The sequence below is a fragment of the Pyxidicoccus xibeiensis genome (assembly GCF_024198175.1).
Lineage (GTDB): Bacteria > Myxococcota > Myxococcia > Myxococcales > Myxococcaceae > Myxococcus > Myxococcus xibeiensis.
In genome coordinates this window covers 978,817-1,036,487 of record NZ_JAJVKV010000003.1, presented here as the reverse complement: position 1 = coordinate 1,036,487, position 57,671 = coordinate 978,817, and the positions used below count along the sequence as shown (strand labels likewise).

44 protein-coding genes and 2 pseudogenes (2 of these 46 only partly in view) are annotated in these 57,671 nt (G+C 70.7%); 27 read left to right on the top strand and 19 right to left on the bottom strand.

What is annotated here, in order from left to right:
- Positions 1-226 carry the beginning of a hemolysin family protein gene (locus LXT23_RS17090; protein WP_253981225.1) on the bottom strand. Its footprint begins 1,172 nt before the window's first position, so only the first 226 of its 1,398 coding nucleotides appear in the window; the start codon lies at positions 224-226; its stop codon lies beyond the left edge, outside the window.
- A 54-nt stretch (positions 227-280) separates the two neighbouring features.
- Here LXT23_RS17090 and LXT23_RS17085 point away from each other — a divergent pair, with 54 nt between their 5' ends.
- Positions 281-1,060 carry a pilus assembly protein N-terminal domain-containing protein gene (locus LXT23_RS17085; RefSeq protein ID WP_253981224.1) on the top strand — a complete coding sequence of 260 codons (780 nt, stop codon included), beginning with the start codon at positions 281-283 and terminating at the stop codon, positions 1,058-1,060.
- A gap of 69 nt (positions 1,061-1,129) precedes the next feature.
- On the top strand, positions 1,130-2,137 hold the full coding sequence (locus LXT23_RS17080) for a hypothetical protein (RefSeq protein ID WP_253981223.1): 1,008 nt from the start codon (positions 1,130-1,132) through the stop codon (positions 2,135-2,137).
- A gap of 658 nt (positions 2,138-2,795) precedes the next feature.
- Here the strand turns inward: LXT23_RS17080 and LXT23_RS17075 are convergent.
- The 3 genes from LXT23_RS17075 to LXT23_RS17065 all read right to left on the bottom strand — a co-directional run bounded on the left by LXT23_RS17075 (position 2,796) and on the right by LXT23_RS17065 (position 7,303).
- Positions 2,796-3,671: a hypothetical protein gene (locus tag LXT23_RS17075; RefSeq protein WP_253981222.1), complete on the bottom strand. Its 876-nt coding sequence runs from the start codon at positions 3,669-3,671 to the stop codon at positions 2,796-2,798.
- 248 nt (positions 3,672-3,919) lie between these two features.
- Entirely contained in the window at positions 3,920-6,151 is a 2,232-nt protein-coding gene (locus LXT23_RS17070; protein WP_253981221.1) for a S8 family peptidase, read from the bottom strand.
- 15 nt (positions 6,152-6,166) lie between these two features.
- Positions 6,167-7,303: an AAA family ATPase gene (locus LXT23_RS17065; protein WP_253981220.1), complete on the bottom strand. Its 1,137-nt coding sequence runs from the start codon at positions 7,301-7,303 to the stop codon at positions 6,167-6,169.
- Positions 7,304-7,518: 215 nt separating this feature from the next.
- Between LXT23_RS17065 and LXT23_RS17060 the strand changes: the two genes are divergently transcribed.
- Positions 7,519-7,893 carry a hypothetical protein gene (locus LXT23_RS17060; RefSeq protein ID WP_253981219.1) on the top strand — a complete coding sequence of 125 codons (375 nt, stop codon included), beginning with the start codon at positions 7,519-7,521 and terminating at the stop codon, positions 7,891-7,893.
- 15 nt (positions 7,894-7,908) lie between these two features.
- On the opposite strand, the gene LXT23_RS17055 is transcribed toward LXT23_RS17060, so the two are convergent.
- The 3 genes from LXT23_RS17055 to LXT23_RS17045 form a co-directional block, all read right to left on the bottom strand.
- Positions 7,909-8,787 carry a hypothetical protein gene (locus tag LXT23_RS17055; protein ID WP_253981218.1) on the bottom strand — a complete coding sequence of 293 codons (879 nt, stop codon included), beginning with the start codon at positions 8,785-8,787 and terminating at the stop codon, positions 7,909-7,911.
- A 245-nt stretch (positions 8,788-9,032) separates the two neighbouring features.
- Positions 9,033-9,740, bottom strand: coding sequence for a leucyl/phenylalanyl-tRNA--protein transferase (aat, locus tag LXT23_RS17050; RefSeq protein WP_253981217.1), 708 nt, complete (start codon positions 9,738-9,740; stop codon positions 9,033-9,035).
- A 12-nt stretch (positions 9,741-9,752) separates the two neighbouring features.
- Complete coding sequence (locus LXT23_RS17045; protein WP_253981401.1) at positions 9,753-10,583, bottom strand: LEA type 2 family protein; 831 nt, start codon at positions 10,581-10,583, stop codon at positions 9,753-9,755.
- A gap of 67 nt (positions 10,584-10,650) precedes the next feature.
- Here LXT23_RS17045 and LXT23_RS17040 point away from each other — a divergent pair, with 67 nt between their 5' ends.
- The 8 genes from LXT23_RS17040 to LXT23_RS17005 all read left to right on the top strand — a co-directional run bounded on the left by LXT23_RS17040 (position 10,651) and on the right by LXT23_RS17005 (position 18,468).
- Positions 10,651-11,289, top strand: coding sequence for a hypothetical protein (locus LXT23_RS17040; RefSeq protein ID WP_253981216.1), 639 nt, complete (start codon positions 10,651-10,653; stop codon positions 11,287-11,289).
- Between the two features lie 111 nt (positions 11,290-11,400).
- On the top strand, positions 11,401-11,595 hold the full coding sequence (locus LXT23_RS17035; protein WP_253981215.1) for a hypothetical protein: 195 nt from the start codon (positions 11,401-11,403) through the stop codon (positions 11,593-11,595).
- Positions 11,596-11,724: 129 nt separating this feature from the next.
- Positions 11,725-13,824 (top strand): TonB-dependent receptor plug domain-containing protein, encoded by a 2,100-nt coding sequence (locus LXT23_RS17030; protein ID WP_253981214.1) that lies wholly within the window; start codon positions 11,725-11,727, stop codon positions 13,822-13,824.
- A gap of 29 nt (positions 13,825-13,853) precedes the next feature.
- Positions 13,854-14,558: an HmuY family protein gene (locus tag LXT23_RS17025; protein ID WP_253981213.1), complete on the top strand. Its 705-nt coding sequence runs from the start codon at positions 13,854-13,856 to the stop codon at positions 14,556-14,558.
- Between the two features lie 25 nt (positions 14,559-14,583).
- Entirely contained in the window at positions 14,584-15,675 is a 1,092-nt protein-coding gene (locus LXT23_RS17020; protein ID WP_253981212.1) for a hemin-degrading factor, read from the top strand.
- Complete coding sequence (locus LXT23_RS17015) at positions 15,672-16,583, top strand: heme/hemin ABC transporter substrate-binding protein (RefSeq protein ID WP_253981211.1); 912 nt, start codon at positions 15,672-15,674, stop codon at positions 16,581-16,583. The genes LXT23_RS17020 and LXT23_RS17015 overlap by 4 nt, the downstream gene beginning before the upstream one ends.
- The gene (locus tag LXT23_RS17010; RefSeq protein ID WP_253981210.1) at positions 16,580-17,668 is read left to right on the top strand and encodes a FecCD family ABC transporter permease; all 1,089 of its coding nucleotides are present in this window, start codon (positions 16,580-16,582) and stop codon (positions 17,666-17,668) included. The genes LXT23_RS17015 and LXT23_RS17010 overlap by 4 nt, the downstream gene beginning before the upstream one ends.
- Entirely contained in the window at positions 17,665-18,468 is an 804-nt protein-coding gene (locus LXT23_RS17005; protein ID WP_253981209.1) for a heme ABC transporter ATP-binding protein, read from the top strand. Before LXT23_RS17010 ends, LXT23_RS17005 begins: the two co-directional genes overlap by 4 nt.
- A gap of 175 nt (positions 18,469-18,643) precedes the next feature.
- Here the strand turns inward: LXT23_RS17005 and LXT23_RS17000 are convergent, their stop codons facing one another.
- Complete coding sequence (locus LXT23_RS17000) at positions 18,644-19,513, bottom strand: fatty acid desaturase (protein WP_253981208.1); 870 nt, start codon at positions 19,511-19,513, stop codon at positions 18,644-18,646.
- Between the two features lie 332 nt (positions 19,514-19,845).
- On the opposite strand from LXT23_RS17000, the gene LXT23_RS16995 reads away from it, so the two are divergent.
- The 4 genes and pseudogenes from LXT23_RS16995 (at position 19,846) to LXT23_RS50865 (ending at position 23,537) form a co-directional block, all read left to right on the top strand.
- On the top strand, positions 19,846-21,504 hold the full coding sequence (locus tag LXT23_RS16995) for a hypothetical protein (protein ID WP_253981207.1): 1,659 nt from the start codon (positions 19,846-19,848) through the stop codon (positions 21,502-21,504).
- 135 nt (positions 21,505-21,639) lie between these two features.
- On the top strand, positions 21,640-22,512 hold the full coding sequence (locus LXT23_RS16990; RefSeq protein WP_253981206.1) for a hypothetical protein: 873 nt from the start codon (positions 21,640-21,642) through the stop codon (positions 22,510-22,512).
- A 431-nt stretch (positions 22,513-22,943) separates the two neighbouring features.
- Positions 22,944-23,081, top strand: a pseudogene (locus LXT23_RS50870) (permease); the annotation flags it as partial.
- A gap of 3 nt (positions 23,082-23,084) precedes the next feature.
- Positions 23,085-23,537, top strand: a complete 453-nt coding sequence (locus LXT23_RS50865) for an EamA family transporter (RefSeq protein ID WP_456105634.1) — start codon at positions 23,085-23,087, stop codon at positions 23,535-23,537.
- 56 nt (positions 23,538-23,593) lie between these two features.
- Here LXT23_RS50865 and LXT23_RS16980 read toward each other — a convergent pair whose 3' ends face one another.
- Genes LXT23_RS16980 through LXT23_RS16945 form a run of 8 tightly spaced genes read right to left on the bottom strand, consistent with a single transcriptional unit; the run spans position 23,594 to position 34,933 of the window.
- Positions 23,594-25,519, bottom strand: coding sequence for a tetratricopeptide repeat protein (locus LXT23_RS16980; RefSeq protein WP_253981204.1), 1,926 nt, complete (start codon positions 25,517-25,519; stop codon positions 23,594-23,596).
- Positions 25,519-26,154, bottom strand: coding sequence for a hypothetical protein (locus LXT23_RS16975; protein ID WP_253981203.1), 636 nt, complete (start codon positions 26,152-26,154; stop codon positions 25,519-25,521). The genes LXT23_RS16980 and LXT23_RS16975 overlap by 1 nt, the downstream gene beginning before the upstream one ends.
- Positions 26,151-26,648 (bottom strand): hypothetical protein, encoded by a 498-nt coding sequence (locus LXT23_RS16970; RefSeq protein WP_253981202.1) that lies wholly within the window; start codon positions 26,646-26,648, stop codon positions 26,151-26,153. Before LXT23_RS16970 ends, LXT23_RS16975 begins: the two co-directional genes overlap by 4 nt.
- Positions 26,639-29,908, bottom strand: a complete 3,270-nt coding sequence (gene bamD / locus LXT23_RS16965; RefSeq protein WP_253981201.1) for an outer membrane protein assembly factor BamD — start codon at positions 29,906-29,908, stop codon at positions 26,639-26,641. Before bamD ends, LXT23_RS16970 begins: the two co-directional genes overlap by 10 nt.
- Complete coding sequence (locus tag LXT23_RS16960; protein ID WP_253981200.1) at positions 29,905-31,536, bottom strand: hypothetical protein; 1,632 nt, start codon at positions 31,534-31,536, stop codon at positions 29,905-29,907. Before LXT23_RS16960 ends, bamD begins: the two co-directional genes overlap by 4 nt.
- Complete coding sequence (locus LXT23_RS16955) at positions 31,533-32,168, bottom strand: outer membrane beta-barrel domain-containing protein (protein WP_253981199.1); 636 nt, start codon at positions 32,166-32,168, stop codon at positions 31,533-31,535. Before LXT23_RS16955 ends, LXT23_RS16960 begins: the two co-directional genes overlap by 4 nt.
- Positions 32,169-32,218: 50 nt before the next feature.
- Entirely contained in the window at positions 32,219-34,492 is a 2,274-nt protein-coding gene (locus LXT23_RS16950) for an AgmX/PglI C-terminal domain-containing protein (RefSeq protein WP_253981198.1), read from the bottom strand.
- 39 nt (positions 34,493-34,531) lie between these two features.
- Positions 34,532-34,933: a hypothetical protein gene (locus LXT23_RS16945; protein WP_253981197.1), complete on the bottom strand. Its 402-nt coding sequence runs from the start codon at positions 34,931-34,933 to the stop codon at positions 34,532-34,534.
- Positions 34,934-35,197: 264 nt separating this feature from the next.
- Between LXT23_RS16945 and LXT23_RS16940 the strand changes: the two genes are divergently transcribed.
- On the top strand, positions 35,198-37,501 hold the full coding sequence (locus LXT23_RS16940; RefSeq protein WP_253981196.1) for an NHL repeat-containing protein: 2,304 nt from the start codon (positions 35,198-35,200) through the stop codon (positions 37,499-37,501).
- A gap of 16 nt (positions 37,502-37,517) precedes the next feature.
- Here LXT23_RS16940 and LXT23_RS16935 read toward each other — a convergent pair whose 3' ends face one another.
- Positions 37,518-40,736 carry an nSTAND1 domain-containing NTPase gene (locus LXT23_RS16935; protein WP_253981195.1) on the bottom strand — a complete coding sequence of 1,073 codons (3,219 nt, stop codon included), beginning with the start codon at positions 40,734-40,736 and terminating at the stop codon, positions 37,518-37,520.
- Between the two features lie 355 nt (positions 40,737-41,091).
- Here LXT23_RS16935 and LXT23_RS16930 point away from each other — a divergent pair, with 355 nt between their 5' ends.
- The 10 genes and pseudogenes from LXT23_RS16930 (at position 41,092) to LXT23_RS16890 (ending at position 56,527) form a co-directional block, all read left to right on the top strand.
- Positions 41,092-41,619 (top strand): RNA polymerase sigma factor, encoded by a 528-nt coding sequence (locus tag LXT23_RS16930; protein ID WP_253981194.1) that lies wholly within the window; start codon positions 41,092-41,094, stop codon positions 41,617-41,619.
- A pseudogene (locus tag LXT23_RS50640) lies at positions 41,619-41,711 on the top strand (zf-HC2 domain-containing protein); the annotation flags it as partial. The gene LXT23_RS16930 and the pseudogene LXT23_RS50640, both read left to right, overlap by 1 nt.
- 18 nt (positions 41,712-41,729) lie before the next feature.
- Positions 41,730-44,564, top strand: coding sequence for a CHAT domain-containing protein (locus LXT23_RS16925; protein ID WP_253981193.1), 2,835 nt, complete (start codon positions 41,730-41,732; stop codon positions 44,562-44,564).
- A gap of 100 nt (positions 44,565-44,664) precedes the next feature.
- Positions 44,665-45,408, top strand: a complete 744-nt coding sequence (locus LXT23_RS16920) for a hypothetical protein (protein ID WP_253981192.1) — start codon at positions 44,665-44,667, stop codon at positions 45,406-45,408.
- A 24-nt stretch (positions 45,409-45,432) separates the two neighbouring features.
- A complete protein-coding gene (locus LXT23_RS16915; RefSeq protein WP_253981191.1) occupies positions 45,433-47,088 on the top strand; it encodes a hypothetical protein in 1,656 nt (551 codons plus the stop codon).
- Between the two features lie 162 nt (positions 47,089-47,250).
- A complete protein-coding gene (locus LXT23_RS16910) occupies positions 47,251-48,900 on the top strand; it encodes a calcium-binding protein (protein WP_253981190.1) in 1,650 nt (549 codons plus the stop codon).
- Between the two features lie 170 nt (positions 48,901-49,070).
- On the top strand, positions 49,071-50,396 hold the full coding sequence (gene mtsC, locus LXT23_RS16905; protein WP_253981189.1) for a cell-cell cohesion MYXO-CTERM protein MtsC: 1,326 nt from the start codon (positions 49,071-49,073) through the stop codon (positions 50,394-50,396).
- 34 nt (positions 50,397-50,430) lie between these two features.
- Positions 50,431-52,407 (top strand): cell-cell cohesion protein MtsD, encoded by a 1,977-nt coding sequence (gene mtsD / locus LXT23_RS16900; RefSeq protein ID WP_253981188.1) that lies wholly within the window; start codon positions 50,431-50,433, stop codon positions 52,405-52,407.
- On the top strand, positions 52,404-54,149 hold the full coding sequence (locus LXT23_RS16895) for a VWA domain-containing protein (protein WP_253981187.1): 1,746 nt from the start codon (positions 52,404-52,406) through the stop codon (positions 54,147-54,149). The genes mtsD and LXT23_RS16895 overlap by 4 nt, the downstream gene beginning before the upstream one ends.
- Positions 54,150-54,160: 11 nt before the next feature.
- Positions 54,161-56,527, top strand: coding sequence for a hypothetical protein (locus LXT23_RS16890; RefSeq protein ID WP_253981186.1), 2,367 nt, complete (start codon positions 54,161-54,163; stop codon positions 56,525-56,527).
- A gap of 62 nt (positions 56,528-56,589) precedes the next feature.
- Here LXT23_RS16890 and LXT23_RS16885 read toward each other — a convergent pair whose 3' ends face one another.
- Complete coding sequence (locus LXT23_RS16885; protein ID WP_253981185.1) at positions 56,590-57,033, bottom strand: hypothetical protein; 444 nt, start codon at positions 57,031-57,033, stop codon at positions 56,590-56,592.
- Positions 57,034-57,062: 29 nt separating this feature from the next.
- Between LXT23_RS16885 and LXT23_RS16880 the strand changes: the two genes are divergently transcribed.
- Positions 57,063-57,572, top strand: coding sequence for a hypothetical protein (locus LXT23_RS16880; RefSeq protein WP_253981184.1), 510 nt, complete (start codon positions 57,063-57,065; stop codon positions 57,570-57,572).
- Positions 57,573-57,594: 22 nt separating this feature from the next.
- Here LXT23_RS16880 and LXT23_RS16875 read toward each other — a convergent pair whose 3' ends face one another.
- Positions 57,595-57,671: the final stretch of a GMC family oxidoreductase gene (locus LXT23_RS16875; RefSeq protein WP_253981183.1), read on the bottom strand. Its footprint extends 1,576 nt past the window's final position; 77 of the gene's 1,653 nt are visible here — the last part of the coding sequence; its start codon lies off the right edge, out of view; it ends in the stop codon at positions 57,595-57,597.

Sequence of the window (57,671 nt, the reverse complement as noted above, 5' to 3'; positions counted from 1 at the left end):
CGGCGAGGAAGCCGCTGAGCAGGGTGCCCAGCCTCAGCGCGGTGGCGGTGGCCTCGCGGTTCGTCTTGTGGCGCAGCACCCGCCGGCTGGCCGCGCCGGGCTGGGTCTCCGCCAGCTCCTGGGCGCGCAGGTCCGAGGTGCCGTAGAGCGCGGATTCCGCCGCGGCGACCATGGCCCGCACGAAGCACAGCACCAGGCAGGCGACCCAGAGGGTCCAGGTAGGCATAGAGGCACTCTCTTATCCCGTGCTAGGGGTGTGTTCCACTCCGCCGGAGCCCTGATGCCCGCTCGAATGTATTCCGTTGGAGCATTCCTGGCCTTCCTCGTTCCGGCGGTGGCCGGCGCGTGGCCGGTGGACCTGTCCGTCTCGCTGGAGCCCGGCAAGGAGCGCTTCCACAAGCTGGCCACCGTCGACTGGGTGGAGGTGGAGGACGCGGCCGTGGCCACCGCCGAGCTGCTCCCGGGAACGAACGAAGTGTTGCTCACCGGGCACTCGACGGGGCGCACGCACCTGCTGCTGTATGCCGAGGGGCGCTTCGCCGTCTGGCGGCTCACCGTGGGGACGCCGCCGCCCGAGGACGTCCCGGCCCGGCTGGCCGCCGCGCGCAAGGCGTGTCCCGACTTGAAGGCGACGGAGGGTGAGGAGCGCTCGCTGTCCGCCACGGTGAAGAACGCGGGCTGCCGGGCGGCGCTGCTGGAGCTGCTGCGCACGGACGCGTACGTGGCGCGCGAGCTGGAGCTGACGTTCGACGTGCCGGTGCTGCAGGAGCAGCTCGCCTCGGTGGGCGCCGGGCTGCAGCCCCTGGGGCTGGAGGCGCGCTACAGCGGCGCGGGCGTGGTGCTGACGGGCTCCGCCACGCCGGAGGTGCACCGCCGCGCGCTGTGGGAGCTGTTCCGCCGCTCCGTGGGGCGGGTGCCGCTGGAGGACCGGGTGGAGGTGAAGGCCCCCGAGTCCCCTCCGGACGCGGGCACGGCGGACGCGGGCACGGCCGTGAAGCCGGAGCCGGTGATTCCGGTGGAGGTGTTGCCCCAGCAGCCGAAGCGGAAGGGCAAGCGCTGAGCGTCGTCCGACGTCTGTGCGCGTGGGCGTCTTGTTGTATGACGGCGGCCTCTTCGACGGGAGGAGCCGATGATGTCCGGAGGCTGGCTGGGTTCGCGGGCGCTGGTGCTGGGGGTGGCGCTGCTCGCGCCCCTGGGAGTGCTCGCGCAGGATGATGGGGAGGCCGTGAGCTTCCCGCCCCTGGAGACGGAGCCGGAGCGCGGCTGTCCGACGAAGAAGCTGGAGCTGGTGCCCTTCACCGCGCGCGCCGCGGTGGGGCTGTCCGGTGGCGGGTGGCTGGTCCACCAGGCCGTCATCCCCGGCGCGAAGGACACCTTCTTCCCGGGCACCGAGGCGGAGCGCTCCGGCGTGAAGCTGGTGCCGCCGGAAGAGGCGCGCAAGCTGGGCGCGCCGGACCCCACGGTGCCGCTGTGGGTCTTCGGCAAGGCGGACTCGGCGCCCTGCCGCGCCCTGCCGACGACGTGGTGGGCGGCGCGGATGGGCACGCCCGAGGAGCGCCAGACGTACCTGCTGGCCGAGCTGCAGGTGGAGTGCGACTTGCTGCCTCCGGGGCGCCTGTCCGGCACGCCCGTGGCGGTGCGGCAGAAGGACGCGCCCACGGGGTGCAAGCTGCGCCGCGCCAACGACAACGACGAAGGCAAGGCCGGCGCGGGACTGCCGCTGGAGCTGGTGGACTTCGTGCCGGACAAGGACTGCGAGGCGCCCGAGTGCGTGCGCCTCTGGGAGCGCTTCAGCGCCCGGTGGGACGACGACAGCGCGGTGCACGACCTCACGGTGTCGTGGATGGAGCGGGGTGGGAAGAAGGACCCGTGTGACTGGAAGACGGAGGACCTGCCCCTGCTGCTGCTGCGTCCGCCCGGGGCGCTGGCGCCCTTTCCGCTGAAGGGTGGCGGCTCGTTCTTCGGCGGGCTGTACGACAGCGGCGGGCTGCGCACGGTGCTCAGCCGCCACCTGGGCGTGCTGTATGCCCATGACGCCGCGAAGCCGAAGGCGGCGCCGAAGTCCGTGCGCTACGCCACGCCCACCGAGGAGGACCTGGTGACGGCGAAGCGCACGCTGTCTCCCTGCAAGCGCTGAGGCGGGATAGATGTCCCACGCTCATCGGGCCAGCATGGAGCAGCGGATCGAGGCTCTGTTGACGCCACCCGGTCATATCTGTGTCAGGGATGCGCTTCGGGGCGGGTACGAGTCCCGTACACTAGAGCTACAGCGCCTGCTTGCACTGCCGCTCGATGTGCTCCAGTTCCTCACGCAGGCTTAGTGCAAGGACGTTGCTTACGAGTGGAGGGAGAAGCCCTGCCTGCTTATGTCAGCCCGGTTCAACTTAGCGCCACGTTGGCGCGCACTACAGCGACACTCTCGACAGACTCAGGGGCTAGGGTGGATCTAGAGCCGAGTCTTCACAGTAGCTAGGGCACGAGCGCCTGCCTGCTCGTTTGCACACAAAGTAGGCACGAGGGCCGCCCTTGCGTTTCAGGACGACCGGCCGTGGCTACTGAGGTCGTTCACTAGGTGTGAACGGATTCCTCACTACGAGGAGATGGCTGCTTCTCGCTGGTCGACCGCTGTTTACCCGCTGAGCGACGAGCACGCTCAGCAAGCAAAGTCACTGCTTGGTCCACTGACAGCTCTGTAAGGGCCTTCTCATCGAAGTCGATGACCTGTGTGCTTCTGCCTTTCCGCGTCGACTTCAGGCGAAGGCTGAACATGTGAGCACCTATCTTTCCACCGGAGCCTACCATAGCGCCGCGCCGATATAACCAGCGAGGAGCAAACTCTCAACAATGGGCCCCAGAACAGGGTCGGTATCGACCTGCACACCATCGAGCATGGCTGCTAAGTTCTTATCGACGACATCGATGTTGATTACCCCAACTACTGAGCTCTTTCTTCCCGGTATAGAAGCCTTCTTGATCATGGGGACGCTGAGGACCCAATGCACATGGGATGTGCTCTTGAGCTGAGACTCGGACATTCCCCACGGTGACTTGAATCGCCACCATCCGCGCAAGTGCTCGCCTGCACGGCTGCGCCCTTGGGCCACTGGGCGCCTCAGCCGCATCGCCTCGCCTGCGACGCCTTGTCCGCTGAAAAGCGTCAGGTCCACATCTTCGTGGTAGTCCTCGAAACCCGACTGATGGACGAACTCGAAGTCCTTCCTGAGCCAAAGCCCTCGAATAGTCCTGCGAGGTACCATCACTGTTACCCGGGCAAAACTCTTCGCTACGGGCGTATCTTTGGCCTGCGCAGCGTAGGCCTTCTTGAAGGCCTCGAAAATTGGTGCGAGTTGAACACCTAGGACCGTCTTTCGCACCTCGACGATCTCTAGCGTCGGCAACTGAACCTCAACAACTTGATAGATGAAGTTGAGGAGCACCCCCAGCACAAGGATCTCAAGCTGGACGCTGAGTTTGCAAGTCGCCGGCCCCCCCAGTGCGAGCGTGCAGATGGAGGGGACCTCTTGGCGCAGCAGATCGAAGGCTCCCTCCAACTGGATCGTGGCGGCTATTGCTCCAGGGACAATAACGAGGAGGTTGTTGAGGACGATGCGCGCCCATTTCGCCATATGTGAACCGAGAGGTGCGCAGGCCCGGATTGGCAGGCGCAGCATGTAGCGACTAGAGAATCAGTCTAGCCAGAGCGATGCAGTTAGATCCTACGGCGCTCGGGCCAAACTCGTGACCCAAGAAGTGCGCCAGCCTAGGGGCGCGATGAAGGGGGCACAGAGCGCAAGGTCAGCCCCCATTGAGCCTCAACACTGAGCGAAGACTCTGTGTTTACACAAGGCCTCGCTCCATTGATGAAACCAGCACGCCCGCTCAGGGCCAAGCCATCGCGGAACGTGCATGGTCTGTACTGTTAACCTCGTGGCAGAGGGACTTGGACACTGAGTGGTACGAGCGGCCGGAGCTGCGTGCGGTAATGCTGCAGGATGCGGTTGTAGAGGTCCGGCATCCCGGGGCAGCGAACCGTCACTACGAGCGCATAAGGGACGTTAGTCGCCCCCTTGCTGGGGGCTCCTCCTTCTCGGGCGTTGTAATGCACCTCGAAGTAGGGCTCGACCAGGTCCGCCTCGTTAAAGCGCCGCTGCGCATGGCGAGTCGTCTCCCATTTATGCGCGTTGCGCAGGTCCTGCTCAGTGGCATAGGCCTTCTTGGCAGTGAAGAAGGAGTCTGCCTCTGCGACAGGCCTCTTGGCTTTGGGGTTAGCCAACTTCTTCGAATTCGGGCGGAAGGTGATGTCGAGGCCAGCGCGCGTGTACGCCAGCGGATCCTCTGGGTCCGTCGGTGACGCGAAACAAAACGTGGCGGTGATCTCGACCTTTTCACCCTTAATTCCGCCGGGCGGGATCGGGATGGGCATACGCATGTAGCTCCCGGGCACAAAAATTCCCTGGTAGAGAATACGGGCCTCGCCCGAGCCGCATACAAGCAACTCATTCGGGTCCTGAGGGAAACGCCCCCAGCCAACTTCAGTTACCGGCTGTCGACCGCGCTCCGTCCCATGCACCATTAGCGTACGCAGGGCGAGAGAATGAAGGACCGGCCCGAGTTCGGCCCGCATCATCAACGCAGTCCGCATGGCGTTCGGTGCCGAGATGCTCGTTCCGTATACGCCGCGCAGCTTGCCGTGCGGGTCTGCCAACGCGAAGAAAGGCGTTTTGTCGGTGCCTCCGAACGCCACGCCGTCCGGCTTCATGCGACTACGTCCAGTCCCGTAGGAACTGTAGCCAGCCCGTCGCCATGCCTTCTTCATCGAGTCACACGCGCCTACGACCAAGGCATTGACAGAATCCGCAGGCGACTGAACACGCTCCATCCCGCTGTCGGCCGGGTGATGGCCACCGTTGCCAGACGCAACGGTCACGAACGTATCTCCTGTGGCTAGGTGCTGGTCGAGGATGGCGGTCCAAGGGTGGACTTCGTCATCCACCACAGGTAATGCGGCGCCTATGCTCAAGTTGACGAAGCTGTGAGAGCGGCGGTTCAGGAAGTTCTGCACCCGCCCGAGCACTCGGTAGTAGTTGCGGCTATGGTCCTTTTCGTCGCGCGCGTCCACCACTTGGAAATGGTCCACAGAAGCAGGGGGCGGAGGGGGCGTCTTACCGGGCTCGATTGGCCCGAACAGAAGAGCGGAGGTCACCTGGAGGCCGTGGGCGAGTTGATCGACGGTTGGCTTCACCACGTTGCCGATGCTGTGACTGGTGACCCACGGGCTGAGTACGGAATTGGGCGGCACTCCGCCATCGAGCACAGCTACGCGGAGCGCTTGGCTGGCGGCGGTTGCCGCCGGTAATACGGCCGTGGCGGTCGGCTCAGACTTGAGCACCTTGGTCGAATCCGGCCAGAAGGCGCGCAGCACGGGCAATGGGCGGATAACGCGCAGGAAACTGAAGGCTGCGATGCGTTCGACAAGTTCACGAGGGGCGTCCAGGGCTATGAAAGTCAACCCTCCCACCTGAATTCGCTCCTGCAACTTGTCGTTGATTCCCAGGCTGCGGAGATAGCGGTGGAACCCCTCAAGAATGAATCCCCCGGTTACCGCGTCTGCATGCAGAACAACTTCGATCGCCATGTGGCCCGAGTGCTGTTCAGTGAATCCGCGCAGCTTGTCTTCCACATGGGGCAGGCGCACGTCTTCCAGTCGCACAAGTTGGTCGAACCGGCCGCCCTCAGTCCAGCGAGGTAGCTCTTTAGCCCAGCGGCGGAATACATCGCGCTCTCCCGCTACGAAGAGTTCGGAGGTAACAGTTGGCCTGCTAGCTCCTTTGGTGATCGCAGGCGTGATCGTTCGAGGTCGGCTGCCGACCATGTCCAGTTGCAATTCCTTGAGGAGGCCCCCGGGGAAGTAGCTCTTGGCGATGAATGCCGGGTGCAAGGTCAACAACGCGACCGCGCGATCTTCTGGGAAGAGGGCATCCGGCGCCTGCTCCAACGCGGAGGACAACTGTGCAACGCGCGGGCTTAGTCGCGCGCGCGCCGGCAGGAACTTGTACGGTGTCCACTTCTCCCCGGGGTTTCGGAGTGGAGGAAGGATGCGGGTTACGAGCCGCTCGCCCTCGCCAATTAAGAAGTTCTTCATGTCCGCCATGTCATCTTCCCCCTTTTAGTGCGACTGTTTACCCTGCCGACGCTGCGCGCTCCGGATAGTCCCGCGGCTCGTACCAGTCAGCTTGGAAGCGGTGCGCTGGGAAACGCCCGCCTGCACCAGCGTCGCGCTCAAGCTCTTCCGCGCTTTTTTATCAAGCTGGCCTGTCCGCTCCTGCATTAGAGCAAGCAGTGCCTCCTGCACGGGCGACCCATGAACTAGTGCATTGCGCACGGCTCGCTGGAAGTCGCGCGCAATGAGCGCGTGGCTCTGCCCTCGAAACAGCAGAGCAAGAGCGGGCGCAATCTGTCCAACATCCACTTCGGGGCGACGAGCGAGCAGGTCGGCAACAAGCTCGCGCACAGTATCGTCGTCCGGTAGAGGGAAGTCGATCACTCGCTCGAATCGTCGCCACACCGCCGGATCAAGCAAGTCCGGGTGGTTCGTGGCGCCAATGAGTAGACCTGAGACGGGCCACTCGTCGATTTCCTGGAGGAGCACCGTAACGAGTCGCTTGAGTTCGCCCACCTCACCACCGTCATCTCGACGCTTAGCGATTGCATCCAGTTCGTCCAGCAACAGAACGCACTCGACGCCCTTCGCGTAGTCGAGCACGTTACGCACGTTGTTGCCGGTGCGGCCGAGATAGCTGCTCATTACTGCTGAGAGGTCCAACGTAAGCAGTGGCCAGCCAAGCTGGGCTGCCATCCAACGTGCTGCCAGGGTCTTACCAACTCCCGGCGGTCCGGTGAATAGTACCGAGCGCGTCGGAGCAATACCGCCCCGGAGAAGTTCCTCCGTGCGCCGCCGCTCAAGCACTACTTGGCTCAGTTCGCCTTTTATCGGCGGAGACCATTTCGGCTCCAAATCAAGGGAGGGCCACTCTTCCTTCAAGAGGCTCATCCTCGATTCAATGTCCACAGGCACTGCGGCCATGGTCGCACTGCGCAGCGCTCCTTGACCGGCGTTGGACGGCTGCGAGACCGCCAGGAGGTCCTGCAGCTTCGCTGCTCTTTCTGGATCGGTCCGCCCGAGGGTGCGCACGAGCTTCTGGACGTACACCGCTAGGTCGTCGCGTCGCCCGGCAAGGCCGAGCCGGGCTACATGGAACAGATGGTCAATGCTGTCGATTTTTTGGTCCGCCATGGTGTCCATATAGTTCCTAGGGCTGACAGCCACTTGCGGCACTAGGTGGGACATTTTGTACGACGAACCCAGAAATTAGTCCATCCTGAGTTCGCCTTGGAGCGAGAACGTGCCCTAGGCCTCAACACCTTCTGCCCCATGTCGACGGCGCTAGACCGGTGGTCCACTGCGATGGCGCATTTCCAGCGGGGTGGAGTGTTCGCTCACTAGTCGCGGCTCCTCATGTGGGGTGCGCGCACGCTCATGGCAGACCCGCCGGGCTGCTGCGCCAGTGTGGGCACCTTGAGCACCTACCGCCGAATGATCCGCCTCACCGCCTCGGGAAGAAGGACCCGTGTGGCTGGAAGACGGAGGACCTGTCCCTGCTGCTGCGTCCGCCGGGAGCGCTGGCGCCCTTCCCGCGGAAGGGCGGTGGCTCGTTCTTCGGCGGTCTGTACGACAGCGGCGGGCTGCGCACGGTGCTCAGCCGCCACCTGGGCGTGCTGTATGCCCATGACGCGGCGAAGTCGAAGGTGGCGCCGAAGTCCGTGCGCTACGCCACGCCCATCGAGGAGGACCTGGCGACGGCGAAGCGCACGCTGTCCCCCTGCAAGCGCTGAGGCGGGACGGGCGCGTCACTTCCGCGCGGCGGGCCCGGCCGCGATACCGTCGAGGGCGCGCAGCATTTCCGAGACGACCCTGCGCGCGGCCTTGGGCTCCATCGAGAGCTGGAGCGTCAGGTCCAGCTCTTCGTGCTGCTGGGCCGCCGTCGCCGCCAGCCTCTGGACCGGCCCTTCCAGCTCGGGCGAGGTCCAGGTGCGCGCGCCGTTCCAGTCTCCCGCGAGCTGCGACAGCGGGCAGTTCCGAAGCTCGAGGGCCAGCCGTGACTCATGGGACCTCGGCAGGAGTATCTGGCACTGCCCGGGCAGGGACTCGCCGAGCTTCCTCAGTTGGATGCGCTGGGCCCGGTCGAAGAAGCGGGGCGGCTCGAGTGCGGCGTAGAGGTGCGTTCCCGGGAGGACGTACAGAGCCAAGAGCGCATCCATGAGTCGGGGGCGCTGGGGCATGACGTAGGTGGCCTTCGCGAAGTCCGCCCACTCCTGCAGCAGCACCTGATACCGCTGGGCGGGGGCCCTATCGTTGCTCGCCAGGATTCCTTGCTGGGCCCGGGTGAGCAGGCCCGCCTTGCGCGCTGTCTCGAAGACGGATGGGAGCGGGTAGACCAGCGGGCCCTTCTGTCTGGGGTCGAAGCAGAGCAGGGCCAGCACGCCCTTCTGTGGCGAGTCCACATGAACTCCCTCTTTCGCGCCGACGCGGGTCGCTGCCACCAGTGCGCTGATGCGCAGTCCGAAAGTGCCCACGGGGGTGACGACGTCCAGCGTGGAGTCGACGGCTCGGTACACGTAGTCCCGGATCTCCTGCGCATCCCTCGCCGGGATGACGAGCCACGCCGCGAAGGGCGCGTCGCTGGGTAGCTCACGCGGAAGCGACTCGGTGATCTCGAAGGACGTCACGGTCTCCCCAGGGGGCTTCGACGGAGACGTCTGTCGGAGCTGCCTGGGCAGCGAGTGGGTGGCTGGCGTGTCCAGGCACGACATCGCGGGTGGCGCGGCCAGGGCCTCGGAGGATGCCGAGAGGAACAGTCCGAGGGCTGCGATGACGCCCGTGTGCGGTCGATGTGCTCCAGGTCCAGGCCCCATCGGGACAACATTGAGCCGTGGACCGGAGCTTCCTCGTAACCGACCTGTAATGCGGCGGGCTACCCGGGTGCGGGCGTCGCCTGCTCCGTCCACTTCCCTCGCCGCGTGGGCTCCTTCAGCGCCCGGGAGAGCGCGGTGAGGAAGCGCTTGCGCGGCCAGGCCTCCGCGCCGAAGCGCGCCAGGTGCTCGGTCTCCACCTGGCAGTCGATGAGCTGGAAGCCCCACGCCCTGAAGCGCTCCACCGAGGCGACGAAGGCCACCTTCGACGCATCCGGCGCCAGCGCGAACATGCTCTCCCCGAAGAAGGCCGCGCCCAGGGACACGCCGTACAGGCCGCCCTTCAGCTCGCCCTCCGCCCACGTCTCCACCGAGTGCGCGAAGCCCAGCTCGTGCAGCGTGACGTAGGCCTCCAGCATGTCGTCGGTAATCCACGTGCCATTCTGGCCGGGACGCGGCACGCGGCCGCACTCGGTGATGACGCGCGCGAAGGCCGTGTCATAGCGCACCTCGTAGAGGCCCCGCGCCATCGTCTTGCGCAGCGAGCGGCCCACGTGGAGCTTGTCGGGCTCCAGCACGAAGCGAGGGTCCGGCGAGTGCCAGACGATGGGGTCTCCCTCGCTGTACCAGGGGAAGATGCCGCGCGAGTACGCGGCCAGCAGTCGCTCCGGCCGCAGGTCCCCACCCACCGCGACCACACCGCTCTTGTCAGCCCGCTCCGGAGGCGGAAACAGCTCCGGGTGCTCGTCACTCAGCAGGTAGATGGGCACGCGGACCCCACTCTACCGCGACACGTTCAGCTTCACCTCGCCGGACAGCGTGTAGGGGACGCGCAGCAGGGGGCCCGTCACCTCGCCGGTGATGCCGTAGGGCAGGACACCCTTGGAGATGAGGGACTTCACCTCCGGTCCGTAGGTGTCCTTCGTCACCGCCACCTCCAGCGTGTACACCCCGGTGGCGGACGCGGCCACGCTGTCCGCCTGGGCCACCGTCCCGGTGTCCAGCTGCTTGCCCGCCACCAACGCCTTCCACGTCAGCCCCTCCAGCTTCAGCGGGAAGGGGTTGGGGTTGCGGACACCCAGGCGGAGGTTGAGCTGGACCTCCTCGGGCGAGTAGCGCGCCCCGTCCAGCTCCTCCATCACCACCGTGGGCAGCCGGGGCACGCGGGCCGCGCGGCTGGCCGCGAAGGGGAGCTTCTCTTCCTGGTCTCCCGAGCGGACCACCAGGTTGCCGCGCAGGGCCAGCAGCAGCGTGCCGCTCTGGGCACTCAGCCGCGTCAGGTCCTCCGCGCTCTTCACGTAGGCGGCCTGCTCCTCGAAGGAGAAGTCCGCGGGCACCCCCGGCTCCAGCTTGACGTTGAGCTGGGCGGTGCCCGTCTTCACCACCTGTCCGTCGGAGACGAGCTCGTACTCCGCGCGCTCCAGCACTCCGGCGGCGGGGCTGGCCACCTGCCCCCGATAGCGCACCGTGGCATCGGTGAGGCCCTGGGAGACGACGACGGTCTCCTGGGCGGTGAGGACGGCGGGCCCCGAGGGACGGGTAGGGGCGGAGGCACACCCCAGGCCGAGGGTGAGGAGGACAGTCAGGCGGAACAAGGGCGAGAGCGAGCGCATCACGTTAGACATTGTGGCCAGCCCTGGGGCTGACCCAAGGACTTTTCCGCTAGACTGTCCACCACTCGTGGCCCGACGCCGCCCCAACTTCAACAAGACGCTCCGCGCCCTCATCCGGGACATCGCGGCGAAGCTGCCGGAGTTCGGCCATGTGAAGCCGACCCGCATCCTCGTGGTGTCCGGCGAGGCACGCCGGGCGTCGCGAGGCACCGTGAAGCCGCTGTGCTTCCGGGGCGGCAAGAGCGCGGACCGCACCGGCCGCCGCAAGCCCATCATCCGCATCCGTGGCAAGCGGATGCTGTACTGCATCACCCTGCGGCCCCTCTTCTTCCGGGGCTCCACCGCCCAGGCCCGGGTGGAGACGGTGGTGCACGAGCTCTTCCACCTGTCGCGCCGCTTCGACGGAACGCTGCACTCCGGCCGGCGCCATGACGTGCTGGGCCGGGCCTTCTCCCGCAAGCTGAAGCCCCTGGTGCGCCGCTACCTCAAGCTGTGCCCGCCGGAGCTGCTCTCCGCCATGGCCCACTCCGGTGAGGTCCGCGTCCTCCAGTGGCTGGAGCGTCCCGGCCCCGCCTACGTCCCCGGCACCCACCGGCGCGTGCGCAAGGTCTACACCGAGGACCAGCTCTACTACGGCATCGCTCGCATGGTGACGCCCAAGCCCCGCGTCTCTCGAGAGGCGTCCGCCCGTCCCAAGGTCCACTGAAGTCCCCCGTCCGCCTCGCGCCTGTGCGCCCGCGGACACTCGTGTCGAAGTTGTTTGACTTTGATAATCAGTATCAATATCGTCCACGCCGTTTCGAGCCAGGGAGCGGTGATGCGCGAGGGAGGCCAGCGGGAGTGCGGGGCGGATGAGCTGCGGTGCATGTGCGGCAGCCTGCTGGCGCGGCTGGTGCCTGAAGGCGTGGAGCTGAAGTGCCGGCGGTGTCACCGGATACAGGTGGTGCCGCTGGAGGGGGCTCCACCGCCGGGCGGTGGGAGCGGTGCGCGGGTGCGCGGCGAAGGTGACTGAGCATTGAAGGTGTGCCCGGGTTGCAGGCCCGGGACGAGGTGGTGTCTTCCCTGCGGCCCGAGGCCCTGAGCCCAGCGCCCCACGGGGCCTCCGAGCGAGGCCCGCCGGCCATGAGCCGGAGGACGCGGAATGTCCTGGCGCTGGTGTCTCCTCGTTCTGGCCTGTGCCCTGCCCGTGGCGGCATGGGGTGGGGCTCCGCCCGAACCGGAGGGTGGCGAGGCGGTGGAGGCCGTGGCCGACGCGGGCGTGGCCGCCGTGGATGTTGCTGCCGGTGGCGCCATGGCCAGCGTGGACGCCGTGGCCGACGCGGGCGTGGCCCCCGTGGACGCTGCTGCCGATGGGGCCATGGCCAGCGCGGAGGCCGACACCCGCAGGGGCCTGGCCGTGGACGCGGGCTCGGACGAGTCCGCCGTGGCGCGCACGGTGGTGACGGCGTCCCGCGCGCGGGAGCGGCTGGGCGACACGGCGGTGGCCACCGAGGTCATCACCCGCGCGGACATCCTGGCGAGCGGGGCGAGGGATGCGGCGGAGCTGCTCGCCGCGCACCCGGGGCTGGAGGTGGTGCAGACGTTCTCCGGCGCCGCGCTCCAGGTGCAGGGGCTCGGCTCGGAGTACGTGCTGGTGCTCGTGGATGGCGAGCGCGTCGCCGGGCGCGTGGCGGGGAGCGTGGACCTGTCCCGGCTGTCTCTCGAGGAAGTGGAGCAGGTGGAAATCGTCAAGGGCCCCTCGTCGGTGCTCTACGGCAGCGACGCCGTGGCCGGCGTGGTGAACCTCATCACCCGCAAGGCCCGGCGGCCGCTCGGGGGCGAGGTGCGCCTCTCCTACGGGAGCCTGAAGCGGCTGGAGGTGGATGGTACGGGTGAGGCCCGGGGCGAGGGCTGGGGCGTGCGGCTGAGCGGCGGGCTCCAGCGGCGCGACGCGTATGACCTGGACCCCGCGGACCAGGGCACCACGGGCAGCAGCCTGGAGGGCTTCGACGTCTCCGCGAGCGGGGACCTGCGCCGCGACAGCGGCCCGGCGCTGGAGGGCACCGCGTCCTACTCTCGGCGCACCCAGCGCGGCGTGGACCTGGGCGTGGCGGGCGCCATCTTCGACCGCGCGAGCCGCGATGACTCGCTCTCCGCGCGGCTGACGCCGTCCTGGCGCCTGGCAGGCGACGCGACGCTGCGTGTGGACGCCGCATACGCGGGCTTCCTCCGGCGCTACCTGCGCGACCAGCGGCGCTCGTCCGCGCTGGACACCGTGGAGGACACACGCGAGCAGCAGGGCCGGCTCGGGGCGCAGCTCGACGCGCGGGCCGGAGAGGGGCATGCGCTGGTGGTGGGCGCGGAACTGCTGGGCGAGTGGCTCCAGTCGGACCGGCTGGAGACGGGACGGGGACGGCGGGGCCGTGCCTCCGTCTATGCGCAGGACAGCTGGACGCTGCTGACGGGGCTGGTGCTCGTCCCGGGCGCGCGTGTGGACACGGACACGCAGTTCGGCACGGCCGTGACGCCCCGGCTGGCGGCGCGCGTGGACCCGCTCCGCTGGCTCACCCTGCGCGGGAGCTTCGGCTGGAGCTACCGCGCCCCCGGCTTCCAGGAGCTGCTGCTCGACTTCGAGAACCCCACCGTCGGCTACTCCGTGCATGGCAACCCGGAGCTGCGGCCGGAGCGCTCGCGGGGCCTGAGCCTGTCCGCGGAGGTGCGGCCCTCGGAGGCGTCGCTGCTGTGGGCGAGCGCCTTCCAGCACACGCTGCGCGACATGATTGGCGTCTCCCTGGAGCAGGACGGGGAGTCGCAGCGCTTCAGCTACATCAACGTGGCGCGGGCCCGCGTGCGCGGCGGAGAGCTGGGCGTGCGCCAGCGCCTTCCCGGGCGCATCACCGCGGAGCTGGGCTACACGCTGACGGACGGCCGCTCGGAGTCCTCGGGCCGCGCGCTGGAGGGCCAGGCCCGCCACCGCCTGACGGCGCAGGCCACCTGGCGTCACCGGGAGTCGGGAGTGGAGGCCTGGGCGCGCGGCGCGCTCGTGGGCCACCGGCCCTTCTATCCGGACACCGACGGCGACGGGGAGGCGAACCCGTACCGCGCCAGTCCCTACGTGACGGTGGACGCCCGGCTCGGCTGGCGGCTTCGCGAGCAACTCCAGCTCTTCGTCATCGGCACCAATCTGTTGGACGCGGGCAACCCCAACGATTTGCCCATTCCTCCCCGCACCTTCCAGGCCGGGCTCTCCGCCCGGCTGTGAGCCGTCCCTCTTCAACCCCAGGAGCCTCCATGTCCCCCTTCGCCTTCCGTCCTTCGTCCCTCGGCCGTGTCGCCGCCACGCTGCTGCTCGCGGGCTGGCTGTCCGCGTGCGGTGACGACCTGGAGCCCGAGCCCGGGCCGCAGGAGCCTGTCGACGAGACGCCGAACGAGCCGGACTCCACGCGTCCGGAGAACGGCACCCACGTGCGGCACGTGGACAATGGGGATGGCTCCTTCACCACCACCGTGGATGCGACGAGCAAGACGGAGTGGATTGGCCTGGACCTGGACGCGGGCCGCCAGGTGAGCGCGGCGACGGATGCCGTCTGGGACCTCTCCTTCCAGCGCTTCGGCATCCGCTCGCGCGGCGGCGTGAATGGCACCGGGGGCGTGGAGGTGGCGGTGCTCGGCGACAAGACGTTCGCGCAGGTGAGCCAGGCGCCCGCGACGGGCTACACCACTGATGCGGCGGACGGCGCCGACATGGGCGAGGACCCGGACACCGTCTTCCAGGCCGGCGAGGGCTGGTACGCGTATGACCCGGCGACGCACAAGCTCAGCCCGAGGGCGCGCGTCTACGTGGTCCGCACGGACTCGCGCGCGTACTTCAAGGTGGAGATGCTGGCGTACTACGACGACGCGGGCACGCCGGCCATGCTCAAGCTGCGCTGGGCGAAGGTGCAGGGGCCCGTCTCGGGCGGAAGCCTCGACGCGTCGGTCTCCAGCTCCCGCTGATGCGTCCTGACGCCAGGTGCCTGCCATGATGTCGCCTCCGTCCCGTCCGGGTGAGCCTCCCGAGCCCACCCTCCTGCGCCAGCGCTGGCTGGCGCTGCGCCAGTCCCAACCTCGCACCCGCATCCGCGACGCCGCGGACCAGCTGGGTGTCAGCGAGGCCCAGTTGCTCGCCACCGGCGTCGGTGAGAACGCCGTCCGGCTGGAGCTGCGCTTCGACGTGCTCCTGCCCCGGATGGAGTCGCTGGGGCGGGTGATGTCGCTCACCCGCAACGCGCACGCGGTCCACGAGAAGCGCGGCACCTGGCGCAACGTCGAGCTGCACGGCGCGCGCGCCCTGGTGCTGGACGAGGACATCGACCTGCGCCTGTTCCTGTCTCGCTGGTGCTTCGGGTTCGCCCTGCGTGAGAGCCTGGCGGACGGGCTCCGCCGGAGCCTCCAGTTCTTCGACGCGACGGGAACGGCCGTACACAAGGTCTTCCTGGAGGACGGCGGCGGCACGGCCGCGTTCGACGCGCTGGTGGAGGAACTCACCCACGCGGAGCAGTCCGCCGAGCTGCCGGTGGAGGCGCCCGCGCCAGTCAAGGCACCGAGGCCGGACGGTGACGTGGACGTGGAGGGCCTGCGCGCGGGCTGGTGCGGGCTCCAGGACACGCATGACTTCTTCACGCTGCTCCAGCGCTTCGACGTGGCCAGGACGCAGGCGCTGCGGCTGGCGGGGCAGGAGCTGACCACCGCTGTTGCGCCCGAGTCCCTGACGTGGGTGCTGGAGCGGGTGGCTGGCTCGGGCCAGCCCATCATGGTGTTCGTCGGCAACCCCGGGGCCATCCAGATTCACACGGGCCCGGTGCACACGGTGCGCCCGACGGGGCCGTGGATGAACGTGTTGGACTCCGGCTTCAACCTGCACCTGCGCGCGGACCACATCCACACCGCGTGGGTCGTCCGCAAGCCCACGCGGGATGGCGTGGTGACCTCGCTGGAGCTGTTCGATGCGGCAGGGGAGAACATCGCGCTCCTCTTCGGCAAGCGGAAGCCGGGGCAGCCCGAGCTGCCGGAGTGGCGGGCGCTGATGGCGGAGCTGGCAGCGGCGCTGCCCGTGCGGGAGGTGATGCCATGAGGCAGGTCGCCGTGCTGCTCACCCTGCTGGCCGCGGTGGCTCACGCGGCGGAGCCCGCGAAGGCCGTTCCGGTCCCTCCCTCGCCGTCGCCCGGGGCCGCGGCCTCGCCGCAAGCCGTCGCTGCTCCCAGATTGGTGACGGTGGGCCCGGCCGTCACCGAGACGGTGTTCGCGCTGGGCGCGGGCAAGCAGGTGGTGGGCGTGGACGACACCAGCCTGGCGCTGGAGGTCGCCGCGCGCTCGAAGAAGGTGGGCTACCAGCGAGCGCTCTCGGCGGAGGCGGTGCTGGCCTCGGGAGCCTCGGTGCTGCTGGCGTCCGAGGAGGCAGGCCCTCCGGGCGTGCTCGCACAGCTCCGGAAGGCGGGCGTGGACGTCGTGGTGCTGCCCAATCAGCACACGGTGGAAGCCACGCGGCAGCGCATCCGGACCGTGGCGCAAAAGCTGGGACGGGCCGAGCGCGGTGAGGCGCTCATCGCCCTGCTGAACAGCCACCTGGAGCGCGCCGCCTCCCGCGTGGCCGGGCTGAAGGACCGGAAGCCGCCGCGCGTCCTGGCGCTGTATGCCCGCGGCGCCAACGTCCTCATGGTCGCCGGCACGGAGACGGCGACCCATGAGCTCATCCGGCTCGCGGGGGGCGTGAATGCCGTGTCCAGGTACACGGGCCACAAGCCGTTGACCGCGGAGGCGGTAGTCCAGGCGGCACCCGACATCGTCCTCGTCCCGGAGAGCTCGGCGGAGGCGCTCAAGGGCGAGGCCGGACTGGCGCGCGTCCCGGGCCTGTCCCAGGTGCGCGGCTGGCGGCTGGTCACCGTGGAGGACGTCCACTTCATGGGCCTGGGCCCGCATCTGGGCAAGGCGGTGGGTCGGCTGCAGGACGCGTTCCAGGCACCGGCGCGGAGCGGGCAGTGAGTGCTTCGGGCATCGCGCCCGTCTCGGCGCCGTTCCCCTCGCGGGAGCGGCTCCGGCCGCCGGCGCCTCGCCCGTGGCTGCTCCTGTCGTTGCTGCTGCTGGGCGTGGCGCTGGCCTCGCTCGCCGTGGGCGCGGTGCGGGTGCCGCCCCTGGCGCTGGTGGGCCATGTGCTGGGCCTGCTGGGGCTGAAGCTCGAGGCCGGCCTGGAGCCCGTGCAGGAGTCGGTGCTCCTCGCCATCCGGCTGCCGCGCGTGGTGCTCGGGGTGATGGTGGGCGCGGTGCTGGCCACCTGTGGCGCCGCGCTCCAGGCGCTGTTCCGCAACCCGCTCGTCGAGCCGGGACTGCTCGGCACCTCCAGCGGCGCGGCGCTGGGCGCGGTGACCGCCATCGTCCTGGACGTGGCCCTGAGCTCCCGGCTGGGCTCGCTGCGCCTGCTGGCCGTCCCCGGTGCGGCCTTCGCGGGTGCGCTCGGCGCCACGCTGCTGGCCCAGCGGCTGGGCACGGGCGAAGGGCGCACGGAGACGTCGCGGATGCTCCTCGCGGGCGTGGCAGTGAGCGCGGGTGCGTTCGCGGGCATCGGCCTGCTCACGCAGGTGGCGACGGATGCGCAGCTGCGCTCCATCACCTTCTGGAGCTGGGGCAGCCTGGGCGGCGCGTCCTGGGAGGTGGTGGGCGTGGCCGCCGCGCCGCTCGCCGTGGCGCTCGCGCTGCTCTTGCGTGACGCGCATTCCCTCAACCTGCTGCTGCTGGGCGAGCGCGAGGCGTGGCACCTGGGCGTGGACGTGGAGCGCCTCAAGCGCCGGCTCATCCTCGCGTCGGCGCTGGGCGTGGGCGCGGCGGTGTCCGTCACGGGCATCATCAGCTTCGTCGGGCTGCTGGTGCCGGCGGTGCTGCGGCTCGCGCTCGGGCCGGACCACCGGCGGTTGCTCGGGGCCTCCGCGCTGCTGGGCGCCGCGCTGCTCGTGGCCGCGGACCTGCTGGCGCGCACGGCGGCTTCGCCCGCGGAGCTGCCCGTGGGCGCGCTCACCTCCGTGCTGGGCGTCCCCGTCTTCATCGGGCTCTTGGCGCGCAAGGGGGCTGCATGAGCCTGGAGGCGCGTGGCATCGACGTGTGGCGCGGGCGGGGGCGGACGCTGGGGCCCATGGACCTGACGCTCCAGCCCGGTGAGGTGCTGGCCGTGGTGGGGCCGAATGGCGCCGGCAAGTCCACGCTGCTCGGAGCGCTCGCGGGAGAGCTTCGCTGCGCGGCGGGGGACGTACTGCTGGAAGGGCTCCCGCTGCACCGCTGGCCTCCCCGTGAGCGGGCCCGGCGGCTCGGCGTGCTGCCGCAGGAGTCGTCGCTCGGCTTCGGCTTCACGGCGCTGGAGGTGGCACTCCTCGGCCGCAGCCCGCATGCGGGGCGAGGCGGGAGCGGCGCGGACCTGGAGGCGGCCACCTCAGCGCTGGAGGCGACGGACACGCGGCACCTGGCGTCGCGTCCGTACACCACGCTGTCCGGAGGCGAGCGGCAGCGGGTGCAGCTCGCGCGCGTGCTGGCGCAGCTGTCGGTGCCGCCGGGGCAGGGGAGCCGCTACCTCCTGCTCGACGAGCCGACCGCGAGCCTGGACCTCGCCCATCAGCACCTCGTGCTGGAGGCGGCGGGGCGCTTCGCTCGGGAAGGGGGAGCGGTGCTCGCCGTGCTGCATGACCTGAACCTCGCTGCGCGCCATGCGCACCGGCTGGCCATCCTGGCGCAGGGGAAGCTGGTGGAGGTGGGCCCGCCCGCCGAGGTGCTTCGCCCCGAGCTCATCGCCAGCACCTTCGGGCTGGAGGTGCAGGTCGTCGAGTGGCCGGACGTGCCCGGCCGGTGGGTCATTCCGGCGGGACACCGTCCGGCTCAGCCCTGAGCGCCTCGTCAGTTCGCGGGCCGGGCTGGCGCTGTGCTCGCCAGGCGGGGCGCCCGCGACCGTGCTCATCGGCCCAGCGTTGGCTGCGCGCTCACGGCCAGTCCGCGAGGCGGGTGTACGCGGTGTCCTCGCCACGCGGTGGCGCCCGCGTCCGCGCGCATCGGCCCGTCGCCCGCTATGTGCTCGTGCCGGGACGGGCCTGGGGCGACTCACCGATACGGGCGGCTACCTGTGCGGCCCAGGCGGGGTTGATGGGTGACACGTCCGTCTGGAGCTCGGCGGGGAGCTGTTCCTGCCGGGCGAGTGCCTTGGTGACTTCGGGCAGCTCGCGCCAGGGCACCTGCGGCTTCAGGTGGTGGGCCTGGTGGTAGCCGGCGTTGAAGAACCAGCGGTTGTAGAAGCGCGAGGTGGACGTCACCGCCAGCCGCGTGCGCTCCCTCGCATCCGAGCCCAGGTGGGCCGCGAGGTTCAGGTAGTGGATGCACGCCTGCGTGAAGATGAGCGTGCCCAGCAGCGACAACCCGAGCGACGGCTGCCAGAGCGTGAGCGCCAGCAGCGTGCCGTCCACCACCGCGAAGTCGACGAGCAGCTCCACCTTCTGGCCGCGCGTCCTGCACGCGCTCCACACCTTCTTCAGCGTGTCGAAGGGCCAGAGCCACGGCGTGAGCGCCCAGCGCACGCAGTACCGCAGCGCGCCTTCCCCCGGGTGTCGCCGTCCCCAGTCCCCTTCACCGTCGTTGAAGCGGTGGTGGTTGAAGTGGTGGATGAAGTAGCCGCGGTACGCGAAGCCACACGCCAGCCCCAGCGTGCGCGACACCAGCCACTTGAGCGCACGCGGCTTCGCGATGGGCACGTGCATGTGGTTGTGGAGCACCGCGTAGTTCCAGAACATCACCGCCCAGCCCACCCCCATCGCGCCCACGCGCACCGGGAGAGCCCAGCCGCTCCAGCCCATGACGACCGCGGCGAGCCAGGCGGCCCACAGCGCATGGACGCCGAGACTCGGGAGGTCCAACCGTGGGGCCTGGGTGTCGAGGCGCGTCATTGGGAGTCCTGCTCGCCGGGAGCCCTGCTTGCCCGAGGGGAGGCCGGCCGAGTGTAACAACGCTCAGGCGCGGGGCGAACCCACGCCGGGTGATTCACGCGGTGCCAGACAGTGGCGGGCGCGTGGGCGTCTCGCGGCGAACGGGGACGCGGCGGAAGCAGGCAGGCGGGCACGTGGATGGCATCACGTGTCGAGTGAAGAACAGCCGTGGTGCGTTGCAGCGGGCGAGCAGGAGACCCGTGGGCTCCTCGGTCCTGCGAAGCCGCGCACCGTGCGTGCTGTCCTGCCGCTCATCCGTCGTCGGTGCGACGGGGGGCGGAGGTACCACGACGTTGCGTTTCGAGGCAGCGGTGCGAGCGGGGCGGTGGGCGCTGGCGTGCGTGGGCCTGGGGCTGGTGCTGCTCGCCTGCGGGCCGGGTTCTGGCAACGAGAACTGCGACGCCGCATGCGCCGAGGGTGACGTCGCGTGCCGCGAGCGCGCGTGCTCCGACACTCCGAACGAGGCGATGCGCGCCGCGACAGACTGTTCGTCATTGCCAGAAGGTGGCCGGTGCCTGGGCAGTCGTGTGGTGGAGCGGTGCTCGCTCGGCATGCTGCTGCGCGAGGACTGCGCCGTGGGCGATGCGTGCGTGGAGGAGGGTGGAGCGCACTGCGAGGCGGGAGCCGCGTGCGTGGATGGTGTCTCGCGCTGCTCGGACGCTGGACGGCTGGAGACGTGCACGGACGGGCGCTGGCGCTCGCGCGAGTGCTCCGCGGGCTGTGTCGCGGAGGGCCGCCGCGGGTGGTGTGGCTCGCCAGGGCCCACGCTGAGCGGCACCGTGCGCTATGCCCGGCGTTGGCCCGACGCCGCGTTCCGCGACTGGACACCGGAGGCAGAGCTGGTGCCCGCAGGGGGCTTCCTCATCGCGTCCTATCGAGGCGAGACGCTGGTGGACCTGTCGGTGACCGACCTGGATGGGAGCTTCACCGTCCAGGTGGCGGACCAGGTGCGGGACGAGGACCGCATCGTCGTCTATGCGGCGGGACGCGGGAGCTCCATCACGGTGGCGTACGCGGTGGCGGACCCCGCGCTGTCCGGGGCGCAGTCCGTGTCGACGCTGCCGGGCGCGTCCGCGCGCATCTGGAGCTGGTCGCGCTCCACGAAGGGGCTCATCGAGCGGCCGGTGTTCACCATCCGCGAGTCGGATGGCTCCGGGGCGGCGGCGGTGTTCGCTGCCCTGCGCACGGCGTGGCATCGCGCGCGGGAGCGCTACGGGCGGCCGGGGTTGCCGGTGGTGGCGTGGCTCGGCTTTGGCGCCACGTGGTCCTGTGGCGCCTGCTTCGCGCCGTGGGCGGTGACGGCGGCGGGACGGCGATGGGAGGCACAGGTGTGGCTGCCCGGCGACGGTGACGCGGCCTGGTGGTCCGAGGCCATGGTGTTGCACGAGCTGGGGCACTGGGTGATGGCCAGCTACGGCACGAGCCCGGAGGAGGGAGGCCCGCACTTCGTCGGCGTGCCCACCTTCCCCGGACAGGCGTGGAGCGAGGGGTGGGCCACCTGGTTCAGCGCGGACGCGCGTGGCAGCTCGCGGTACTACGACCGGCAGGGCGGGACGATGTTCTGGGTGGACCTGGAGGCACGCGAGCCCGCCGCAGGCACGTGGAACCGGCCCAAGCCCGAGGACGGCCTGCTCCAGCGCATCGAGGAGAACGAGGTGGCCGCCATCCTCTACCGGCTCGGCAGGGGCACGTCGTCGCGGCAGCCGCTGTACGAGGCGCTCGGCGCTCCGGCGATGAACGCCGCTCCGTGGGCGCGCGGCTACCAGCGGCACCGGTGGCGGATGGAGAACGGGGCGGTGGTGGACGTGACGCGGACGGAGCACTCCGCGCCGTGCCTCGCGGACTTCCTGGACACGCTGATGTGCCAGGGCTTCCCCGGGACGGTGATGGACCTGGCCACCGAGCCGGCCGTCGCGTACCCGTACCCCAGTCATGCGCCCCTGTGTCGGTGAGCGCCCGGTGCCCGTGATGAACTCGTGCTCTGTGCTGGAGGCTGCGTGCTGCGCATGCGGCGACGGCGCCATGTCGGTGAGCGCCCAGGGCTTCGTGATGTCCTGCGTTGCGAGCCCTGCCATGGAGGCCTGCCGGTGCTCCTGACGCGACGGAAGCTCGCGGGCGTGGTGCTGGCCCTCGCGCTCGCGGGAGCACTCTCCGCGGGAGTGGCCTCCGGCGTGGAGCGCGTCCGGGGCAAGGCGCGCAAGCGGCCGGAGCCGTCACCTCCGTTCTCCCAGCGGGAGAAGACCCGGGCGCAGCTCGATGCGAGGGACGAAGCCCCTCCGAGCGTGGTGCAACGCGATGCCGTCGAGTCGCCGGTCGCTGGCGAGCCCGTGGCACCCGACGTGCGCGCTTCAGTTCCCTCCCAGCGAGGGAGGGCAGGGCGGCCCGCCGAGGCGCGGTCGCGGCCCCACCCAGTGGCCTGGGCAGGGGGTGGCACTCCGGAGCCGGAGCCGCCGCGAGAGGCGGCGACGCCCACGGAGGACAACCAGGGACATACGCATGGAACCTGGGGGGCGGGGCTGACCGCGCGCATCCCCGCGCCGATGCGCGTGGGCTGGACGGTGGTGGAGGCGTCCACCGGCAGTGTGCGGCTCGTGGCGGAGGTGGAGCGGCGGCTGGGCTTCGGTGCCCCCGTGGCGGTGCGTCTCTCCCTGCCACGCGGAGCAGCGCTCCTCGAAGGGCCCGAGGACTTCACCGTCCCCGAGGGCCCGGGAGGGGATGTCCGCGCGGTGACGTACGTCGTCACGTTCAAGACGGGGACCGTGCCCACCGAGGACCTGGTGCTGGTGGCACATGCCGAGGGCGCGTCGTTTGGTGCGCACGCCGAGGAGCGCTACTCCTTCGGCCGTGTGACCCCCTTCGACGAACCCCGCCCCATCCCCGAGGGCCCCGCGCTGCCGGCCTCGGTGCTCATGGGGGAGGCGCCCGAAGCGCAGGACGGCCACGACGAGCCATCACCCTGACGGGGCCGTTTCGCGGCCGGGAGCTTGCTGTTCGGAAATGTCGGGACATTTCGCCGCGCAAAACCCCCGACATTTCCGAACAGCAAGCTCCCAGGGGGCCTCGAAGAGGTGACGCAGCGACTGCGCGGAGGCGGCCCCTGCGTTAGACACGGCCCCGACCTCGTGAAGGAGCCGTGTTGGAGACCGTCGCCCTGGTGCTGGTGCTGTCGTCCGCGTTCTTCCATGCCTCGTGGAACGCGCTGCTCAAGCGGCACCCGAATCCGGAGGTGGGCGTCGTCAGCGTCATCTCCGTGGCCGTGGTGGGCGGTGGGCTGTGGACGCTCGGGATGCGGGGCGAGGCGTTCCCGACGGCGCGCGGTCTCGCCTGGGCCCTGGGCGCCGGGGCGTGCGAGAGCATCTACCTGGCGGCGCTGTCCCGGGCGCTGAAGCAGGCGCCCCTGGGGCTCGCGTACACGGTGTCTCGCGGAGGGGCGATGCTGCTGGTCTGGCCCGTGTCCGTGCTGTGGCTGGGCGAGGCCGTGTCCGTGTGGATGGTCTCCGGCGCCGTGCTGCTGGGCGTGGGGCTGCTGGTGATGAACCTGACGCGCCCCACGGGCCCCGCGGCCACCGGCGTGGCGTGGGCCGCGCTGGCGGCGCTGTGCATCGCCGGCTATCACCTGAGCTACAAGCTGGCGCTGGGCGAGGGAGCGCAGCCGCCGGCCCTCTTCGCCACGGGGCTCCTCGTCGCGCTGCCGGTGCTCGTCCTGGAGCGAAGCCGGAAGCTCGGCTGGGCCACCCTCCGGCGCGAGGCCCTCGTCAGGCCTGGGCTCGTGGTGGTCACCGGCATCGTCTGCACGCTGTCCTTCGCGCTGCTGCTGTCGGCGCTGGGCAGCAGCGGCGCGGGCGTGGTGCTGACGCTGCGCAACACCTCCATCGCCTTCGCGCTGGGACTGGCCGGGCTGCAGGGAGAGCGCCTGGAGCGGCGGCAGCTCGGAGGCGCGGTGCTCGTCGCGGTCGGCGCGGTGCTGCTGGGCGTCCCCGGCTGAGCCCCGCGGGGAGGTGCGACCGTGGCGCCGGTTGACGACGCCGCGGCCCACCCGGACTACGGCGTCGGAGCTGACGCCGTGGCCATCCGCTTCAGGGCCGCCTTCGCGTCCTCATGGTCCGGCTGCAGCTTCAGCGCCGTCTCATAGGCGCCCTTCGCCTCGTCCATGCGCTTCGAGGCCTCCAGCAGCTGCCCCAGCGCGTTGTGCGGCTCGGCGAAGTTCGGGTCCACCTGCGCGGCGCCGCGGAAGGACTTCTCCGCGTCCTTCGCGTTGCCCTGCTGGAACAGCGCGTGGCCCAGGTACAGCAGCCCCAGCGCGTTGCGAGGCTCCACCGCCAGCACGGAGGCCAGCACCTTCTTCGCCTTCGCGCCGTCACCGCCGCGCAGGTAGAGGAAGCCCAGCTCGGCCCGGGCCTCCAGCTGCGCCGGGTCCTTCGCCACGACCGCCTCCAGCTCCGTCACCGCCAGGTCCGGCCGTCCGCGCCGCGAGTGGACGATGCCCAGCCGCGCCAGCGCCGCCGTGTCGGCCTCCTCGCCTTCCTTCGGCTTCAGCAGCCCTTCGGCCGTCACGTAGTCGCCCATGGCCAGCAGCAGGTCCGCCAGCGCGAGCTTCGCGGCGCGGTTGCCCGGCTCCTCCTTGAGCAGCTCCTCGTACAGCGGCTTCGCCTTCGCGCTCACCCGCTTCTTGGCGTACGCGTCCGCCAGGGCCAGCCGGTTCTCCACGGTGGGCGCCAGGCCCACGCACGCCTCGAGCTGCGCGATGGCCCCGTCCAGGTCGCCCTTGGCCTTGAGCGCGTCGCCATACGCCGCCCGGGCGCTCGCGTCCTTCGGGAAGGTCTCCACCGCCGTCTTCAGCGTGGCCACCGCCTCGTCGGCCTTGCCCAGCCCCAGGTATGCCCGCGCCAGGCCCTGGTAGGCCTCGGTCGTCTTGCGGCCGTCCTCGGTGCTCTTCTCAATCGCCTTCTGGAAGGCCGCCACCGCCTGCTTCTTCTTGCCCTGCGCCAGGTACAGGTGGCCCAGCTGCGTGTAAGGCCCGCTGGCGCGCCGGGGCTCCAGCACCAGCGCCTTCTCGAAGGACTTGGTGGCGCGCACGTTGTCGCCGAGCTGGAAGTACGCCAGCCCCAGGTTGAAGTGCGCCTCCGCGTACTTCGGGTCCGCGGAGATGGCCTTGAGGAAGGCCTCGGTGGCCTTGCGCGGGTCGCCCTTCTCGTTGAGGGCCACGCCCAGGTTGTTGTGGGCGCGCGCGTGCTTGGGCTCCGCGGCGAGGGTGCGCTGGTACTCGGCGATGGCGCCGTCCAGGTCGTTCTCCCGCATCAGGATGACGCCCAGGTTGTAGTGCGCTTCCGAGTCGCCCAGCTTCTCGCGGGTGGCCTCGCGCAGCGTCTCCTTGGCCTCGCCGTTGAGCCCCTTCTCCGCCAGCGCCTTGCCCAGGTTCACCCGGGCGACGTTGAGCTTGGCGTCCAGCTTCAGCGCCTCGCGGTAGGCCTCTATCGCGTCGTCCGTGCGGCCGGCGCGCTGCAGGGCCTCGCCCAGGTTGAAGCGCAGCTCCGCGTCCTGGGGCGCCAGCTCCGCGGCCACCGAGTAGCTGCTGATGGCCACGTCGTTCTCGTCCAGCACGCGCGCCAGCAGGCCCCGCTCGGCGCGCAGGGTGGAGTCCTCCGGGAAGGCGGCGATGCCCGTGTCCAGCACGGTGCGCGCGGCTTCCGCGTCGCCCGCCAGCCGCAGCGCCCGGGCCAGCGCCAGCTTGGGCGGAATCAGCTCGGGCTCCAGCGCCACCAGCTTCTTGAGCGGCTCCACCGCCTTCTTCGGCTTGTTGAGCGACAGGAACGCGGTGCCCAGCCGGTACAGCGCGTCGGCGTCGTCGGGGGACTGCTCCAGGCGCGCGCTCTCCACGGCGGCGGTGCGCTCGAGGGTGGCCGCGTCCGGCCCGGGGACCTGCGCGGTGAGCAGTTGGAGCACCAGGAAGCCGGCGGTCGTCGACATTAGAGGTTCTCCACGTAGGGACTCGCACGAGCGTCGAAGGTCTTCTTCGCCAGCGCCGTCTTCTTCTCCTCCCACACCGCCCGAGCCGCCTTCTCTTCCTTCTCGTCCTCGGCGAGGTCGGCGCGCTCCTCCTTCACCTCCGCCTCGCACTCGGACACCTGCTCTTCGTAGTCCTTCGGCTCCAGGCGCTCGCTGCCCTCCACCTTCGCCTTGCGCGCCGTCGTCAGCCGGGCCAGCTCGAACTTCGCGAAGGCGCAGCGCAGGGACAGCCGCTCCACCTCGCGCAGGCCCACGCTGAGCCGCTGGCGGGCGCGCAGGTACTCCACGCGGGCCTCGGCCTCGGCGATGGCCAGCTTCGCCACCTCGCGCGACACCTCGTCCGTGGCGCGGTCCACCTCGTCCTCCGCCGCCTCCTGGCGGGAGCGGGCGCGGCGGATGTTGTCGCGGGCACGGCCAATCTCGTTGTCGGCCTCGTCCACCTTGTCGATGGCGAGCGCCAGGTCGTTCTCCGCCTCGAGCAGCTCGATGCGCGCCTCGTAGGGGAGCTTCTTCTCCAGCGACTCGGGCACGCGCATGCCGTAGCGCGGGCCGCAGGCGACCAGGAGGGGCAGGGTGAGCAGGACGATGCGCTTCATTGTTGGACCGTGGCCTCGAAGCTGCCGAAGATGGTGCGGCCGGAGTAGACGTCCGTGCCGTTGACGAAGGTGACGTGGAAGTCGCCGGTGATGCGGCTGCCGGCCTCGACGGGCGTGCCGTCCACCTGGAGGCCGCCGCGCTCCAGCTGGGGGAAGGTCCGTGCCGGCTCGTCCAGCACGCTGCGGCCGATGGCGCCCCGCTGCGCGCCGTCCTCGAGGACCTGCGCCAGGTCGATGTCCAGCGGGCCCGTGTAGCCCTCCGGAATCATGTCCCCCACCAGGGCGCTGACCTTCAGCACGGTGTTGATGCCCGAGCCCTGCGCGGTGACGAAGTTGATGGCCAGCTCGCCCGGGGCCCACTGGGCCTCCACGCGCTCGTAGCGGAGGTCCAGCAGGGGGGCCACGCTGCCCTCCAGCGCGCCGCCCTCGGGGGAGCAGGCGCTGGAAGCCAGGAGCAGGGCCCCGAGCGCGAGGGTGCGCGCGCTCACTTGCATGCCTTCCACCCTCCGTCCACGTCGGCGCCGGTGAGGGTGTTGACGTCCTTGAGGACGGCCAGCTCGCGGCGGGCCCCGTCCACGTCGCCGAAGCGGCAGCGCAGCGCGGCCAGGTTGAGGCGGGCCTTGTCGAAGGTGGGGTCGGAGTCCATCGCCTTGGCGTACGCGGCGCGCGCGCCCATGGCGTCCCCCATGTTGAGCAGCGCCCAGCCCAGCGCGGAGTGCGCCGAGGCCCGCGTGTCCTGCAGCTCCGTGACACGGCCCAGCGTGAGCTGCGCCATGCCGAACTGCCGCGCCTCCAGGTACGCCAGGCCCAGCGCCTCCAGCGTCTCCGCGGTGAGCGTGCGCTCGGCCTTCTTGCGCAGCTCCTCCAGCGCGGCCGGCTGCGTGGGGGCGGCCGGCTGCGGCACCGGCAGCGCCGCCGTCTCCGAGCGCGTGCGGCAGCCCAGCACCGCGGCGCTGAAGACCTCCAGCGACTCGGCGCGCGACAGGCACGCCTTGAAGGCTTCTTCAGAGCGCTGCTTCAGCGGCGTGACCTGCTCCTTCACCGCCGCCCGGAACTGCTGCGACTCCGCGGCGGACATGCCCGCCGGCACCGGCGTCTGCTCCACCACGTCCGCGATGTGCCCGTACGCCAGCGCCAGCTTCCACAGCGAGGCCACGGCCCACTCGGGGTAGCCCAGCGAGGCGGCCTGCGTGTAGATGCCCTCCAGGCTCTGCAGCGCGGCGACCTTCTCCTCGACCTTGTCGGCCGGCAGGTCCTTGTAGCCGCGGTAGAGGATTTCGCCGAGGTACCACAGGCCCTTGGCGGCCTCCTCCGTCTGCCCGTTGGGGCCCTGCACCGCCTTGGTGAGGGTGGCGATGAGCGCGTCGGCGGAAGCGGTGGGGACGGTGGCGGCCTGCACCTGCGCCAGCACCGCCGCCGCACCCGCGCTGCCCGAGTCCAGCTTCAGCGCGGACTCCGCCGCCGTCTTCGCGCGGGCGTAGTCCTTCTGCTTCAGCCGCGTCTCGGCCAGCAGCACCAGCACCTCGGCCTTGCGCGCGCCGGACACCTCCGCCGCGGCCTCCAGGTTGCGGGCCGCTTCCTTGTACTCTCCCAGCGCCATGCGCAGCCGCGCGCCGGCCAGCCAGCCGTCCACCGCGGCGAAGTCGCCGCCCAGCTTCTGGCCCACCTGCTCGAACCAGCCCGCCGCCTCGCCGAACGACGCGGCCTCCGCCGCGTGCCGGCCCAGCGTCAGGAGCACGTCCGACAGGTACTGGCTCTTCGGGTAGTCCTGCGCCAGCTTCGCGCCCAGCTCGCGCTCGGCCTGCAGGTCGCGCTTCTCACGCGCGGCGGTGAAGGCGCCATACAGGGCCTTCTCGCCGATGTCGGTGTTCTTGTTCTCGTCCGCGACCTTCACGAGGCCCTGGATGACGTCGCCCGTCTCCTGGGCGCTCTGCAGCGCCAGCTCGTCGAGCGCCTCGGCGCGGCTCTGCGTCAGGATTTTCTGCACGTCCGCGCGGAAGGCCTGCGGCAGCGGCGCGGCGAGGAGCTTCTTCCCCGTCTCGTCCAGGCCCTTGAAGTCGTTGAGCTGCCGGAGGCTGTCCAGCGCCAGGTTGCCCGCGACGGGGGCCTCCTTGTGCTGCGGGTGGCCCACCGCGAAGGCGGTGAACAGCTCCGCGGCCTTCGGGTACTCGCCGTCCTCGTAGTAGGCGCGGGCGATGTTGAACTTCACGTTGAGCGCGTTGTCGCTCTTCGGGTAGCGCGACACGAACTCGGCGCCCAGCAGCTTCATCGCCTGGCGCGCGTCCGCCACCTCGAAGGCATTGCGCTTGAGCGCCTCCTCCGGCTTGAGCGTGGAGAAGTGCGCCAGCAGCGCGGCGTTGAGGGCCTCCTCCTCGCCCTTGGCGTCCTTCGCCTTGGCCTCGTAGCGGGCCAGCTCCTCGAACTGGCGCGCGGCCTCCGGGAAGGCATTGGCGGAGAACAGCGCGTCCGCGCGGTTCTTCATGAGGGGGCGCACGTACTTGTCGGGACGGAACAGGCCCAGGTACGCCTCGTAGGCCGCGGCCGTGCGCAGGTAGAGGTCCTTCTCGTCCTTCTTCTGTGCCGCCAGGTGCAGCTGCGTGGAGAGGTCTCGCGCCATCTCCTCCAGCTCCACCAGGTGCTTCTTGCGGTCCGCCTCGGCCAGCTCCGGGTCCTTCTTGCTCTGCACCGCCGCGCGCACCAGGAAGCGCAGGTCCTCCGGCTCCGGCAGCACCTTGCCCTTGGACGCCTTGAGGGCGTCATAGAGCTTCTGGCCGCGCTCCAGGTCCAGCTCGGGGTCGTGCTGGATTTCCATCAGCTTGCGCAGCGCGGGAATGGCCCACTCGTACTGCTGCTTGATGAAGTAGCGGTTGCCCAGCTTGTCCAGCGCCAGCGCGTAGGTGGCGCGGCTGTCGCTCAGCTTCTCGAAGTAGTTCAGCGCGCCCTTCGCGGGCCGGGCCTCGGTGTAGCTGTAGACGAGGTCCAGCAGCGCCTCGCGCTTGACGTTGAGCGCCTTCTTCACGTCCACGCCCGGCAGCGGCGCGCTGGCGGCGGCGGCCTCGAAGAACGTCACGGCCTCGGCGTGCTTGGCCTGGTTGACGCGAATCCAGCCCATCTTGTAGCGGGCCAGGTCGTGCACCGGCGAGGGCGGGGCCTCGAGAATCGCCTGGTAGTGCTTCTCCGCCTCGACGAGGTCCGCCTTGTCGAAGAAGTGGTCGCCGAGGATCTGCTCCGCCTCCAGCCGCAGCGGGCTGTTGGGGAACTTGCGCGTCAGGTCGCCGAGCGTCTTGAGCATCTCGTCGAACTGGCCCAGCTCGCGCTGCTCGTGCGCCAGGTAGAACGTCACCTGGTCGCCGTCCTTGAAGTCCGGGTACTCGCGCAGCAACCGGTAGTACATCTGCACGGCCTTCTGCTTCATCAGCCGCGTCTCGGGAGAGACGATGGCCCCGGACGCGCCCTCCGGCCGGGACTCGGCCTGGAGGTAATAGACGTAGCGGCTCTTCTCCACGTAGAGCTCGGCCAGCCGGAACTGGAGGTCCGGCAGGTACGGCGCGTTGCGGCTCTTGGAGATGAGGCGCTCCGTCTCGCCGATGGAGCGGTCCACCTTGAAGATGTCGCGCTTGAGCTTGGCGATGAGCTCGTCGCGCTCCTTCGCCTTGGAGACGATGGGGTTGGCGCCCGGGCCGGGACGTCCCGGCCCACCAGGGGCGGCCGCCAGCAGCGCGGCGGCAATCAGGCCGGTCAGGTGGCCGGTCATGGGGTCTCCTCGATGCAGCGGCTCTCGATGCGGACCCGGTACGACTTGAGCTCGTCGTTCCAGTACTCCCCGCCGAAGCGGAAGGCGACGTTGGTCGGGGACAGGTCCTGCTCGTCCTCCGGCGCCACCACCTTCGCGCCCTTCTTCACGCGCTCGTACAGCTTCAGGCCCACCTCGTACTCCATGAGGCGCACCTGCTCGGCGGCGCGCAGCAATGTGTCGGCTTCCTGCCGCACCGCCTCGGCCAGCCGCTCCTGATGGATGCGGACCGCCTCGGCGCGGGACAGGTCATACAGCTTCGTCAGGTGCGCGAAGAGCCGGTCGCCGAAGCTGCCGGCGTAGCGGCCCAGCCGCTCACCTTCCAAGTCCAGCGTCTCCACGAAGCGCGCGGCGCGCTGGGTGCCGCCGTGCGCGTTGGCGGCGCGGCGCAGGCGCGCGTCCTCGGTGAGGTCCTCGCGGTTGCGCACCGCCTCCAGCGAGTCCGCGAAGCGGCGCGTCAGCTCCTTGGCGGCGCGCTTGGCGGGCAGGTAGTGGCACAGGTCGCGGTAGATGAGGGCGCGCAGCAGGTACTTGTCCGGGAGGAACTCGTCCCGGAAGGAGGGCGCGTCCAGCGTGGTGAGGATGCCCAGCGAGGCGCGCAGCTCGCCCAGCTTGTACCGGGTCCACGCCTCCTCCAGGTAGAGGCTGGCGCGGCCCGGGTCCAGCTCGGGCAGCTTGACCAGGTTGTAGGCCTCCAGCGCGCCCGTGTAGTCCTTGCGCTCGTAGCGCAGGCGGGCCACCGCGAGCGCCGCCTCGTTGCGCGCCTCGCGGGTGAGCTTCTCGTCCTTGGACAGGCCGAGGAAGTCGGTGATGAGCTCGTCGGAGGGCTCCTTCACCGACTTGAGGCGGGTGACCAGCAGCGCGAACTTCGCGTGGCTGGCTTCCGGGCTCGTCTCCGACAGCTTGGCGAAGTGCGTGTTGGCCCAGCGCTCGTTGCCCACGCGCAGGTCCACCAGGCCCTGCTGGTAGTGGGCGTACGCGCCCGTCTCCTCCGGCAGGAAGCCCAAATCCAGCGCGCCGAAGACCTGCTCGTCGATCATCACGTCGTCGTGCGGGCGGTCCGTGAGCTGCTTGAGCGTGTCCAGCGCGCGGGGCAGCACGTTGGGGTTGGAGCGCTCGCGGGCGATGCGGGCCAGGTACGAGGCGCCCGCGTGCGTGAGGCCGAGGTCGATGAGGCTGCGCGCGAGGAAGTACTGGCCCCAGGCGTAGTTCTCGTCCGTCTTGGGCGCCTGCTGCAGCCAGGCGTACAGCGGCCCGGCGGCGGCGCGCGGGTCGCCGTCGAAGTAGTCCTTCAGCGCCTGGTCGAAGATGGCCGGGTCCACCTTCTGCGGCGCGGGCGGGGCGGCCTCGGCGGCGGCGGCCGGAGCCGCGCCCTCGGCGGGCTTCGCCTCAGCCTCGGCGGCGGGCTTGCCAGCGGCGTCGGCGGCGGGCTTGCCAGCGGCGGGCGCGGGCGCAGCGGTCTGCGCGGGCTTGCCGCCGGCGGGCGGTGGGGGCATGGGCAGCGCGCCGCCGGACTGCGCGGGGGCGGTCGCTGGAGACACGAGGAGCGCGGCGCTGGCGAGCGCGGCGATGAGCTTGCGAGGAGTCATTCCGTGGCGCCGAAGTTGAACGCGGTGCCGAGCTGGACCGTCGGGACGTTGATGATGCGGGAGGTGCCGGCGAAGACGACGTTGTTCGTCACGTCCAGCCGGAAGGACAGCGTCTGGCCGGAGAACAGGCGCACGCCCAGGCCCAGGTTGACCGCGGGGCGGAAGCCGTCCTGCCGGTCAATCTTCACCACGGTGCCGCCGCCCAGCAGGAACGCCTCGAAGTGCAGCACCGAGCTGTTGAGGAAGGCCGTCTTTCCGTAGAGCGGGCTCCAGACGAGGTCCGAGCCCACCATCCACTGCACCTGGTCCTCGAAGGCGGACGCGGTGGGGGCCACGTCGAAGTCGCGCTCGAGCTGGCGGCGCAGGCTCGTCTGCACGTTGTAGCTGTACATGCCGCGGCCCACCTGCCACGCGAAGCTGTCGCTGAAGTGGTACGTGTAGCCGACGGCGCCGATGAGGCCCTTGTAGAAGGCATCGGCCGGCAGCACGCCGACGCCGAGCAGCAGCTCGTGGTGCATCCGGTACTGCCGCTCCTGGATGGCGGAGACGGCGCCGGGGTTCTCGAGCGCCTCGGCCTGGGCGCGCGCAAGGCCGGGCACCAGGAACGAGAGGATGAGCAGGGCGTATCGCACGGTGGGGGCTTCCTGGCGGAGGGGGGAGACGGACGCGGTGGGGAGCCGCGTCAGTAACCGACGGAGTTGAAGAGGAACGGGTAGGTGATGATGACGACGCCACCCTTGGGGGCGGGGAACGTCCAGCCCTTGAGGCTGGAGAGGATGCACGCCTCCACGGCGGCGTTGCTCAGCGTGGAGGACTTCGTCTTGGCGGCGACCACGCGGCCGGCGGCGCCGATGGTCCACTCCAGCACTACCTTGCCGGCGAGGCCCGGGTTCTTCAGCAGCGCGCGCTCGTAGCAGCCGTGCACCTCGTTGAGGTGGCTGTTGATGACGCGCGCCACGGCCTCGCGGTCCACGGTGCCCTGGGTGGAGGCGATGCTGCGGGCCGTGGCGCGGGTGACGGTGCCGCCCACCTTGCCCTTGCCCACGCCGCCCGCGCCCAGCGCGCCGATGCCGCCGCCGCCCTTGCCGCGCAAGAGCTCGGCGCCCAGCGTGGCGCCGCCGCCCTTGCCGCCGCCGCCCAGGCCGAAGGTGCCCAGGCCCGCGTTGGCGATGGGCGCCTTGCCGATGAGGCCGGACAGCTTGTAGTTGGAGTTCTTCACGTTCTTGCTGCCCGGGCCGCTGCCCAGCTTGTCCACCGCGGCCAGCAGGTCATTCGTCGCGGGCCCGGCGGCCGACAGCTTCGCCAGCGCCTTGAGCGCCCGGCTCTCCGGCGGGGCGGCGGCCACGGCCTTGGCGGGCTGGGGCGGCGGCGTCTTCTCCACCGGCTTGGGCGGAGCCTTCTCCGCGACCTTCTCCTTCACCGGCTTGGGGGCCTTCTGCTTCAGGGCCTCCAGCTTCTTCTTCGCCTCCTCCTTCTTCTTCGGCTCGGGGGCGATGAGGCGCAGGGCCACGGGCGGCAGGTTCCGCTGCGTGAAGTCCGCCGTCTCCGGCGTGGCGGGCTTGAGGGCGAGGAAGCCCGCGAAGGCGCCGCCGAACAGGATGAAGCACGCCAGCGCCAGCCAGGGCATGCCCCGCAGGGGGTTGACCCAGACGCGCTCGGGCTTGGGGGCCGCGTAGGCCACCAGGGACATCTGGCCCTGCGTCAGCCGCGCGGCGGTGCCCTGGCGCAGCGTGAGGAAGCGGCGGTTGCCGTCGGACTCCAGCGCCGCGCCGGTGACGGGGGCGAAGCGGCCGTCATTGCCGCTCTTCTCCACCTCCGTGCCCGGCGGCACGAAGAGGCGGAAGGCGCCGTTGAGGCTCTCGGCGAGCGTGAAGGGCGCGCCAGTGTCCGGCAGCGTGAAGCCCCACAGCGGCATGGCCTCGGGAAGCTCCACCGAGGCCTGCACGGGCTTCTTCGAGTCCGGCTTGAAGCGGCGCGCGTCCTTGCGGATGGCACCCCAGTACAGCTCCAGGTAGAGCTGGGCGGCGCCCTTGCCCTGGCCGACGCGCGGCGCGTGCGTGGGCCGCGTGGCCGTGGGGCGGTGCTCCTGGAGCAGCGGGCCCGAGGCGTCCGGGAGCGGGTCGAGGGTGACGTCCGCCAGCAGGTCGTCCGCGAACAGCATGCTGGCGTTCATGTCCGACTGCGGCTGCTCCTGCGTGGCGCGGCGGCGCACCGACGGCAGGGTGCCGGCCGGCACGGGCACGGGGGCCTGCTGCTGCGAGGGCCAGGGCGCGTGCGCCCCCGGAACGGGCATGGGCGACACGGCCTGCTGCGCGGGCTGCGGCAGGGCCACGACGTTGGGCGCGGCGACCTGCGGGGCCGGCGAGGGGGCATACGCCGCCTGCGTCACGGCGTTGCCCACGCGCTGCGCGGGCTGCTGGGGCGGCACCGGACGGAGCGCGGGCTGCTGGGGCGGCGGAGCCTGCGGCACGGCGCGCACCGCGGGCACGGTGGTGGCGAGCGGCTGGGGCTGGGGCGCGGGCGCCGCCCGGAGCTGCCGCACGGCCGCGGGCTGCTGCGGCGCGGAGGCGCCGGGCGGAGGCGGCTGCGCGGCGGCGAGCATCGCGGCCACTTCCGGCGGCGGCTGGGGCTTGGCCTCCTGTGGCCTCTGCGCCAGCACGCGAGTCTTCAGCACGAAGGGGCCGCAGAGCACCTCGTCCACCGAGCGGATTTCACACGCGGAGACGCGATGGCCGTTGACGAACAGGCCCGTGGTGGAGCCCGCGTCCTGGATGGCCGCGCGCCCGTTCTGGAAGTAGAGCAGCGCATGGCGCGACTCGACGGACGGGTCATCCAGGCGCAGGTCGGACGCGGGGTCCGACCCGAGCGAATAGGTACCGGGGACGAACACCTCCGTCCCCACGAGGAGGCCGTCGCGGAGGATGACGACTTGCAGGACGCTGGGCTGACCGCTCAACGGTGACGCTCCCTTCAAGGGCTGGTGGGCGGTGCTGCCCTACTGGTCGTACACCGTGGCGAGCGTTTCGGAGCGGAAGCTGTCGCGCTCGCGGATCATCGACCGCGTCTTCAGCTCCTTGCGGTCATAGAGATAGACGGCGCCGGACTTGTTCGTCTGTCCCTGGATGAGCCGGTCATCGAAGTCGATACGGGCCGGGCCCCGCTGCGGCGGAGCGGCGGTGGCCGCGGCCTCGGGCTCACCCGTCACCGGGTCCGTCACCGCGGGGCTCTTCGTCTCGATTTTTGGCGGGGCCTTGGAGGTGGACTTCTTGCTGGACTTCGACTTCGCAGAGCGCGCCGAACGGCCGCGGCCCTGGGCCCAGGTGTCGGTCGGGGCGAGCAGCGTGCCGATTCCGAGGATCTGGGCGACGGCCATGCAGAGGAGGAAGCGTCGCATCATCAACAGGTTAAGCGATGCGTGTACCGACCTGTCAACGCACACTCCAGGGCCGGGCGGAATGCCTGCACGCACAGGTGTGGGGGGCACTCCACCCCATGTGGGGCGCACGCTCCACGAATCCTCATTTTCATTGCCGGCAGGCGGCAAAAATGGCGTGCCGGCGCTGTATTCGAAGTCGGCGCCCTGCTGAGCAGGCAGGTCTGGAGAACATCGCGACGGCGAGGGCAATGAAGGATGCTGGGGCCCGGAGGCTCCGGAACCGAATTGACGCACAAGGCTCGAAAGTGGGGAGTGCTGGCGGCGCTGGTGGCGGTGGGCTCGGCCGTGGGCGTCGTGGTGCTGCGCCAGGGGGCGACGTCCCCTGAGGCTGTTTCAGGAGGTGTATCGCCGGGTGCGACGCTCACCTCGGTCGGGCCCCGGCTCCTCAGCAACGAGACGTCCCAGCCCCTGTCCATCCAGGGCGAGCGGCTGGTGCCGGGGCTGACGCTGGCGCTGGGGCCGCCGCTGTCGCGCGAGCTGCCGCTGACGGTGGTGGACTCGCGCCACGCCTACGCCCGCCTGCCCGCGGACCTGGCGTTGCCGGAGGACACGGGGCAGGTGGTGGTGGAGGCGCGGCTGGCGCTCGCTGGCGGCGCTCGGACCGAGGGCGTCTCGCGGCTCACGGTGGTGAACGACGCGGCCTTCGCGGACCTGACGGCGATGGCGCTGTCCCCGGACGGGCGCACGCTGTTCCTGGCCTCGCCCACCACGGACACGGTGTTCTCGCTGGACGTGGAGGGGGGCCGGGTGGAGCGACTGGCGGCGGGCGACGGGCCCTCCGCGCTGGCGACCTGGCAGGATGCGTCCGGCAGGCCTTGGCTGGGCGTGGTGCACCGCTACCAGCCGGAGCTGCGCCTGTACGCGCTGGATGCGCCGGGCAGTGCGCCCCGGACTCTGCCCGCGCCGCTCGGCGCCCACGGGCTGGAGGTGGATGGGGCGCGCGGCGTGGCCTTCATCGCCGAGCACGTGCGGGACAGGGTGCACGCGGTGTCGCTGGCGGACGGGAAGCCGCGGTGGACGGCGGCGGTGGACCCCAACCCGCGCGCGCTGGCGCGGTGGAAGGACGTGCTGGCGGTGGGCAGCCTCCAGACGGGCCAGCTGGAGCTGCTGCGCCAGGAGGACGGCGCGCCCGTGGCCACGGTGGCGCCGGGGCCGGGCGTGGCGATTCTGGGAGGACACACGGAGCCCTTCCGCGAGCAGGTGATGGGCGGCAAGGCGCCCCGCGCCGTCGTCGCGAGCGAGCGGCTGGGGCGCCTCTTCATGGCCAGCCTGGGCCCCAACGTGGGGCCCAACCCGAAGCGCATGGAGGTGAGCAACAACAGCGGCGTGGCGGTGGTGGACCCGGCGAAGGGCGACTACGTGCGGCACCGGGGCTTCGGCGCGGGCGTGACGGAGGGGCTGGCGCTGGATGACGCCGCCGGGCTGCTCTACGCGGCGGACGTGGGCGTCGGCCGGGTGCGCGTGCTGGACGCGCGCGCGCTGGCTGGGGCCGAGAAGGCGGCGCGCGGCGCGGTGCTGCAGGAGGTGGCGCTGGCGCCGCCCGCGAATACGCCGCGCATCCGCCCGGCGGAGGACTTCGGGACGAAGGGCAGGGCAGGGGAGGAGCTGCACTCCGGGCCGCGCTCGCTGGCGCTGGCGCCGGACGGGCGCACGCTCTACGTGCTCAACCGCTTCACGCGGACGGTGGCGGTGGTGGACGTGCGCGAGGCAAGGGCCGGCCGGGCCCGCGTGGTGCGCCAGTGGCCCGTGGTGGCGTCGCGCGCGCAGGCCAAGCGCCGCCTGGGGCAGGTCCTCTACTACGCGGACCTGGGGCGCACGGGGATTACCTGCGACGGCTGCCACCTCGAGGGGCACACGGGCGGCGTCTTCTACGAGAAGACCCGGCCCAACCGCATCTACCGCTCCACCACGGTGCTGGGCAGCCGGGACACGCCGCCGTACTTCACGCCGGCCAGCCAGGACAGCCTCGCGGAGACGGCGAGCTTCGTGGGCGGGCGCAACCGCTTCCACAACCCGGCCCCGTCGCCGGAGGAGGTGGAGGCGCTCACCCTCTTCAACGCGATGATGGCGACGCCGCCCAACCCCTTCCGGGGCGCGGACGGCGCACCGCTGGAGTCGGTGGAGCTGCCGGACGGCGCGGTGGGGAACCCGGCGCGCGGGCGCGAGCTGTTCGAGGGGAAGGGCCGCTGCGTGGAGTGCCACCCCGCGCCGCTCTACACGCTGGACCAGGACCCGGCCACGCGCGGGAAGTACCTGGACGTGGGCACGCCGGTGGCGCTGCCGCTGCGGCTGGAGCAGCAGGACCTGGTGCCCGGCGCGGCGACGCCGTCGCTGGTGGGCACGTGGGACGTGTGGCCCCTGCTGACGAGCGCCACCGCCGGCTACGCGGTGAAGGACGGGCGGCTCGTGGTGGGCACGCGCTTCCCGCTGCGCGCGGTGCTGGAGGCGTCCGGGCCGAAGCACGGCGACACGCGCGCGCTCACGCCGGGGGAGCGCGATGACCTGCTCGCGTTCCTGCTGACGCTGTAGCCGGCGGGGCGCCGGCTCAGGGGTCGGGGTTGCCCAGGGGCCGCGCCGCGTCCTTCACCGACTGGGCCTGGTCCGACGCCAGCTTCGCCAGCCGCTTGAGGCTCCGGGAGTGCTCGTCCCGGAGGCCGGCGTTGGCCGGGTCGTGCTTCAGCAGCTCGTCGAGCAGCTCCAGGTGCGTGAGGTAGTGCTGGAGCGCCTCCTTGAACAGGCCCCGCGTGTGGGCCAGCTGTCCGAGGCTGGCATGGATGCTGACGCGCATCTGCTTGAACAGCGGCGTGTCCGGCTGTTTCGCGAGCAGGTCCTGGGTGAGCGCCAGGGCCTGACGGTACTCCTCGCTCGCGCTCGCCAGGTCTCCCCGCATCCGGGCCGTGTCGCCGGTCGCCATGTGGTGGGTGACGCGGTCCTGCAGGAGCGGGACCTCGTTGGCCGCATCGAGCCCCACCAGGAACGTGTCCGCCGCCTGGCGCAGCTCCCCGCACTCCGCCTTCGCGTCGTCCCTGGGACACAGCCGCGCGACGCCGCGGTGGACCTGCGTGCCCTGCCGGCCGATACGCTCCAGCCGCTCCAGGGCGGCGAGATGTCGGCGCGTCAGCTCGAAGGTCACCGCCGCGAGCACTCCCATCGCCAGCACCAGCCCCATCCGCCGCCGCCTCCTGCTCCGCACCTTGCGGTGCTCGTGCTCCTCGCAGGCCTCCAGGAACTCGCGCACCGGCGCCGTCATCTGCCACTGGTGCTCTTCGCGGATGCCGCGCGCATACCCGAGCCGCGCGCCCACCGCGAGGTAGGAGCTGCCGCCCTCCGGCTCGTTGCGGTGCAACTGCCACGCCTCGGCCATGGCCCGCAGCTCGCGCCACTGGAGCAGCCGCCGCCGGTTCTGCTGGAGCCAGCCCCGCAGCCGCTTCCACCGGCGGATGAGCGCCTCGTGCGCCACCTCCAGGCAGACCTTGCCGCCGCCGTCCCCCACGGTGCTCCGGGTGACGAGCCGCGCCGTCACCAGCTTGTCCAGCACGCGGTCGAAGGCGGCCTGCTCCGCCGGGTCCGAGGGGCGCACGTCCTCCAGCCACACCCGCCGCCGGGTGTCGGGCGTCGTCTCGTCCCCCAGCGCGACCAGCTCCGCGCGCAGCCGCCGGGACTGCTGGCGCTCGTCCTCCTCCAGGCTGTCGTAGAGCTGCTCCGCCGTCTGCACGAGGCTGCCCGCCACACCCTCCATCTCCTCGTAGGCCCGGTGCGTCAGCCGGTGGCCTTCGCGGTGGCGCCACAGCGTGTCCAGCGCGTGCTCCAGCAGCGGCAGCGCGCCGGGCTCCTGCCCCACGTCCCGGCACAGCCGGTCCACCAGCCCCGCCTCCAGGTACAGCCCCACCCGGTGTGCGGGCTTCTCGATGGCCTCCGCCAGCTCCTCCGGGCTCATCTGCGGCACGAAGACGCGGTGCTTCTCCGCGTACACCACCGCGTCCAGCCGGGTGTCCGCGTCCAGCACCACCTCGCCGCAGCGCTCGAAGGAGTCCACCCGCAGCGTGGTCACCACCACGCACTCCAGCTCCTTCTCCCGGCCCAGCGCCCACAGGGCCTGCATCAGCTCGCGGCGCTCCACGGGGTCCAGGTGCGTGAAGACCTCCTCGAGCTGGTCCACCACCAGCAGCAGCCTCTGCTGGGGGCGCGCGTGCCTCAGCCTCCACACCTCCACCAGCACGTCGTGCGGCTCCACCCGGCCTTCGTCCGCCATGGGCTCGGCGCTCCACAGCCGGTGCAGCCGGTGGCGCAGCTCGCGCAGCGCCTCGGCGCGCATGCCCGTTGCCCTCGGCATGGTGCGCACCAGCGCCTCGGGCCGCACCGTCAGCACGTCCCACTCGGCCGGTGGCAGTTGGGGGATGAGCCCGGCCATCACCACCGAGGACTTCCCCGCGCCGGACGCGCCCGCCACCACCTGGAAGCGGGGCCTCTGCCCCCGCACGGCCTCCCCCAGTCGTGCCAGCAGCTCCGCTTCCAGGCGGCTGCGTCCGAAGAAGAAGCGCCGGTTGCTCGGACCGAAGGGCAGCAGCCCCTGGTAGGGCCGCAGCACCACCGGCCGCAGGTCCGCGTCACCGGTGCGGCGCGCATACAGCTGCAGCGAGGCCCAGTCGAAGCCCTTCACCTCCACCCGCAGCCCGCGCCGCGCCGCGCCCAGCGCCTCCTCCAGCGAGCACGAGTCCACCAGCAGCTTCTCGTACAGCGTCCGCGCCAGCACCACCGAGCCCTCGGCCGACAGCGGCAGCCGCGATGCCACCACCATGCCGATGCCCACGCGGTGGAGCTCCTGCGCCAGGCTGCCCAGGTGGCTGGCCAGCGCGCCGCCGTCTCCGCCATGGCAGGCGCACAGCACCACCATGCGGAGCGTGTCCCGGTACGGCCCCAGCACCGCGCCCAGCGCCCCCGCGTCCACCAGGCGCCTGCCGCCCTCCGGCGCGTTCCACACCAGCCCGTAGTGACTGTCCTCCGACGTCCCCAGCGGCGCCCCGTGACAGAGCAGGTGCAGCACGGCGACGGGCTCGTCGGCCTGCACGGCCTCGCGCAGCGTCTTCTCCAGCGCCTCCAGCGACACCTTGGGCAGCACGTCCCGCCGCCCCTCGAAGCCGAAGCCCCCCTCCAGGCTGGCCCGCGCGAGCGCCTCCTGGTGCTCCTTCTCCGGCACGCCGCCGCCCGCCTCGGACCAGGCCAGCAGCACGCGCCCCTCCCGGGCCGAGGGCGCGGGCGCCGGGCGCACCTCCCGGGGCCACTCGTAGCGCAGCGTGAAGCCGCGCAGGTCCGCCAGGTGCTGCCCGCTGTCCTTGAACGTCGCCAGCTCCCACGGCAGCGAGTACAGCTCCGCCGCCGCCGAGCGCACCACCAGCCGGGGCCCCCGCCCGCTCCGCGCCTCGGCCTCCAGGGCGTCCTCGTGCCCTCCCCAGTCCAGCGCGTCCAGGAAGCGCCGCAGCTCCTCGCCCAGCCGCCGCGCCGCCACCGGGTCCGGCTCCCCACGTGCCAGCGCCGCGAGGTCCATCAGTACCCGCTCGCTCCAGGGGAAGTACGCGCTCTTCACCCCTCCCTGGCCCATGCGCAGCAGGTACTCCTGCGGCCGCAGGTCATGGAAGCCATAGGGGTCATCGGCCCGGTGGGCCCGTGTGAACTCCAGCACGACCTCGTATGGACCCACCGCCCCTCCCGCCGCGTCCTCGCTCGCGAACCTCGGCCCCGGCTCCCCCAGGCGTGCCGTGCTCATGGACAGACACCCCTCCCCTTTTTCACGCGGGAGGACCGCGGCCTCGCCCCCGCTTCCTCAGACATGACGCGGGCAGGTGAATTCCTTACGAACAAAGCCACCGCATTCCGGGGCAGGTAACAATTTCACTCCAGCGCGTCCTCTCGGGTCGAGGCAGACCCGCAGTCCTTTCCCTGGCCCCTCTCGGACGAGAAGAGCGATGCCCTCCAGCCATCCTCCGGCGTCAAGTGACCCCGCGACAGACGAGGCACCGTCACCTCTGGCATCACCTTCTCCAGTCCCGGAGGCCCGTGTCATAAGGTTGCCCATTCCTCCCCGTGAGCACGACACGGGGCAGGGGGGGCAATCACTGGCAATGGACAAGGGAAATGACGGGCACTGGGCCAGCGCGTACGCCACGCGGAACAGGACATGGCTGGTGGCCCGGGCCCAGCACCTGTGCCGCAACGCGAGCGACGCGGAGGACCTGGTGCAGGAGGCGCTGTTCCGGTTCATCCGGGAGTTCAGCGGAGAGGGGGCGCGGCTCGACGAGAGCCGCTGCGGGGCCTGGCTCATGAAGACGATTTCCACGCTCTTCTATGACCAGCTCCGGAGACAACGCGTGAGGGACCAGAACGCGAAGGACCCGACGCTTCGCAACGAAGTCGTCGACCCGCTCGAGCCCACCGTGCCTTCCGTCTATGACACCGTCACGGACGAGCGCTTCTCCCAGGCCGTGCAGTCGCTGAGCCCGAAGCTGCGGGCCACGTTCGAGCTGTACGCGGCCGGGCACCGGTACCAGGACATCGCTCGCATCCTCGACATCCACATCGGAGCGGTCGCCAAGCGACTGTTCGACGCTCGCGCACGGCTTCGCGAGTTCTTCAATTCAGGAGACAAGTAATGGCCTCCCCTTGTGAGGACGTAGGGCTGTTCGTGGATGGGGAGCTGCCACCCGAGGCGGCGGAGCGCTTCCGGGAGCACCTTCCGGACTGTGTGAAGTGCCAGGGGCAGGTGACGGAGCTGCTGCAGCTGCGGATGCTGGCACGGCGGCACATGGAGGGCGCCGACGAGCGTGCGCCGGCTCCTGTGCCCGCGCCTCGCGCGCCGATTCCGTTGTTCCGGCGGCGCACCTTGGTGCAGGCGGTGGCGGGGCTGGCGGCGGCGGTGCTGGTGGTGGTGGCGGTGCCGCGGATGATGTCCTCGGAGCCCCAGCACGACGTGTGGCTGGCGAAGCGGCCCCAGCGCCTGTTGGAGGCCCGTGTCGCGTATCCCGGCGCGGATGACCACCGACCTCAGGCCTCGAGGATGATGGGCAACGACGACGGCGCTCCGGAGGCCCTGCCGCACAAGGCGATGTCCTGGCTGGAGGAGCAGGAAGACGTCCCGGGCATTGTCGCGGCGTACCTCGTGCGTGACGACCCGGGCCTGGCTGACCAGGCGCTGCTGGAACTGGACAAGCTGGAGCGCACGCCGGAGCGCGAGAACGACCGCGCGGTGGCGATGCTGCTCAAGGGCAGGCCCGATGAGGCTCTTCGCCTGGTGGATGGCGTGCTTCGGGGGCACCCGCGTCACCCGCAGGCTCTGTGGAACCGGGCGCTGGCGCTGCGCGAGCTGGGCCTGCCGCTGGTGGCGGCCAGTGCTTTCAAGGAGGTGGCCGACCTGCACGAGCCGGGCTGGTCCGACGAGGCGAAGCTCAAGGCTGACGAATTGCGGAGCACGACGTTTGAACGTCACAAGAAATGGAAGACCGCATACGAAGCTGGAAAGGCTCTTCGCGAGGCGCCGCCGACCATTCTTCCCAGGAGCTTCAGCCAGTTTTCCATGGCGCGGCTCTATCTCTACGACGCCGTCCGCTCAGCGCCGAATCGCGAGCGTGTGCTGGCGCTGTTGCCCCTCGCCCAGGACCTGGATGCGAGAGCAGGCGGTGACGTGCTGGAGAAGTACGTGCGCCATGTCAGTAACGCCAACTTCTCGCGGCGCGGTCCCCTCGCCCTCGGCTATGCGGCCTTTGCCAAGGAGCGGCCTTCTCGCGCGGAGCAGGAGCGCCAGCTCGCTGTACTGCTCAGCTCTGGTGAGAACGACATCTTCCTGGGCGTGCTCCAGCGCTCAGGCATCACTCGCCTCAACTTGAAGCTCTACGAAGCCAGGGCCGCCTCCACGGGAGATCTCTGGTTCAAGCTCCTCGCGGCGCAGGAGCGTGCCAAGCTTGAGTTCACGGAAGGAAACTGGAAGCAGGCCACTCGGACGCTTCAGGCCGCGCTCGGGCATTGTCCGGCAAGCGGCTTCGAATACCGCTGCCTGAGTCTGGAACTGGACCTGATCAGCATCCACATCCAACACATCAAGGTTGATGACGCGCTCTCTCACGTGACGAGTGCCCTGAAGATCGCGCGTGAGAACAACGAATGGTGGCTGGAGCAGGAGCTGTTGTGGAACCGTGCACGCATCTCCCGCGTGGTGAACGACAGCCACCTCACGCGCGCCTACCTGGGGGAGTATCTGGAGCGCGGTCGGGGAGACCCGACCGCCGAGCTCCGCGCCCACCAGATCCTTGCGAGCATGGCGTTCCAGGAACTACGGGTGGACGAGGCCCGCCGCGAAATCGATGCCGCCCTGGCTACGGGGCAGCCACTCCTGTTCGCGGGGGCCATGGACCTGGCGGAGATCAGCCGGCTGAAGCGCGCTCCCGATGACGAGGCGCACCTGTTGCGTGCACTGGAGTCAGCCAGGTCTGAGCTCAGCGAGGGGAAGCGAGTACTCGCTACACACGTTCGGGGGAGGTTCTATATCGAGCAGGACGCGGAGCGCGGACGAGCGTTGCTCTGGAAAGCCATCGAGGAGGCAGAGGCCGAGGGTCTGAAGGATGACTCGCATGCGAAGCGGGCGCGGACCTATAGCTATACGTCGCTGCTCCACGACGCTGGCCGGCGTGGTGCCTACAGGGAAGCGCTGGAGTTGTTCGAGAGGGAGCGAGGCGTCGGATTGCCAGCGCAATGCCTGCTGGCGGTCACCGCGGACTCCGAGCGGACGCTGCTCGTGGCGCGCGGCACTGCGGGGGAACTGGTCGGCTACTTCGACGAGTCCAGGCGTCAGCCCCTGGAGATACGGCTCGGTGGTGTCGTTCCGGAAATGCTCCTGACTGTCCTGCGCGCGTGCTCGCGGGTGGAGGTGCTCGCCCGGCCTCCGCTTCATGGGCGGGCGGGGCTGCTTCCACCAGAGCTTGCCTGGAGCTACCTGACACGCACTGCGCCTACACCCACGCAGCGCACGGGGAGCGCGGTGCATCTGGTCGTCTCCGATGTAGAGCCGCCGCCCGGCAGTTCCCTCAAGCGCCTCAACGCGTGGACTCCAGGCTTTGGTCCCGACGAGCAGCGCGTCACGCTCGTGGGAGCCGAGGCCACCCCGCCCCGGGTGTTGGCCGCCATGAAGGACGCCACCGAAGTCGACCTGGTGGCCCATGGCGTCGTCGATGGCCATGCCGATACCTCCTATCTGCTGCTGGCCCCGGGGCCAGATGGGTATGAGCTGACAGTGCCTCAGGTCCGCGCCTCCTCGCTGAGAGGGGCACCTTTCGTGGTGCTCGCGGCCTGCCGCGCGGCGCATACGGCGTATGTGCTCGATGCGCCCTTCAGCCTTCCGGCTTCCTTCATCGAGGCGGGCGCACGCGGGGTGCTTGCGGCCACGGTGGAGATTCCCGACCTGGAGGCGGGTACCTTCTTCAATGCCGTCCGCGAGCGCATCCGCCGGGGCGAGGTTCCTGCCATCGCGCTGCGTGATGAGCGCATGAAGTGGTTGGGCGAGAATCGTGGCGTGGCGTGGCTCCCCAGCGTGCTGCTCTTCGAGTGAGGGCTCGCGAGAAGTGAAACCCGCGAGGTAATGAATCGAAGTGGCTGCGTTTTCTGGATGGGTAGGGCGACTGGGCTGCTACCCAACACAGGAGCCAGTCATGAGCCAGCAGGAGCCGGCCTTCTACAACCTCGAGTTCTCCAGCGATGCTTCGTTCTGGGAGGGAGCGGGTGACTCGCAGCGGCGCACCTTCCTCATGCCGCTGCCCGACCCCGCCGAGTTTCTCGTCTTCGGCGTGGTGGACCCGTCGAGCAAGGTGCTCTTCGTGGCGCGGGGGCGCGTGCGTGACCACCTGGGGGAGTTCGTTTCGCGGATGACGCGGGACGGAGCCTCGGTGGAGTTCTACGCCCGGCCGCCGCTGCCGTGGCAGTTGGTGAAGCGGTACATCAAGGATGACCCCTACGAGCACCAGGAGACTGATGGGCCCAGGAATCCGCCTGAGCAGGGGATCGCGGCCTATGGCGGCGGCGCGGACGAGAAACACGCGCTCCTCATCCAGGAGGCCACCATCAATCTCCCTAGCGACCCCGTGGCCTGGCCCCCGGCGCAGGGTTGTAGTCGGAGGGTCATCGTCATGCCGGGGTCGGATGTCTCGGAGTTCCTCGCCTTCGGCGTGTGCGACAATCCGGACCGCTTCGTGTTCGCGGCCCGGGGGGCCACGGCCGACAAGGCCGCCTTCCTCCTCCGCATGGCGCAGGATGGCGCCACCGTGGAGCACCACGAGGTCGTGCCGCCGGAGCTTCCGTACGTCCAGGCCTGGCTCGATGAGCACTTCCCCACGCTGTCCTCGCTCACCCGCCTCCGCTTCTCCACCCGCGAGCTGACCCCGCAGCAGGTCGGCTAGCCGCGGTCATCCGAGGGGCCATCGATGACGCTCGAGCTGCTGCTCGCCCACGCTGACGAGGACCGGAAGGGACTTCCCGTGGAGTCCCTCCAGAGCGCTCCCCGTCCCGCCGAGGTCGAGCAGCCCGACAGGCTCTGGGACGCCACCGCCAACCCCAACGACTTGCCCAGCCAGCGCTGGGGCCTCGTGGCTCCGAAAGGCCCCAGGGGCGACGCCCTGCTCGCGCTCGTCGAGCCGCTCCGCCAGCGGCGCCAGCAGGCCCAGGGCGGTGAGCGCGTGGCCATCTATCGTGTCCCGCCGGACATGGATGGCCCCCTCGCCGCGCGCTGGAAGAAGGAGGTCTTCCGGCACGAGGGCACGCGCGAGGCGGACCGGCCGCGCTACCTCTTGCTGCTCGGCGACCTGAACGAAGTCTCGCTGGAGCTGCAGCATGCGCTGACCACCGACGCCTTCGTGGGCCGCCTCGCCTTCGCCACGGACGCAGGCTACGCGGCCTATGTCGACAAGGTGCTGCGCTGGGAGGACGCCACCCCGCGCGAGTCGAACGCGCGCATGCTCTTCTACACCTCTCGCGATGGCTCCTCCGCGACGGAGCTGGGCCACCGGATGCTCATCGCCCCGAGCGTCACGGCCTGCCGCGAGCGCCAGGAGCTGCACTGCTTCCCGCAGGCGGACCTCGTCTCGCTGGGCGACGACGGCCCTGTGTCCCTCGCGAGCCTGCTGGACCATGCCTCGGCCCGCCGGCCCGGCGTGCTCTTCACGCTGAGCCACGGCAGGGGGCGGCCCGCGAGCGGCTGGGCCCATCCCGAGGCGCGGCTTGCGCACCAGGGCGAGCTGAAGCTCCCCGACGGCGGCTTCCTCTGCGCCTCGGAGCTGGCCTCCCGCCCCTTCCTCCCCGGCGGCATCTGGTTCAGCTTCGCGTGCTTCAGCGCGGGCACGCCGGCGCGCAGCAGCTACGCGCACTGGCTGCGCCAGCTCCCCGAGTCGGACCCGAACGCTCGCCGTGGCCTGGAGGCGCTGCCCCAGCAGGGCGAGCGGCCCTTCATCTCCGCGCTGCCCCAGGCCGCGCTGGCCAACCCCGACGGGCCGCTGGCGGTGATGGGGCACGTGGACCTGGCCTGGTCCCACAGCTTCAGCGACCGGGGCCGTGGCACGCCCTCGCGCTTCATCGAGCTGCTCAAGGAGCTCGCCGCGGGCAGCCGCGCGGGCGTCGCCCTCCAGTCATTGATGCAGGTCCTCAACGAGGCGAGCAGCGAGCTCGCGGCGCTCTACAACCAGGAGGCGCTGGAGCACACGCAAGGGCGCCCCTCCACCATCGACCCGCTGGAGCGCGCCCGGCTGTGGATGGCGCGCCAGGACCTGGCCAACTACGTCCTCCTGGGAGACCCCGCCGTCCGCCTGTCGCTGGCGCAGGCCCGGCCCGCCGCTCCGGCGCCGCACCCGCGCCTGGCGATGCAGGCGATTCTCGGCTCCCGCTTCGGCGCGGCCACGGCACGCCCCGCCGAGCGCACCGCCACCGATATAGAGGAGGCCGTCCTCGCGCTGCTCACCGGGAGGCATCCGCCGGAGCAGCTCACGGCCCGCTACAACGTCCCGCTCGCCGAGCTGCTTCGCTGGGAGGAGCTGTACCGCGCCGCCGGACGCGAGGCGCTCGCCCGCGACCTGGCCGGAAACGGCTGAGCTTCCACCGCCCCGTGGCGCCCGGTGAGCAGCCAGCCTGGCACGCGGGTTCCACGGCGGGCCGAAATCTCGGCCGTCGCTGTGCCGCTCTCACCGCGAATCCGGGACCCACGACACAGTCACTTGCGTCGCCCTGGGTGCGTAGGGTGTACAATCCAACTGATGCGCGCCCCCTCGCGGTCTGTCTGGCTGCTCATACCCGTCCTGCTGCTGTCGTGCTCCGACGCGGGGCTGTACGCCCTTGGCGGACGAGGTCCCACAGGGAAGGACCGTGCGGCCTTCTCCGGTGACGTCTGTGTGCCGCTGGCGGGAGGCGAGGCGTTCCCCACCAAGGTGCTCTTCGCGATTGAGGGCGGCGCCGGCGTGGAGGCGGAGATGGTGGGCTACGCCACCGACGGCCTGTCCACGCTGACCAGCCGCTTCTCCGGCCCGTTCGTGAAGTTCGGCCTCGTGGCGTACCACACCGTGGCCACCGGCCTCCTGGGCGGCTTCTCGGACGCCGCGGAGTTCCAGGCCACGCTGCCGCGCTACGCGACGTACCAGGAGTCAGGGCCGGTGAGCGCGCGCTCCGCCCTGCGGCTGGCGAAGACGCTGCTGTCGGGCGACATGCAGACGTCCTGCCGGGGCGAGGTGGCCCGCACGCGCTACATGGTCGTCGTCATCCTCCGTACCGGGGACAGGACGTGTGCCCGCGTGCGCGAGAATGACGACTTCGGCGTGGGGCTCGACTCGCGCTGCACCGCCCTGTCCCAGGCACCGGCGTGCGGCGCCCCGGGGTCGCCCACGCGGGACGCCTGCGACACCGCGTGCTCCAGCTGCGAGCTGACGGCCGTCACCGGCGAAATCAAGGCCCTGGCCCAGCAGTACGGCGCGGGTGAGGTCGTGGTGCAGCCCATCTACGTGCGCGGCGCCACCGCCGAGCCGGCCACCCGCGAGCTCGTCGCCGCCATCGCCAGCGCCGGGGGCACCGAGCCCATCGAAGTCGACTTCGCGGGCCTGCCCGGCGCGCTCACCACCATTAAGTACTCCGCCCGACAGAACGCCCTCAAGCTCAAGCGCTTCATCGCCTTCAACCGCAACGTCGTCGTCCGGGCCGGCCAGGTGCTCACCGACAGCGACGGGGACGGCCTGCCGGACCCGGACGAGGACGCGCTCGCCACCGACCCGCTCCAACTGGACACGGACCAGGACGGGCTGATGGACGGCCTGGAGGTCCGCATGGGCCTGGACCCGCTGGTGCCGGACGTCATCAACGGCTGCAACATCTCCCTGGACGAGGACGGAGACCGGCTCAACGCCTGCGAGGAGCGCGTGCTGGGCACCGACGCCTGCATCGGCGACACCGACGGTGACGCGCTGCCGGACCTGGTGGAGCTCCTGTCGATGACCAACCCGCTGGTCCCCGAGGACCTGCTGGACTCGGACCGCGACGGCATCTCCAACGTCGCCGAGATTGAGGCCCACGCCGACCCGCTCAGCGCCGACCTCGACTTCCACCGCGAGCGCGGCTACGGCTACGACCTGGTGGAGTCCACGCCCGCTCCCGACGGCCGCACCTGCTACACGGCCCGCGCGGAGAACATCACCGTCGTCCCCACCCGCGAGCGCCCCCACCCGTTCATCCCCGGCGAGGTCATCAAGGCGGGCACCAACGAGGTGTACCTCTACCTCCAGGCCGGCCGGGACAATGACCCGCGCGGCGCCGGCATCGGCTCGCTCCTCATCCAGCCCATCGAGTACAGCGAGGAGGCCGGCCGCACCCCCGCGGGCGTCATCCCCCTCGTCCCCGACGACTTCATCCTCGGAACCTGATCCACCTTCCATTGTGGGGTCCGCCCCACGTCTTGAATGGGGAGTGCCCCCCACACCCCCAGCCCCAGTCCTCCGCGCCCTGCATGCAACCCTTCGAGATTCCTGGGCTTGTCTCGACTGTTCGGTACGGATCGCTCCTTGCTAGGGGACTGGCGTTGAAAGGAGTCACCATGACACTCGCACGCATCGCAACGGCCCTCACGCTCGGGGCAGTCTTCCTCCTGAGTCCGGCGGTGGCCCAGGCGCAGTCCAACAACAACCCCAACAACCCGGAGTGCCTCGGCGACAGCTGCGGCCGTCCCCAGGAAGAGGGTGGCGGCTGTGGCTGTGGGTGCGGCTGTTCCGTCTGGGTGAACTACACGGACGACGGCGACACGCTGGCGTACACGGACGACGCGGACGGCGACGGCCGCGCGGACGACCGCGACAACTGCCCCTTCGTCTCCAACCGTGACCAGACGGACGACGACGGCGACGCGGTGGGCAACGCCTGCGACAACTGCTCGGCGCTCTCCAACTTCCAGCAGCTCGACGCGGACGGTGACGGCAGCGGCGACGACTGCGACGGCGACATCGACGGCGACAAGAAGGACAACGCCGTCGACAACTGCGCGAAGGTGCCCAACGCGGACCAGGGCAACCTGGACAACGACAGGGACGGCGACGCCTGCGACCTGGACGACGACAACGACGGCGTCAACGACGGCCCGGACAACTGCCCGCGCGTGGCCAACCCCGACCAGGTGATGCCGACCGACGGCAGCCAGTGCCGCGTGGACGCGGACGGCGACAACATCTCCGACAACGGTGACAACTGCCCGGGCCTGGCCAACTCCGGCCAGGAGGACCAGGACCGCGACGCCCAGGGCGACGCGTGCGACGCGGACATCGACGACGACTCCATCTTCAACGCGCAGGACAACTGCGCGCTCGTCGCCAACCGCGACCAGGTGGACGATGACCGCGACGGCTCCGGCGACGCGTGCGACACGCGCTACTGCCTCGTGCTGGACCCCAGCCGCCCGGACGACTGCCTGGACCCCAAGGCGCCCTTCACCGTGAGCGGCGGCGGCTTCCTCCGCGCCGAGAAGGCCGGTGAAATCCGCCCGCCGCTGTTCGCCAACCGCAACGGCGCGGCCATGGAGTACAAGTGGACGGTGGTGAAGCGCCCCGAGGGCTCCGACGCGGTGGTGGAGAACCCGCAGGGCGCGGTGACGCTCAGCCGTGACTGGCAGTACACCTACGTCGACGGCAGCGTGCCCCTCTTCAAGCCGGACCAGGATGGCACGTACGAGCTGCAGGTGACGGCGCGTCTGGCCTTCGCCGACCGCGTCTTCCCCGACCAGCGCGTGTCCACGTCCAGCCTCATCATCCAGGTGGGCAAGGGAGACGACGAAGGCCCGAGCTGCAGCTCGGTCCCCGCCGGCTACAGCGTCTCCGCCCTGGGCGTGGCGCTGCTCGGCCTGCTGATGCGCCGCCGCCGCCGTCAGCAGTAACATCGCAGTCCCCCCGCCAGGAGGTCCCTACCGCATGCGCCGCTTCGTTCGTACCCCGCTGCTCGCGGCGGGCCTCCTGGCCCTGGGCCTCGTCTCCTGTACCGACTCGCTGCTGGAGCCCCGGGCGGAGACGAAGACCCAGCTCGATGACCGGCTGACGCTGCAGGGGCAGGTGTGCACGCGCCCGCCCAACCCCTCCGGCTTCCCGGTGAAGGTCGTGGTCGTCATCGACGAGTCCGGCAGCATGTGCATCTCGGACCCGCCGGGCGCGCAGCTCGACAGCGGCTTCTGCCAGCGCGCCGAGGTGCAGGCCATCATCCCCCCCGGCGTCACCGAGCCCGCGCGCGTGCGCGCCCTCAAGCGCCTGGTGGCGCAGTTCCGCCAGGTCAATGCGCAGGGCGGCAACGTGCAGCTGTCCGTGGCCCCCTTCGAAACCAACGTGCGCAACGTCTGGCCGCCCACCACCACGGGCAGCCGCTTCGCCCGGCCGGACAACAACATCGACAGCTACATCGACGGCCTGCAGAGCCAGCTGGGCAAGGGCACCGACTACCAGGGCGCCCTGTCGTACGCGTACAGCATCATCTCCAGCGACATCAACGCGGTGGCGCAGTCCAACCCGGAGCTCCTGCCGCGCACACGCTACGTCGTCGTGTTCCTCACCGACGGCACGCCGTACCCGCGCTGCTCCGCCACCGACAACCTCAGCGTCTACGCCAACCCGGACAACCCGGACCTGACGTGGGCGGACTCCATCGTCGACTTCTGCAACGCCACCAGCACCACGGACGCCATCGAAGGCTTCGAGGTGGGCACGGACCGCAACCAGAACTACCAGCTGTTCAGCTACGTGCGGCGGCTGATGGAGCTGAAGGACCAGTACAACGTGGGCGACGTGCGGATGCACACGGTGCTGCTCTTCAACCAGGAGGCGGTGCGCGCCTGCGGCCCCATCTGCCAGGAGATCTACGGCATCTACCCGGGCGTGGAGCAGGCCCGCTACCCGGAGGCGGCGAAGAAGATTGCCTCCTGGCTGCTGCAGCGCTTCGCGGAGATGGGCAACGGCGTGTACCAGGAGTTCAACGACACCGCCGAAATCTCCAACCTGGGCCTGGGCGCGCTGGACTACTCCTCGTTCGCCTCGCGCAACGTGATGAAGTCGCTGGTGGTGGAGTCGCTCTCCTCCGCCCCGGGGGAGGACGGCCGGGTGCTGGACAGCGACGGCGACGGCGTACCGGACACGCAGGACAACTCCTTCACGCTGAAGACCAACACCTTCCTCGCCGACAGCGACGGGGACTGCCTGGACGACGGCTTCGAGTTCCGCCGCGAGGACCAGGGCTTCCGGGCGAGCAATGACCTGGACGCCCGCGGGTGCGACCCGGCGTCGCCGCTGACGCGCAACTGCGTGTGCCGCGACACGGACGGTGACGGCCTGTCGCAGTACGCCGAGGACTACCTGCGCACGCGCACCGGCATCGTGGACAGCGACGGCGACGGAGCGCCGGACCGGCTGGAGGCGCGCTGGGGGCTGGACCCGCTGGAGCCGAACGTGGCCGGCCTGGACACGGACGGGGACGGGCTGCCGGACGACACCGAGCTGCGCTCGGGCTCGGACCCCACCCGCAGGGACCGCGCCTTCTACGAGCGCAACGGCTACCAGTACGAGACGACCATCGCCGAGGTCCGCGCGGACGGCAGCGTCTGCTACGACTTCACCGTGTCCAACCTGCAGCTCGTCACCCCGCCGGACCGCTCGGGGGCGAAGCAGGGCCACAACCTCTACAAGGTCTGGTTCGCGGAGGCGCCGGAGAGCGGCGTGTCCACCGACTACGGCGTGTGGCGCACGGCCTGCGCCTGGGCCCAGTACGCGCCGCCCAGCGTGCGCGTCCCGGCGGGCCCGGAGCTGTCGCTGGAGGACGCCAACTTCCGCCGGCCCGACACCCTGAGCAACCCGTGGAACAACCAAGGCGACTGCGTGGGAACCCCGCCGTCGGGAGGCAACCCGTGAGCCACGCCGGACGAGTCCTGGCGGGCGGCCTGGCCGCGCTCGTGGCGGTGGTGGCCTGCACCGACTCCTATCTCTACGACCCGCGCCGCGACGAGCAGGTGCCCGTGGACCGGGCCATGGCCTTCGAGGGCCGCTTCTGCACGGTGGGCACCAACGAGGTGGTGCGCCCCATCAAGCTGGTGGTCGCCATGGACGCCTCGCAGTCCATGCGCGTGAGCGACCCGGATGGCGCGCGCGCCACCGCGCTGGTGGAGCTCATCCAGAACCTGCCGAGGGACCCCGAGGTGTACCTGGCGGTGGTGCTCTTCGCCGGCAGCACCACGGCCTTCCTCACCCAGGTGCCGGGCAACCCGCCGGAGGACGGCTTCGTGCAGCTGTCCACGCTGGACGAAGCCACCCTGCGCCGGATGACGGAGCAGCTGCTCACCTTCCGCAACCCGGACAACTCACCGAACCGGGACTCGACGGACTTCGTCAAGCCGCTGTCGGACATCTACTCGCTCATCAACACGGACATCGCCCGCAGCCGCCTGGAGCCGGGCGGCGCGCAGGCGCTGGCGCAGGCGCGCTACTCGGTCATCTTCCTGTCGGACGGCAAGCCCACCAACGACCAGGACGACGAGCTCATCCAGGGCGACGCGGTGGTGCGCATCCGCCAGCTGCGCGACCTGGTGGAGGACGTGCGCGTCAACACCGTGCACGTTTTCAACCCCACGCAGCCGGTGGGCGGCTGTGACATCGCCAGCGACGGCGGCTGCCCGCTGCTGCTCATCAACCAGAACGCGGACCGGCTGGAGCAGATGGCCGCGCTGGGCGGCGGCAACTTCCGCGACTTTCGCAACAACGAGCCCATCAACTTCCTGGACTTCACCTTCGGCCAGGTGCGCCGCACCTTCATCGTGAAGGAAGTCGTGGCCACCAACTTCTCCGCGCCGCCGGGCAGCCCGGTGGACGAGGCGGACACGGACGGCGACGGGCTGTCGGACGCGCGCGAGGCGGAGGTGGGCACGGACCCCAACCGCGTGGACACGGACGGGGACGGCTTCAGCGACGGCGTGGAGGTGTACTTCCGCGACCGCGGCGTGGACTTCAACCCCACGCAGATTGCGCTGCCGGACGGCGGCGGCCTGGACAAGGGCTGCCCCCCGGCGCTGCGCGCCGAGGACGCGGACTGCGACCGGCTGCTGGACTGCGACGAGCAGTTCGTGGGCACCAACGCCAACCTGGCGGACAGCGACCGCGATGGCGTGCCGGACGGCATGGAGTGGCGCGGCGGCACGCAGGGCTCCAGCAACGACTTGGACGAGGACCCGGACAGCGACGGGCTGACGAGCCGCCAGGAGCTGCGCCTGCACACCCGCCCGCTCGAGGTGGACACCGCCAACCTGTCGGTGGACGGCTACCGCTACTCCTTCGAGGCGGAGGGCTCCCCGGACCCGCTGGGCCGCCAGTGCTACACCTTCCGCGTGGACAACATCCTGCTGGCGCCCACCCAGGCGGACGCGGACGACGCGGGGGTGGTGCAGCGCGGAGCGGGCTTCAATGACCTGTCCCTGTCCGTGGCCATGGTGCCCGCGGACGACCCCACCGCGCGCACGCTGGTGCGCAGCTTCCGCGTGGACACCGTCCGCTACCCGGTGGGCGGCATCAAGTCCCCCGCGGACGGCGTCATCCGCGTGGAGCCCGAGCAGTTCATCGACGGCTGCCCCGGTCGCACGGACGCGCCGCCCCAGACGCCTTGAGAACCGACGCCATGCCCACCTACGTCCGACTGCTGCCGCTCGCGCTCCTCGCCCTCGCCGCCTGCTCGTCCGGAGGCGACGACGAGACGCCGGACGCGGGCGGCCCCACCGTGGTGGACCTCTGCAACACGCGCGAGGAGGGGCTGACGCTGGCCGAGTGCGAGCTCAAGCCGGGCGAGCCGCTGGAGCGCTTCCTGGTGCAGGTGGGCGAGGAGAAGGCGAATGACCGGGACTGGTACCGCATCGTCCTGCCCGCCAACACCAGCGCCCGCACGCTGCTCAACGTCAACGGCGCCTACCTGGCGTCCAGCACCGCGGTGAACCTGTCCATCACCGTGCTGGGGCCGGCGGTCACCGGGGGCGAGACGGCGCTGGCGAAGAAGGAGGACAAGCACGGCCAGGGCGCGCCCAAGCCGGTGGACATGGTGGTTCCCCTGCGCGACGACCTGGGGGGCAAGACGCTGCTGGTGCTGGTGCAGGACTCGCCGGACGTGCCCACGCGCCCCAACTTCGACGCGCGCAGCCCGTACCGGCTGACCGTCAAGATTGCCGAGAACCCGGACACGCAGGAGCCCAACGACACGAAGGAGACGGCCACGCCGATTGCGCTGGCCGCGCAGGCCGGCGTGCAGGTGGGCACCGCGTCGGGCTTCCTCGCCACGGACAACGACGTGGACCACTTCAGCTTCGACCTGACGGCGGGGAAGGTGGCCTACGTGCGCGTCACCGCGCCCAACCAGGACTTCGTGCCCAACTGGCGCCTGGCGTACGAGCTGCGCCGGCCCAACTTCAACGAGAAGGAGGACGAGGGCCAGGTGCCGCCCCAGGTGCGCGGCGGCGAGCTGGCCACGGCCCGCAAGGTGAAGGACACGGGCAGGTGGACGCTGGTGGTGAAGGGCTACCGGGGCCCCAACGACGGGGAGACGGCCCGGGGCGACCTGCTCCAGCGCTATGACGTGGAGGTGCGCGTCATGGACGAGGCCGACCCGCACGACACCAGCGCGACGGGCAACGACGCGGTGGCGACCGCCACGCTGCGCAACCTGGCGGGCCCCGGGGGCACCACGACCTTCACCGGCCGCCTGGGCTACAAGCCGGACCGGGACTGGTACCAGGTGCAGCTGGCCTCCTACTCCGCCGCGCCGACGGTGCTGCGCTACCGCGTGGTGCCGAAGAGTGAGGGCGGGCGCTTCCCGCCGCTTCCTGACACGCCGGACCGCCTGGTGCAGGTGTTCACCCTGGTGACCAAGGGCGCCAACCTCGAGGCGTGGCGCACCGCCTGCCTCAGCGACGTCACCGCGTGCCCCAAGGGCTTCGGGGAGAACCCGGACGCGCGCCAGCTGGTGGAGGGCTACTGCACCCGCACGGACCTGCCGGCGCCCATGTGCACGCACTCCTACCGCGAGGAGACGGTGAACAATCCGCGCTTCAGCGCGCTGAGCAACTTCCAGGGCCTGATTCCGGTGCCCGCGCATGGCTCCGCTGTCTCCTACTACTTCGTCGTCCAGGACGACGGCACCAACTGGGCGGATGACCGGGACTACGACCTGGTGGTGAGCTGGGAGGCGGAGGACGACGACGAGGAGAACCGGCAGTCGACCGGGACGGAGGTGCCGGTGCCGCGCTCCCTGGCCTCCACCACGGCGTACCCCGCTCCTCCGAACACCGCGGAGTTCTCCGTGAGCGGCAAGCTGTCGCACGGCCACGGCCGGCTGCGCAGCGGCGATGACCGCGTCAACGGCCGGGGCGTGCGCGGGCCGGGAGACTACGACGCGGTGCCCTCGGACGTGGACTCGTACCAGTTCCAGCTGCCGCAAGGCCTGGAGGCGCCGGAGGAACGCGCGTGGCTGGTGCAGTGGGAGGTGGAGAAGCTGGCGGACGGCGGCACGCCGCACGGCCTGGCGCTGGACCTCACCTTCTGCGACGGCAACGTGACGGATGGCGGCACGTCGTGCACGCCGGTGACGACGGGCAGCCGCAACGGCGCGCTGACGCTGGGCTACCGCTCGGACGCACTGCGCGCCTGGCACACGCCGGCCAATGCCTCGCTCAGCAGCCTGCAGCCGCTCTACACGCTGGAGGAGCGGCCTGGCTCCACCGTCGTCACCCTGGCGCCGTATGCCTGCGGCTGCCTGGAGCGGCGCTTCGTGCGCGGCGGCACCATGCGGGTGGACGTGACGGCGACCGAGCGCACCGACTACGCGCCGGTGAACTACACGCTGCGCACCGGCTATGGCCCCTATCCGCAGAGCTACACGGTGGATGGGGGCACCAGCGTGAGCTGCCCGGCGCCGGTGCAGGACGGAGGCACGCCGCTGGGCGACGGAGGCGTGCAACCGAACTACGCCGGGGGCTGCGTCTTCACGCGCCAGCCATGAGGAGGCGGGCGGTACGGCGGGAGCGACGGCTCCCGCCCGGCGGACGCGGGGCCCGCCCCGGCTCAGGGCGCGTTGGGGTCGACGCCCTTGCCGCTGAGGACGATGACCTTCTCCGGCGTGTTGGCCGCGTTGGACTTGATGGTCAGCGTGCCCTGGTACTCGCGGGCGGCCTTCGGCGTGAACGCCACCGTGATGAAGGCGCGCTTGTACGTCTCCAGCGGGAAGGGCGTGCCGGCGACGAAGCCCTCGGGCACCTGGAGCTTGAACTCCGAGGGGGCGGCCATGGTGATGTCGGTGATTTGCAGCGTGTCCTCGCCGCGGTTCTCCAGGACGAGGGAGTTGAAGCCCGTCGTGTTGAGGAAGATGCCGCTGTCGAACTCGCGGTTGAAGGACATCTCGTCGCGGTCGGTGAAGAGCTGCGGCGCCTTGGGGAGGTCCGCCGCCTCCTCGCCACAGCCGGCCAGCGCGAAGAAGATGATGGGGAGCCACCGGGTACGCAGTTGCATGGACGTCCACTCCTCGGATTGAGGGTCAGATGATGAGGTCGTTTGTAACAGTGTTTCACCGCGAGGCCCAGGTGTTGGCGGGGCTGCTCTTCGCGGTGCTCGCGGTGGGATGTGGCGGCTCGCGCGAGGACTTCATCGGCCCGCGCGTGAAGGACACGTGTGACGCGTCCTGGCCCGTGTGCAGCCGGGTGGCCGGCTGCATCCTCGGCACGGAGAGCTACTCGGAGGGGCGCTTCCCCGGACGGGGACAGTTCATCGTCCAGGCGCCGGAGGCCGCCACCGTCAAGGTGAGCTTCTTCCTCGAGGACGTCACCGCCGCGGGCGAGGAGACGGTGGTCCTCTTCCACGAGGAGGGCTGCCGTGCGCGCACGCGGCAGGCCTCGGACGGGCGCGCGGTGCTCGACATGATGGAGAAGTTCGGCGAGTACACCCGCGAGGCGGACGTCACCGGCGTGGGCGACCACCTCATCGAGTTCGAGTCCGACATGCAGGCGCGCTACGTGGTGAAGGTGGACGTGACGCCCCTGCGCAACCGGTAGCGTCCCGTCGGCCTTGTCGTGCTCAGCCCTTCAGCGTGCGCACCAGGTGGTGCGCCACGCGGAAGCTGTTGGCGGCGATGGTGAGCGTGGAGGGCACGC

Excerpts from the sequence above, each read along its gene's own strand:
- LXT23_RS17015 (WP_253981211.1), top strand. The coding sequence starts at position 15,672 with ATGAGGCAGGTCGCCGTGCTGCTCACCCTGCTGGCCGCGGTGGCTCAC.
- LXT23_RS16980 (WP_253981204.1), bottom strand. The coding sequence starts at position 25,519 with ATGTCGACGACCGCCGGCTTCCTGGTGCTCCAACTGCTCACCGCGCAG.
- LXT23_RS16970 (WP_253981202.1), bottom strand. The coding sequence starts at position 26,648 with ATGCAAGTGAGCGCGCGCACCCTCGCGCTCGGGGCCCTGCTCCTGGCT.
- LXT23_RS16945 (WP_253981197.1), bottom strand. The coding sequence starts at position 34,933 with ATGATGCGACGCTTCCTCCTCTGCATGGCCGTCGCCCAGATCCTCGGA.
- LXT23_RS17030 (WP_253981214.1), top strand. The coding sequence starts at position 11,725 with ATGTCCTGGCGCTGGTGTCTCCTCGTTCTGGCCTGTGCCCTGCCCGTG.
- LXT23_RS16880 (WP_253981184.1), top strand. The coding sequence starts at position 57,063 with ATGATGAGGTCGTTTGTAACAGTGTTTCACCGCGAGGCCCAGGTGTTG.
- LXT23_RS16930 (WP_253981194.1), top strand. The coding sequence starts at position 41,092 with ATGGACAAGGGAAATGACGGGCACTGGGCCAGCGCGTACGCCACGCGG.
- LXT23_RS16890 (WP_253981186.1), top strand. The coding sequence starts at position 54,161 with ATGCCCACCTACGTCCGACTGCTGCCGCTCGCGCTCCTCGCCCTCGCC.
- LXT23_RS17005 (WP_253981209.1), top strand. The coding sequence starts at position 17,665 with ATGAGCCTGGAGGCGCGTGGCATCGACGTGTGGCGCGGGCGGGGGCGG.
- LXT23_RS17020 (WP_253981212.1), top strand. The coding sequence starts at position 14,584 with ATGATGTCGCCTCCGTCCCGTCCGGGTGAGCCTCCCGAGCCCACCCTC.
- LXT23_RS17080 (WP_253981223.1), top strand. The coding sequence starts at position 1,130 with ATGATGTCCGGAGGCTGGCTGGGTTCGCGGGCGCTGGTGCTGGGGGTG.
- bamD (WP_253981201.1), bottom strand. The coding sequence starts at position 29,908 with ATGACCGGCCACCTGACCGGCCTGATTGCCGCCGCGCTGCTGGCGGCC.
- LXT23_RS16910 (WP_253981190.1), top strand. The coding sequence starts at position 47,251 with ATGCGCGCCCCCTCGCGGTCTGTCTGGCTGCTCATACCCGTCCTGCTG.
- LXT23_RS16920 (WP_253981192.1), top strand. The coding sequence starts at position 44,665 with ATGAGCCAGCAGGAGCCGGCCTTCTACAACCTCGAGTTCTCCAGCGAT.
- LXT23_RS16885 (WP_253981185.1), bottom strand. The coding sequence starts at position 57,033 with ATGCAACTGCGTACCCGGTGGCTCCCCATCATCTTCTTCGCGCTGGCC.
- LXT23_RS16935 (WP_253981195.1), bottom strand. The coding sequence starts at position 40,736 with ATGAGCACGGCACGCCTGGGGGAGCCGGGGCCGAGGTTCGCGAGCGAG.
- LXT23_RS16915 (WP_253981191.1), top strand. The coding sequence starts at position 45,433 with ATGACGCTCGAGCTGCTGCTCGCCCACGCTGACGAGGACCGGAAGGGA.
- LXT23_RS17045 (WP_253981401.1), bottom strand. The coding sequence starts at position 10,583 with ATGCGCTCGCTCTCGCCCTTGTTCCGCCTGACTGTCCTCCTCACCCTC.
- LXT23_RS17035 (WP_253981215.1), top strand. The coding sequence starts at position 11,401 with ATGCGCGAGGGAGGCCAGCGGGAGTGCGGGGCGGATGAGCTGCGGTGC.
- LXT23_RS50865 (WP_456105634.1), top strand. The coding sequence starts at position 23,085 with ATGAACCTGACGCGCCCCACGGGCCCCGCGGCCACCGGCGTGGCGTGG.
- LXT23_RS16975 (WP_253981203.1), bottom strand. The coding sequence starts at position 26,154 with ATGAAGCGCATCGTCCTGCTCACCCTGCCCCTCCTGGTCGCCTGCGGC.
- mtsC (WP_253981189.1), top strand. The coding sequence starts at position 49,071 with ATGACACTCGCACGCATCGCAACGGCCCTCACGCTCGGGGCAGTCTTC.
- LXT23_RS16960 (WP_253981200.1), bottom strand. The coding sequence starts at position 31,536 with ATGACTCCTCGCAAGCTCATCGCCGCGCTCGCCAGCGCCGCGCTCCTC.
- LXT23_RS17065 (WP_253981220.1), bottom strand. The coding sequence starts at position 7,303 with ATGGACACCATGGCGGACCAAAAAATCGACAGCATTGACCATCTGTTC.
- LXT23_RS17075 (WP_253981222.1), bottom strand. The coding sequence starts at position 3,671 with ATGCTGCGCCTGCCAATCCGGGCCTGCGCACCTCTCGGTTCACATATG.
- LXT23_RS17070 (WP_253981221.1), bottom strand. The coding sequence starts at position 6,151 with ATGGCGGACATGAAGAACTTCTTAATTGGCGAGGGCGAGCGGCTCGTA.
- mtsD (WP_253981188.1), top strand. The coding sequence starts at position 50,431 with ATGCGCCGCTTCGTTCGTACCCCGCTGCTCGCGGCGGGCCTCCTGGCC.
- LXT23_RS17085 (WP_253981224.1), top strand. The coding sequence starts at position 281 with ATGCCCGCTCGAATGTATTCCGTTGGAGCATTCCTGGCCTTCCTCGTT.
- LXT23_RS17000 (WP_253981208.1), bottom strand. The coding sequence starts at position 19,513 with ATGACGCGCCTCGACACCCAGGCCCCACGGTTGGACCTCCCGAGTCTC.
- LXT23_RS17025 (WP_253981213.1), top strand. The coding sequence starts at position 13,854 with ATGTCCCCCTTCGCCTTCCGTCCTTCGTCCCTCGGCCGTGTCGCCGCC.